Raw genomic sequence first — 44,871 nt, forward strand, 5'->3', positions numbered from 1 at the left:
CCCCGTTGATTTTTTTATTTGACTGGGTCCGCCCCCCGCCGCCCCCTGGCGCCGCGCCGCGGGAGCCGGCACGTCCCGCGGCGGGGCCCGGCCCCGGCGCGCAGGCAGCGGCGCGAGGCGCCGCGGCGGGGGCGCGGCCCACGGCCGGCCGGGAGCCGCAGGCCGGGGCCCCGGACGACGTGGCACAGGTGCTGGCGGCGGGCGGCGCCCCGGCGTCGCTCGTGGGCCCGGTCCTCGAGGCCCTCGGCGAGGGTGCGGCGGCGCCCCTGCGGGACGATCCGTGGCTGCTCCTCTCGGTGCGCGGCGTGCGGCCGGAGCAGGCCGACGGCTTCGCCCGGGCGCTGCTGGGCCCCGACTGCCGCCCCGAGGACGAACGGCGGGCGGCTGCGCTGGTGGTGTGGCTGCTGGAGCAGGCCGCGGCAACCGGTCATACGGCCCTGGAGGCGGACGCGGTGCGCGAGGCACTGGGCCGGCGCCAGGTCCCCGACCCGGACGCCGCGCTCCAGACCGCCATCGCGGAAGGCGTCGTCCTGGTCTTCCAGGACGCGGTCACCGCTCCCGGTGCGGCAGCGCCGCAGGACGCCGAGGCGGAGACGCCGGTCCGCGTCCTGCTGGGTCTGGAACGCCACGCCATGGCCGAGGAGGGTGCCGCCGACGGTCTGGCGCGCCTGCTCACCACCTTCTCGCCGCCTCCGGGCGAGCAGGCACCATCGACCGGCGCCCCGGCTCCGGGTGACGGCGCAGGCGCGGACGAGGACACCGCGGCGGCAGAGGCCCCGAGCGGGGCGGAGGAGCGGGAGTACCCGCCGGGAGGGACGGCCGCCGGAGCAGCGCGGGGCGGGGCGGACGCCGAGGACGTCGCGGAGCCCGCACCGGTCGCCCCCGCTCTCGCCGCCTGGCAGGAGACCGCAGCCGTCCTGGAGCGCTCCCCCGCCCTCACGGCCCGCTCGGCGGGCGAGCTGGTCCGTGCCGTGGCGGGCAGCGGGCTGGTCGTCCACACCGGTGGCGAGGCGGCACGGGCGGAACCCGCGGCGGTGCTCGCGGCGGCCCGCGCCCTGGGACTGCGAGCGGTGGGCGCCGCCCACACCGCCGACGGGCGCCGGCGTCTGGCCGAGCAGGTCGACGCCGCCGCCCGGGCGCTGGCCGAGGCCGCCGGCGGCAGCGCCCCGGCTCCGGCGGAAGGGGACGTCGTCACCGTCCCGGGCCTGCTGGCGCACGCGGAGGGCCCGGAACCCGACGCAGAGGGCACCCTTCCGGTGGACGTCCTGGTGGTGGTGGACGCCGCGCGGCTCGATCTGGAGGCGGCGGCACAGCTGGTGGAGTCGCTGCCGGACGGAGCGCGGCTGGTGCTCAGCGGCGACCCGCACGAGCTGGGCCCGGCGGGGGCGGGGCGGCTCTTCGGGGACGTCGCCGCGGCACGCTGCTGCCCGGTGGTCGCCTCCCGCACGCCCGACCCCGGGCCGATCGGGGAGCTCGTCTCGGGCGTCTCGGTCGGGGAACTGAACGAGGTGGCGGCGCCGGGCCGGGAGGTCGTCGTGGTCCCGGTGCGGGACCCGGGCGAGGCCGTGCACCGGGCCGTGCAGCTGGTGGCGGACTCCGTCCCGCGGGCCCTGGGCATTCCCAGCGAGGAGACGCGGGTGATCACCGCGGGTCACGGCGGCCCGGTCGGTACGCGGGCCCTCAACGCGGCCCTCAAGGAACGCCTCAACCCGGGCCCTGGCCGGTTCGGCGGCTTCGACCCGGGTGACGTGGTGGCCTACGCCCCGGCGGTGGGGCACACCGTGACCGGACTGGTGCGCGGCGCCGACGCGGCCGGCCTGCACCTGGACTGCGGGGCGTCCCCGGTGGTGGTCTCGCAGCCGGAGGTGGCCTCCGGCGCGCTGCGGCACGGCTGGGCGCTCACCGCGCACCAGGCGGCGGGTTGCCGGTGGCCGGCGGTGGTCGTCGTGGTGCCGGGAGACGCTGCGGCGGGGCTGTCCCGCGACTGGGTCTACACGGCCTTCGGCCGGGGTGAGCGCCATCTGTCCGTCGTCCAGGGCGGGGACGCGGCGCAGCTCGCCAAGGTGGTCGCCGAGGTGACGCCCGGGGAACGCACCACCCGGTTGCGCACGCTGCTGCACCTCCAGACCGCGGCGGCCGGTGCGGAGGTGCACCGGCCCCGGTAGGGCGCGGGAAGCAGCGCACGGCTGCCCCGGGCGGCGTTCGCCTCCGGGACAGCCGTGCGGCCGGTCAGCCGGTCACCTCTCCCGGCGGAGGGCTCCCAGCGGTTCGTCGTCGCGGTCGTCGGAGTCGAGTTCCTCGTCGAAGAGGGAGCTGACGTCGAAGCGGCAGACGACCTGCTGCGGGTCGGCCTGGTCGAACGGCGCCGAGAGCCACTCCCCCGGTTCGGCCGGCTCGTCCACGGCGCACACCCAGAGCGTGGAGTCGCCCTCCTCAAGGCCGAACTCCTGGTGCCGGGAAGCGATCTCGTCCGGCTCGTACTCGCCGAAGAGCGCCCCCAGAGCCGCATGGACACCCCCGCCCCCGCCGGCGGCCTCGCGCGCTCCGTCGAAGGGCGCGGTACCCAGTTCGGCGGCCCGCTCGGCCTGCGACAGCAGCCGCTGTGGGTCGGCGACCGTGTAGTCCCGTCTGATCAGCACGCTCAACGCGCTCGGCTCCGCCGGACCGGCGTAGGCGGGCAGGTTGTCGCTGCCGGGGATCTCGAAGGGAGTGACCTCGTCGTAGGTGTCGTACAGCAGTTCGTCGTAGGCCTCGGCCGCCGCGGCGAGTTCGTCGAAGGCGGCGTAGACCGCCGGATCGTCGCTTCCGGAGCGGCCTTCGATGGCGGCGAGGTGACGGTCCAGCGCAGATTTGACCGCCTCGGCGGCCGCACGTACCTCGGCAGCGGAAGGCTGCGCAGCATCAGACATAGTGCAGACGCTATCCGTACCCGGGGTAGTCCCGCACAATAGATGCGATGCCGGAATACGAATTTCGTGATGTGTACGTGCCGCGGGGTGTCTCCCGGAAGAACGCCACGCGCCTCCTGACCGAACACGCGGAGTACGGCCACTGGGAGTTGGACCGCCTTCGGCTCTTCCCGGACGGCAGTCGACGCGTGCGGTTGCGGCGCCGGATCATCCGCCAGGTGCGCGCCACCTGGTGAGGGCCGACCCGTACCGCGGGGCCGGCCTCGTCCGGTGCCCGTGAGCGCGTGCGGCGGGCCCCGAACGGGAGCCCGCCGCGGTGCCGCGGTGGCCGGGGCATCCCGCCCCGGCCACCGGGCGGGTCAGCGACGCGCGGCCCGGCCCCGCCGGTAGAGCACCGTGCCACCGAGAAGCAGGGCGGCCGCGGCGGGAGCCAGCGCCCCCACGGTGCCCTCGGTACCGGTGTGGGCGAGCTGCCCGGAACCCTGGTTCACCTGCGAGGTCCCCAGCACCTGGTGCGTCGCGGGGGTCACCACGTGGCCCGGGGCGGGAGAACTCGGGGTCGACGGGACACCGGGCTTGCCCGGGGTGCCGGGGTTACCAGGCGTACCCGGCTTCCCGGGCTGGCCCGGCTTCCCGGGGGTGCCGGGCTCGCCCGGCTTGCCGGGGTGACCCGGGTGCCCAGGCTTGCCCGGGTGTCCGGGGTGACCCGGGTGCCCGGGCTTACCGGGGTGGCCTGGGTGTCCAGGCTTGCCCGGATGGCCGGGGTGTCCGGGCTTACCGGGGTGCCCCGGGTGTCCAGGCTTGCCCGGATGGCCTGGATGTCCGGGCTTGCCCGGGTTCTGCTCGTCGGTGCACTTGTTGCCCGTGACGGCGTTGCCGAGTCCCACCACGGAGACGCTGTTGCCGCATACGTTCACCGGTACGTCGACCGGGATCTGCACGGTGTTGCCCGAGCCCACGCCCGGCGAGTGCCGGGATCCCCCGTGGGCCTGCGCACCGCCCGTCGAGCCGCGCGAGCCGCTCGCCGCCGTGGCGCAGCGGTTGCCCGTCGCGGGGTTCAGCAGCCCCACCACGTTCACGGTGTTGCCGCACAGGTTCACCGGCACGTGGACCGGGGCCTGGACGGTGTTGCCGGACAGGACGCCCGGCGAGTGCGTGGTTCCGCCGAGGGCTCCGGAGTCCGCGTGGGCGTATCCGCCCCCCGCGACCAGCATCCCTCCCGCGGCCGCCACTGTGAGCAGGCTCTTTCTCGCAACCTGTCGCATAGCTATGTCTCCCCTGCCATTGCTCTTCCGGATGGCGGGTACGGCCTGCGCCGCTCCGCCGTGCTCCCTCGGGCAACGCCCCGGAGCGCGTGGTGCGCGCTCCGGGGCGTCATTCCCGCGCCCTGTGGGAGAGGTTGTCGTCAGCGGTTGACGCAGGCGTTGCCGAAGACCGGGTTGAGCAGACCGATCACGGAGATCGAGTTGCCGCAGACGTTCACCGGCACGTGGACGGGCACCTGGATGGTGTTGCCCGAGACGACCCCGGGGGAGTTCAGGGCCGCGCCCTGCGCACCGGAGTCGGCGGTGGCCAGGCCGGCACCGGCCAGCACGATTCCACCGGCGACGGCCACGGAAGCGACGATCTTCTTGATCATGAGGTTCCCTCCTCGTTCGCGGTGCGGCCCCAGTGGGGACCGCACACGACTCAACGAGGGTGGGTGATTCAAGCTACGAACGGGATGGTGTCTTTCACTCTTTTCAGTTAAGTACGCACGGCTGCGCAACCGTTGACCCGCTCCCCGCCGTGTCCGCACGACGGGCGGTCGCCGATCCGTCCCCGACCGGTGCACCGGGACGTCGCGGTCCGGCCCGCGGGCCGTACGCGGGCCCCGGGCGCGGCACGGGCCGGGGGGGACGGCGGACGGCCCCCGGGCGGAGCCGCTGCGTCCCCGCGGCGGACCGCCGGCTCACACCTGGTCGATGAACCTGTCCAGGACCCGCGCGCCGAACTTCAGGCCCTCCACCGGCACCCGCTCGTCCACCCCGTGGAACATTCCCGCGAAGTCCAGCTCCGGGGGCAGCTTCAGCGGCGCGAAGCCGAAGCACCGGATGCCCAGGCGCTCGAAGGACTTGGCGTCGGTGCCGCCGGAGAGCATGTACGGCACGGTCTGCGCGGCGGGGTCCTCGGCGCGCAGTGCCGTCTGCATGGCGTCCACCAGCGGCCCGTCGAACGTGGTCTCCACCGCGATGTCGGCGTGGATGTCCTCACGCTTCACCCGCGGCCCCAGGATCTTGTCGAGCGTGGCGAGGAACTCCTCCTCGGTACCGGGCAGGAAGCGGCCGTCGACGCGGGCGGTGGCCTGGCCCGGGATGACGTTCACCTTGTAGCCGGCGTCCAGTTGGGTGGGGGCCGCGCTGTTGCGCAGGGTCGCCCCGATCAGCTTGGAGACGCCGCCGAGCCGGGCCAGCGCCTCCTCCATGTCCTTGGGGTTCTCCGGGTCCAGGCGCCTGCCGAAGGCCCGGGAGAGCTCGTCGAGGAAGGCCCGCACGGTGTCGGTCACCCGCACCGGCCACTGGTAGCGGCCCAACCGGCCGACGGCCTCGGCGAGTTCGGTGACCGCGTTGTCGTTGTTGGTCATCGAGCCGTGACCGGCGGTGCCGTCCACGGTGAGCTTCATCCAGTGCATGCCCTTCTCCGCCGTCTCGACGAGGTAGAGCCGCAGGTCGTCGTTGACGGTGAAGGAGAAGCCGCCGACCTCGCCGATGGCCTCGGTGACGCCCTCGAAGAGTTCGGGGTGGTTGTCCACCAGGTGGCGGGCGCCGTAGGTGCCGCCGGCCTCCTCGTCGGCCAGGAAGGCCAGCACGATGTCCCGCGGGGGCTTGCGGCCGCTGCGCATGCGGTCGCGGACGACCGCGAGCGTCATGGCGTCCATGTCCTTCATGTCCACCGCGCCCCGGCCCCAGACGCAGCCGTCGGCGATCTCGCCGGAGAAGGGGTCGTAGGTCCAGTCCGCGGCGTTGGCCGGCACCACGTCGGTGTGGCCGTGGATGAGCAGCGCGGGCCTGGACGGGTCCTCGCCCTCTATGCGTGCCACCGTGGAGGCCCGCCCCTTGTGCGACTCGAAGATCTGCGGCTCCAGCCCGACCTCCGCGAGCTTCTCGGCGACGTACTCGGCCGCCACCCGCTCGCCGGGCCCCGAGTGGTCGCCGTAGTTGCTCGTGTCGATGCGGATCAGGTCGCGGCAGAGGTCGACCACCTCGCTCTCGGCACCCGGACCCGGGGCACGCTTCGCCTCACTCACACTGCCTCCTCGTGCTCGACGGCGCCGGACCGCGGGGGGGGGGCCACGGCGCTTGACCCCACCATCCTCCCTCTCCGCCGGCCGGCCACCCAAAGGTGTCCGGCCGGCACCGGAGGCCGGTCGCGGGCGGGGGGCCCGGCCGATCCGGCGGGGTGCGCGGGACCCTCCCGATGTTTGCTATGGTTTTCCACGTCGCGACGGCCCAGGGGCCGCCCCGGCACACACCCCGTCCGGGTGGCGGAATGGCAGACGCGCTAGCTTGAGGTGCTAGTGCCCTTTATCGGGCGTGGGGGTTCAAGTCCCCCCTCGGACACCAGCAGGTGAAAACCCCAGTTCCACTGGGGTTTTTCTGCGTTTGGGGCCGATGCGGCGGTTCCGGCCTCCCCGGTCACGTCCCGCGCTCCCCGCCCCCGAGCCGAATGCGGGTGCGCGACCGGAGCGCTCCGCCCTACGCTGCGGCGGGCCCGCCGCCGGTGCGGGTGCCCGACGGTGCGGGGCGCCGAGTGAGGAGGGGCCGGGTGGCGGGCGAGCGGCAGGTGCTGGTGTTCGACGCGGACGACACCTTGTGGGAGAACAACATCGTCTTCGAGCGGGTCGTCGAGGAGTTCCTGGACTGGGTCTCCACTCCCGAGCTCGCCCGCGACGGGGTGCGGGCCGTGCTGGACGAGGTGGAGGCCGCCAACATCCCGGTCCACGGCTACGGGATGCGGCCCTTCCTGCGCAGCCTGGGCGACACTCTGGAACGGCTGCGCGGCCGGCCCGCCACCGGCCCGGAGCTGGCGAGGGTGGCCGAGTGGGCCGCGGCTTTCGAGCGGTGCGGCGCGGAGCTGCTCCCGGAGGTGGCGGGGACGCTGGCGGAGCTGGCGGGGCGCCACACACTGCTGATGCTGACCAAGGGCGACCTGGTGGAACAGCGCGCCAAGGTGGCGGCCTCCGGTCTGGAACGGCACTTCCGGGACGTGCGGATCGTGCCGGAGAAGGACGTGGCGGTCTACCGGGAACTGGGGCGCACGCACGGGTTCCCGGCAGGACGGACGTGGATGGTGGGCAACTCGCCGCGCTCGGACATCGTCCCGGCCCGGGCCGCGGGCTGGAACGCGGTGTTCATCCCGCACCAGCGGACCTGGGCGTGGGAGGAGGCCGCGCTGGACCCGGCCGACCCCGGGGTGCTGCGGCTGAACCGGTTCGGGGAGCTGCTGGACCACTTCTGAGGTGCGGGGCCCCGGGCCGGCTGCCGCCCTCCCGCCGGGGCGCCGCGGCAGCCGGCCGCGGATCAGGCCGGCCGTGGGCGCGTCATGCGACGGCCCTGGCGGCGGCGCGGCCCGCGGTGCGTCCGGAGAAGATGCAGCCGCCCAGGAAGGTGCCCTCCAGGGAGCGGTAGCCGTGCACGCCGCCGCCGCCGAATCCGGCCGCCTCGCCCGCCGCGTAGAGCCCGGGCAGCGGCTCGCCGCCCTCGGTCAGGACGCGCGAGGAGAGGTCGGTCTCCAGGCCGCCCAGGGTCTTGCGGGTCAGGATGCTCAGCCGTACCGCGATGAGGGGCCCGGCCCCGGGGTCCAGCAGCCGGTGCGGCGCCGCGGTGCGGATCAGCCGGTCGCCGAGGTAGCGCCGGGCACCGCGCATGGCGGTGACCTGGAGGTCCTTGGTGAAGGTGTGGTGCACCTCGCGGTCCCTGGCCACCAGTTCGCGGCGCAGCTCGGTCTCGTCGATGAGCGGTTCGCCGACCAGCTTGTTCATCCGGCGCACCAGGTCGCCCAGGGAGCGTTCGACGACGAAGTCCTCGCCGTGGTCCATGAACGCCTGCACCGGGCCCGGGGCACCGCCGCGGGCGCGGCTCAGGACGTCGCGGATGCTGCGGCCGGTCAGGTCGGGGTTCTGCTCGGAGCCGGAGAGGGTGAACTCCTTCTCGATGATCTTGCGGGTGAGGACGAACCACGTGTGGTCGTGTCCGCTGCGGGTGATGTGCTCCAGCGTGCCGAGGGTGTCGAAGCCGGGGAAGAGCGGCACGGGCAGGCGCTTGCCGCGGGCGTCCAGCCAGAGCGGGGAGGGACCGGAGAGGATGCGGATGCCGTGTCCGGGCCAGATGGGGTCCCAGTTGTGCAGGCCCTCGGTGTAGTGCCACATGCGGTCGCGGTTGATCAGGTGCGCGCCGGCGGACTCGGCGACGCCCAGCATGTGGCCGTCCACGTGGGCCGGGACGCCGGTGACCATGTGCTTCGGCGGCGTGCCCAGCCGCTCGGGCCAGTTGGCGCGCACCAGGTCCTGGTTGCCGCCGATGCCCCCGGAGGTGACGATCACCGCCTGCGCCCGCAGTTCGAAGGCGCCGGCCACCTCACGGCTGCTGGGGGTGCCGCGGGGTGCGGCGGAGGGCACCAGGACCTCGCCGCTGACGGTGTCCAGGACCCCGGCGGTGCGGGCCAGTTTGGTGACGCGGTGGCGGAACCGCAGGTCGACGCGGCCCCGGGCGACGCCCTGGCGGACCCGGCGCGCGAAGGGTTCGACGACTCCGGGGCCGGTGCCCCAGGTGACGTGGAAGCGCGGTACCGAGTTGCCGTGGCCGGTGGCGTCGTAGCCGCCCCGTTCGGCCCAGCCCACGACGGGGAACAGCCGCAGCCCCTGGGCACGGAGCCAGGAGCGCTTCTCGCCCGCGGCGAAGTCCACGTAGGCCTCGGCCCAGCGGCGGGGCCAGTGGTCCTCGGGGCGGTCGAAGCCGGCGGTGCCCAGCCAGTCCTGCCAGGCCAGTTCGCGGCTGTCGCGGATGCGCAGCCGGCGCTGCTCGGGTGAGTCGACCAGGAAGAGGCCGCCGAAGGACCAGTGCGCCTGGCCGCCCATCGACTGCTCCGGCTCCTGGTCGAGGAGGATGACGGTGCGGCCGGCCTCGGCCAGTTCCGCGGTCGCGGCGAGCCCGGCGAGCCCGGACCCGATCACGATGACATCGGCGTCGTACGCCATCTGCTCTTCTCCCACCTCGCCGTGGACCCGGTTCTGCGGCGCCCGGCCGCTCGTTCGGGTGGTACCTGTGCGTTCGGCCTGCCGGCCCGCCCGGCGTCCCGCGAGCTCGTGGGCCGCCGTCCCGCTCGGACCCGGGGCGCGGCGCGGGGCCGGGGCCGGGGCGCTACGGGGTTTGATCCTCAACGGGCCGGGAACTCTGCGTCAACCTCGGGTACGACCCGAATTCCCGGGGCGCCCGCTGGTGACGGCCTGAACGGCGGGTGGTGGTTATGCTCAGACGATCCCTCTCGCCCCCGCTGGACTTGAGGTGCGCGACGTGTTGGTGTGGCTGCTGGCCCTGAGTGCCGCCTGCTGCCTGGGGTTCGGGTTCGTACTCCAGCAACGGGCGGCGCAGAACGCCCCGGTGCAGGACTTCCTGTCGCTGCGACTGCTCTGGGACCTGGCGCACATGCCGATCTGGCTCGCCGGCATCGGCGCGATGATCGTCGGCATGGTGCTGAACGCCTGGGCGCTCGGCGTGGGTGAGATCACCCTGGTCGAGCCGCTCATCGCCACCAACCTGCTGTTCGCCATGGCGCTCTCCCGCCGCATCACGAAGGCGCCGCTGGGGTGGAGCGGCTGGCTGGGGCTGCTGCTGCTGGCCGGCGGGGTGACGGCGTTCATCGTGGCGGGCCAGCCGAAGGGCGGGAACAGTCTGGCCGGGCCGCTGCGGCACTGGTTGATCATGGGCAGCGTGCTGGGTGCCGCACTGCTGCTGGCCGGCCTCTCGCGCCGCTTCGGCATGGCGGTGGAGGCGGGCATGCTGGGGGTGTCCGGTGGGCTGCTGTACGGGCTCCAGGACGGGCTCACGCGGATCTGCGGCAACCGGGTCGACGACGGGGGCCTGGGCGACCTCTTCACCAGTTGGGAGCCGTACGCCCTGGTGGGGCTGGGGGTCACCTCGCTGGTCATCGTGCAGAGCGCGTTCGAGGCGGCGCCGCTGCGGATGTCCCTGCCGGCGCTGACGGCCTCGCAGCCGCTGGCGGGCATCCTGTGCGGGGTGGGCTTCCTGGGGGACCAGTTGCGGGTCACCGTGGGGGCGCTGGCCTGGCAGGCCGTCGGGCTGGTCGCGATCATCGTCGGCATCGTGGTGATCAGCCACCACCCGGCGATGCCCCGGGGCGGCGAGGCGGTGCCGGTGCACGAGCTGGAGCCGCACTGAGCCGCTCCCCGCGCCTCCCGCGACCCGGTCGGCGGCGGGTGCCGCTGCCGCCGCCGTGGTCCGGTCCGTAGGCTGCGCGGCAGTGGAGTGCCAGGCTGCGGAGAAAGGCTGACGGACTGATGCGCGACGACTCCTCCGAGGTTCCCCCGTCCGCCGCCCCCGCCGGGCCGCCTCCCTCCCCCGCCGCCTGCCCCGGGCCGGCCGCGGCCTCGGCGGGGCCCGGCACCGGCGAGGTGCTGGACGCCGGCGAGGTCCTGGACGTGGTCGACGAGGAGGACCGGGTGGTGGGCCGGTCGGCGCGCGGCGAGGCGTACGCCCGAAGGCTGCGGACCCGCTGCACCTTCGTCCTGGTGCAGGACGGCGAGGGCCGTGTCTTCGTCCACCGCCGCACCGACCGCAAGCTGGTCTTCCCCTCCCACTACGACATGTTCGTCGGCGGGGTGGTCGGTGCCGGCGAGGGGTACGACGAGGCGGCGCTGCGGGAGGCCGAGGAGGAGCTGGGCGTGGCCGGCCTGCCGCAGCCGGAGTTCCTCTTCAAGTTCCTCTACGACACCCCCGAGCACACCTGGTGGTCCGCGGTGTACCGGGTGCGCTGCGAGCTCCGGGTGAACCCGCAGCCGGAGGAGGTGGCCTGGCACGCCTTCCTCACCCGCGAGGAGCTGGCGGCGCGGCTGGAGCAGTGGCCGTGGGTACCGGACGGCCTGGCGGCCTGGCAGCGCCTGGTGGAGTCGCGGGGCGCGCCGGCCTGACCCGCGGCCGCCGGCCGGCGTGGGCAGGCCCGGGCCGTCGCGGCGCCGGCCGGTCCGGCTCCGGGGCCTGCCGCGCTCCCGGGCCCGGCTGCTCCGGGCGCCGCAGGTAGGGTTTCGGCCATGGTCTCCTCCGGTAAAGCACGCGCGACCGGCGCGAACGTGCGGTTGTGGTTCGCTCCCGAGCGGGTGCGTGCCGAGGGGAAGACACCCGACTACCGGTTCTCGCTCGCCAACGAGCGCACCTTCCTCGCCTGGCTGCGGACCGCGCTGGCACTGGTGGGTGGCGGTTTCGCCGTGGACCAGTTCGTGCCGTCCCTGCACCCCGCGATGCGGACCGCCTTCACGGTCGTGCTGCTGGTCGGCGGGGCGCTGTGCGCGGTGCGGGCGGTCAACCACTGGGTGCGTTCGGAGCGGGCGATGCGCAGGGGCGAGGACCTGCCGGTCTCGCGGTTCCCCACCGTCCTCGCCCTGGTGGTGGGCGGGTTCGCGGTGGCGCTGGTGGTGCTGGTGCTGGCCGGGGTCACCCGGTAGCGCGATGACTCAGCCATCCAGTGCGGGCGGCGGGGCGCCGGTCAGGGACCCCGGGCTGCAACCGGAGAGGACCCGGCTCGCGTGGCGGCGGACCACGCTGTCCGCCGCCGTCGCCGCGGTCCTGGCCGGTCGCCAGGTGCTGCACGACGGCCTCTCGCCGGGCACGGTGCTCGCCGTGGCGCTGGTGGCGCTGGCCTGGGTGGGCTTCACCGTGGCGGCGCACCTGCGGCTGCGGGCCGTCTCCTGCTCTCCGCGGCCGGCGATCATGTCGCACGGGGTGGCGCTGACCGCGGCGGGGTGCGTGCTGGCGCTGGCGGCGCTGGGCACCGTCATCGTCTTCCTCTGAAGGGCCGGTCCGGGGTTCCTCCGACGGGCGGTCCGGGCCGCCGGCTCAACCTGTGGCGGTGGTGCGGGCGGCCCGCGGTCCCGCCAGGCCGAAGGCGGTCAGTCCCCGCTCACCGTCCCCGGTCAGGCGCAGGGCCCGGGTGCCGGGGACCCGTACCGCCCAGCCGCCGTCCAGCAGGGCCGTGGCCACCGCGGCACCCAGGCGCCCGGCGAGGTGGTGGCGCTGTTCGCTCCAGTCGACGCAGAAGCGCAGCAGGGGGCGGCGGCTCGCCGAGGCCGTCTCGGCCGCCAGGTCGACGCCGAGTTCCGCGAGGACCTGCGGCGCGTGCGGCCCGAGGCGGTAGGGGTGGGTGGCCATCCGGGTGGAGAGCCGGTCGTCCTCGCGGCGGTCGGTGGTGGTGGCACCGTCCTCGCGGCACAGGGCACCGCGGTCGAGCAGGACGGTGGTGAGGCCGACGCCCAGTTCGCCGGCCAGGTGGTCGTAGCAGGTCCGGGCCCGGCGCAGGGCCCGCGCCCGGGTGCCCTGCCGCAGCGAGCGGACGGGCTGCTGGGGAGCGAGCCGGGCCAGCGCCTCCACGGCCTCCCCCACCGCGGGTGTCGCGAGCCGGTAGTAGCGGTGGCGGCCGTTGCGCTCGACGGTGACCAGGGAGCCGTCCAGCAGACGGGCGAGGTGGGCGCTCATGGTCGGCGCGGAGACGCCGGTCTCGGCCGCCAGGACGCTGGCGGGCAGCGCCCGGCCGCCGGCGAGCGCCGTCAGCACCCTGGCACGGGTGCGCTCCCCGAAGAGGGCGGCGACGGTGGCGATGTCGACGTCGCCGAGGGGTGGCGGCGCGTCGGCACCGGGTGGGGGCGGGGTGCTCGGGGCCATGCCCCCAGTGTCGCGCCGGCACGGTTCGTCCGGGGACGAAGTGTGCCCGCGCCGCCGTCCCGGCCCACCGGCGGGGTGCCGGGCGGGCCGCCCGGCAGAACGGGCCGGGCCCCCTCTGGACTCCATACCGACTAGTCGGCATGATCAGGGGGTCGGCAGCCGCCCCACGGGAAGCGAGACCAGTATGGCCATGTCGTCGCCGGACCCCACGCCCCGGCCGGACCCGCCGGGTCTCGACCTCGGGCGTCTGCAGGCGTACCTCGACCGCGAGCACCGGGGACTGGTGCACGGCCCGCTGGAGGCGGAGCTGATCGAGGGCGGCCGGTCCAACCTCACCTACCGCCTGAGCGACGGCACGGGCCGCTGGGTGCTGCGACGCCCGCCGCTGGGCCACGTGCTGGCCACGGCGCACGACATGCGGCGGGAGTTCCGCGTCATCAGCGCGCTCGGGCCGACGGCCGTCCCGGTACCCCGCGCGGTCTTCCTCTGCGAGGACGAGGCGGTGCTGGGGGCGCCGTTCTATCTCATGGAACACGTCTCCGGGACGCCGTACCGGACCGCCGCGCAGTTGGCGCCGCTGGGCCCGCAGCGCACTCGCGACCTGCTGTTCTCGCTGGTCGACACCTTGGTGGAGTTGCACGCCGTGGACCCGGAGGCGGTGGGCCTGGGCGACTTCGGGCGTCCGGACGGCTTCCTGGAGCGGCAGGTGCGGCGCTACGCCAAGCAGCTGGCGGCCTCCCGCAGCCGTGAGCTGCCCGGCATGGACGAGTTGCAGGAGCAGCTCGCGCGTACGCTGCCCGTCTCGCCGGCGCCCACCGTGGTCCACGGCGACTTCCGGCTGGACAACGTGCTCGTCGGCGCGGACGACCGGATCAACGCGGTCCTGGACTGGGAGATGTCCACCCTCGGCGACCCGCTCTCCGACCTGGGCCTGCTGGTGATGTACAGCAGCCTGGACGCGGGGCCCGACGCCCCCGTCGCCACCGTCCGCAACGCCGCCGGCCACCCCTCCCCCGCCGAACTGGTGGAGCGCTACGCGGCGGCCTCGGGCCGTGACGTGTCCGAGGTCGCCTGGTACACGGCGTTCGCCTACTTCAAGCTGGCGGTGATCCTGGAGGGCATCCACTACCGCTTCACGCTCGGGCAGACGGTGGGCGCCGGCTTCGACCGCATCGGCGAGTTGGTGCCGGTGTTCGTCGCGGGCGGCCGCGACACCCTGGCGGCGGGCGCGCCGACCGCCCGTCCCAGCACTTCCACGACCGACGAGCACCGAGGGGCATGAGGCAGCGATGGACTTCTCCTACGACACCCGGACCGAGGAACTCCGCTCCGAGCTCCTGGACTTCATGGACTCCCACGTGTACCCGGCCGAGGCGGTCGCGGCCGAGCAGCGTGCCGCGCTCGACTCGCCCTGGGACACCCCGGCCGTCGTCGAGGAACTGAAGGCCGAGGCGCGCCGCCGCGGTCTGTGGAACCTCTTCCTGCCCGACCCGCGCTACGGGGCGGGCCTGACCAACCTCCAGTACGCGCCGCTGGCGGAGATCACCGGCCGCAGCCCGCAACTCGCTCCGACCGCCCTGAACTGCGCGGCGCCCGACACCGGAAACATGGAGCTGCTCTCGGAGTTCGCCGACGAGGGGCAGCGCAAGCAGTGGCTGGAGCCGCTGCTCGCGGGCGAGATCCGCTCGGCGTTCGCCATGACCGAGCCGGAGGTCGCCTCCTCCGACGCGACCAACATCGAGACGCGGATCGAGCGGGACGGCGACGACTACGTCATCAACGGCCGCAAGTGGTACATCTCGGGCGCAATGAACCCGCTGTGCCGGATCTTCATCGTCATGGGCAAGACCGACCCGCAGGGTGCGGACGTCCGCCGCCAGCAGTCGATGGTCCTGGTGCCCAGGGACACCCCGGGCGTCGAGGTCCGCAGGGCGATGCAGGTCTACGGTTACCAGGACCACTACCACGGTGGCCACGCCGAGGTGGTCTTCCACGACGTCCGGGTGCCGGCGGCCAACCTGGTGGGCGAGGAGGGCGGCGGCTTCGCGATCGCCCAGGCGCGGCTCGGTCCGGGCCGCATCCACCACTGCATGCGGCTGATCGGCATGGCCGAGCGCGCCATCGAGCTGATGTGCCGCCGGGCCGTGGCGCGGGAGGCGTTCGGCAAGCCGCTGGCCGACCAGGGCGTGGTGCGGGAGTGGATCGCCGACGCCCGGGTGGCCGTGGAGCAGCTGCGTCTGCTGGTGCTGAAGACCGCGTGGCTGATGGACACCGTCGGCAACCGCGGCGCGCACACCGAGATCCAGGCCATCAAGATCGCGACGCCGCGCACGGTCGTGGACATCATCGACCGCGCGGTGCAGCTCCACGGCGCCGGCGGCGTCAGCCAGGACTTCCCGCTGGCGGAGCTGTGGGCCGGGGCGCGCACCCTGCGACTGGCCGACGGCCCCGACGAGGTGCACCAGCGCTCCCTGGCCCGGCGGGAACTCAAGCGCTACCGCTGAGGGCCCGTCCGCCCGCACGCCTCCTCCTCCGCGTCGCCGGCCGCGAGACCGCGGGTGGAGGCCGGGCCCGGGCACGCCGGCCGGGAACACCTCCCGCGTCCGGCGCACCCGGGCCCGGCGGTGCCTACCCCCCTCGCGCACCTGCCCCCTGGCGACCGGTGGGGGCACCGGGAGCGGGGCACGCTGAGCCCCGGCCCGCAAGGCATGGCCGAACATGCCCGACAACCCCACGGCCACCTGTGGGCACGTCCTCGGACAGGGCACGTGCTCCACGTGCCTGACACCCGTGTGTCACCCGGGACAGCGACGGCTCCCCCGGTCTGCTGCACCGGCTGTCAGTGCACTTGTGAGGAGGTCCGGCCCCGTAGAAGGGCCTTGGGGTGGTGAAATACCGTCATGTCCAATGTGGGTCGCGTAGCGCGGAGCACGCGGTTACGGCGGATCGCTGCCCGTCGTCCCGATCGGCGTACCGCTGCCGGTGCACACCCGCCTGCCACGCCGGTGGACGGCGTTCCGGCGGATGCCGAGCCGCCCGCGCGGCAGGCTGCACGGGCCGGGACGGAGAGGGCGGGTACCAGTGCTGCCCCGGCTCCCGCGGAGTCCCGGTCCCGGTGGGGCCGGCTGGAGCGCGCGGTATCCCTGCTGGTCAGTGCGAGTACGGTGGCAGCGCTCGGCTTCACGGCCGTAACGATCCACCAGGCCGGGGAGGAGCAGAACCTGACCCGGGACGGGCAGGTGACCGACCGTTACAACGCGGCGGTGACCAACCTCGGGGACAAGTCCGAGGAGGTCCGGTTGGGTGGCTTGTACGCCTTGGAGCGCATCGCCAAGGACTCCCCGCGTGACGCCCCCACCGTCGTGCAGGTGATCTCCGCTTACGTCCGCAGTCATGCCGTCCTGCCCAAGAACGCCCCCGGGCCACCGGCCCGTCCCGCCGCCGACGTGGCGGCAGCCTTGGCCATCCTCGTCACTCCCCTCGCGACGGACACGCCCATAGACCTCAGAGGTGCGGAGTTGAGCGGTGCGAACCTGCGCGGCGCGGACCTGCACGGTGCGAACCTGGTCGAGACTGATCTGAACGGCGCAGACCTCAGTGGCGCCGACCTCAGCGGAGCAGACCTGGATGCCTCGCAGTCGAACGGCGTGGACTTTCACGGCGCGGACCTGCACGGCGCGAAAGCGGGCGCCAACCTGAGCGCTTCGAACCTGCGCCATGTGAACCTGAGTGACGCGGACCTGGAACTGGCCGACCTGGAACTGGCGGACCTCACCCACGCAGATCTGTCGCACGCAAATCTGAAGAACGTGAATGTCAAGGACGCGACTCTCGAACACGCCGTCCTTCAGGGCGCGGACCTGGAAGGCGCGAACCTGAAAGCCGCAGAGGGTGCCCCGTCGAAGTGACGACCGGCAGACGGTGCCGGCGCCATCGCCTCCAGGCCCGGCGGGTGCCGGCCCGTGCGAACTCGCCCGGCCTCGGCCCCCGGGGGCTGCCCCGGGGGCTCCCGACGCCCGGCACGGCGCCTCGCCGCGCTGCCGAACCCCTGGAACACGCCCAGCGTGCGGGCGGCTCCCCGCCTGGCGGTGCATGCACCGGACGCCGCTCGCTGTTCCACCGGGACTACGGGGCAGCCCTCAGAAGCTGAAGTTCATCAACGCCCCGTACCCGCGCCCGGCCGCCGCGGCGAAGAAGGCGACCAGGTCCTCGTAGGCCTCCTTGAGCCAGGCCAGGCTGCCTTCGGGGTCGGACCGCCACATGGCGGGGTACACGTCCTGCGCGGACATGCGCTCCGGGTCGTAGTGGGCCGCCAGCGCCGGCCACGGGGTCGCCCGGAACAGCCGTGCCACCGACTCGACCTGCCTCGCGGACCACACGAACAGGGTGCCGTCGTCCCCGACCGGATCACCGCCCATGAGGAACTCGAAGGGTGCCTGCACCTCGTCGAGCAGGTACTGGAGGCCGTTGAACGCCTTCCCGGGGCCGCCGTCGGGGCGGTCCGGCGCCGGGTAGTCGTCGCTGCCGTAGAGTTCCGCGACGAACTCCCGGGCCCAGTCCGGCTCTTTCTCGGCCCGCTCCAGCTCCTGTGCCGACGCGCTGATGAACGAGACGCTCACGCTCATGGATGCCCACTCCCCCTGCTGCGGCGCCGGTGCGCCCTGCCGCTTCGGACAACAACGCGGCGAGTGTTCCACGCGGCTCTGACAGCGCAGGGCGCACCGGCTGCGTACCGGGCCGGAAGGTGTCCGGCGAGGCGGCCGGGCGGCTCGGCGGGCCGGGCGCACGGCCGGGGCGGCAAAGCGGTGGGCATCGCCCCGGCCACCGGCTCCCGCAGGCGCCGGCGGGTCAGGGCCGCAGGGCCCGCATCAGCAGGTCGGCGAGGTGGTCGGCGACCTGCTGGGGGGTGAGGGCGCCGTCGGCGCGGTACCAGTTGCCCAGGTGGTGGACGGACCCGAAGTGGTAGTCGACGACGAGGTCGGCGGGCGTGTCGTCGCGGAAGACTCCGCTTCGCTGGCCCTCCTCGATCAGGGCGCGGAAGCCCTGGTGGTAGCGGCGGCGTTCGGCGCGGACCTGCTTCTGCTTCTCGGGGGCGAGGTGGTGCATCGAGCGGAAGAAGATCTTGGTGTCGTCCAGGTTCTCGATGGTGGTGACGACGACGTCCGCCGCCGCGTCCCGCAGCCGCTGCTCGACGGGGGCGTCCTGGCCGACGAAGTGGTCCAGCCGGTCCTGCTGCAGGCGCAGGACCCGGCCGTAGACCTCGTGCAGGAGGTCGTCCTTGGAACCGAAGTAGTGGTACAGGGCGCCCTTGGTGACGCCGGCCGCGTCGACGATCTCCTGGACGGAGGTCCGGTCGTAGCCCTGTTCGGCGAAGAGCCGGGTGGCGGTGGCCAGCAGTCGTTGCACCACCGGTCTGGTGGCGCCCTCCGTCGTCCCGGCCATCGTCCTCATCCCGTTCGTGGTGCCTGCCGCCCGATCGTATCCGGGACGACCGGGTCGGCGGGGTGCCCGGCCCCCGCCCACCCCGCTGTCCCGGCCCCGGCCGGCCGTCAGCTCCGGGTCCCGCCGCCGCGCAGCTCGCGGCGGAGGATCTTGCCGCTGGTGGTCTTGGGCAGTTCGGGCAGCACCTCGACCAGCCGCGGGTACTTGTAGGCGGCCAGCCGCTCCTTGCAGTAGGCCGTGATCTCCGCCGGCTCCGCGGTGGCGCCCGGCCGCAGGCTGACGAAGGCCTTGACGGTCTCGCCCCGGTAGGTGTCGGGGACGCCGACGACGGCCGCCTCACGCACCGCGGGGTGGGTGTAGAGCACGTCCTCGACCTCGCGCGGCCAGACCTTGAACCCGGAGGCGTTGATCATGTCCTTCTTGCGGTCGACGACGTACAGCCAGCCGTCGGTGTCCATGAAGCCGATGTCGCCGGTGCGCAGTTCCCCGTCCGGGATGGCCTCCGCGGTGGCGTCGGGGCGCCGCCAGTAGCCGGGGACGACCTGCGGGCCGCGCACCGCTATCTCGCCCTGCTCGCCGAAGGGCACGTCGGCACCGTGGTCGTCGATGATGCGGACCACGCAGTCCGGGCCGGGCACGCCGACGGCGAGGGTGCCGGAGACCTTGTCCACGGGCGCCGTGCGGCCGGGCGGGACGCTGGCGCAGGGCGCGGTGCACTCGGTGAGCCCGTAGCCGTTGTTGAGGTTGAGGCCGAACGCCTCCTTGAACTTCCCGGCCAGCGCCGGCGGCAGCGGGGCGCCGCCGGAGGAGATGTGGACGAAGGAGGAGAAGTGGTCGGGGGTGACGTCCGGGTGGGCCATGAGCGCCATGAAGGCGGTGGACGGGCCGACGGTGAAGGCCGGCCGGTGCTCCAGGAAGGCGTCGAGGACCACGCCCGCCTCGAAACGGTAGGCCAGGGCGAGGGTGCCGCCGCTGAAGAGGCAGGAGGCGAGTTCGCAGACCATGCCGGTGATGTGGAAGAGCGGGGCCAGCACGAAGTAGGTGGGGTTCGCGGGCAGCGGCAGGCCGGTGCGCTGCCGCTCGGCGTTGTAGGCGATGTTGCCGTGGGTGTTGGTGGCGCCCTTGGGGGTGCCGGAGGTGCCCGAGGTGTAGCTGATGAGCGCGATGTCCTCGCCGGTCAGCTCCGGGACCTCGGGGGCGGGGGCGCCGGAGCGGGCCGCCGTCAGCAGGTCGGTGGCGCCCTCGCAGGTCACGGGTGCGGTGTCGCGGAAGAGCCGGGCGTCGTTCCGGCTCTGCAGGCCCGTCTCGTCCGCGGTGAGGGCGACGGTGACGGTCGGCACGGCCGCCGCGGCCTCGCGCAGGAAGGCGTTCCAGGTGCGGTCGGCGCAGACCACGGCGGTGACCTCGGCGTCGGTCAGGACGTGGGTGATCTCGGCGGACTTGTACATCGGGTTGACCGGTACGACCACCGCGCCGGCCTTCCACAGACCCAGCAGCGCCAGGACGAAGTGGGGGGTGTTCTGGAGCATCAGCACCGCGCGGTCGCCGGGGCGCAGACCGCTCGCGGCGAGGTGGGCGGCGACGCCGTCGGAGAGCGTGTCGGTCTCCGCGTAGGTGAGCCGGGCGTCGAAGTAGGCCAGGGCGACCGTGTCGGGGTGGCTCCGGGCGCCCTCCCGGAAGGCGTGCAGCACGCTGGCGGGCGGGTGGACGGGGGCCCGCTGGGCCTCGGTCAACTGCTTCAGCCACGGCTTGTCCTGGTAGGAGGTCATGCGGTGCGGCCCTTCTCTCACTTCGTCGCTGGGGTGGTTCCTGGGCCGGCGGGGCGGGGCGGGGCGGGCCGCCGGCCGGGGCGCGGGCGCCTGTCCCCGGCGTCCGTGCCCGGTGCGGGCCGCTGCGCCTGCGCCGCGGACGGCGGGCGGCGGCCCGGGGCTCGGGTCAGCCGCCGGCGGCCTCCACCTTGCGCTGGAGGCGGTTCATGCCGCCGAGCCAGCGGTCGGGGTCGGCGGCGCGGGCCGCGTAGTACCCGGCGACCTCCGGGTGCGGCAGGACCAGGAAGCGGTCCTCGGCGATGGCGTCGAAGAGGGCGTCGGCCACCGCCTCGGGGGCGATGGCACCGGGGGTGAGCACGAGGTCTCCGGTGGTTCCGGAACCGGCGAGCATGTCGGTGCGCACGCCCTGCGGGCAGATGGCGTGGACGTGGACGCCGCGGTGGCGGTAGGTGGCCGAGAGCCACTCCGCGAAGGCGTGGGCGGCGTGCTTGGAGACGCTGTACGGGGCGGAGCCGACCATGGTCAGCAGGCCGGCCGCCGAGACGGTCGCCACGAACCGGCCGCCGTCACCGGCCAGCCACTGGGGCAGCAGCGCCCGGGCGGCCCGCACGTGGGCCATGACGTTGACCTCCCACGCCAGGGACCAGTCCTCCTCGGCGGCCTCGGGGCCGCCTGCCGGGGCCACGCCGGCGTTGGCGCAGTAGACGTCGATGCGGCCGCCGAGCGCTTCGCGGGCCGCCGCCACCAGTGCCTCCGCGTCGGCGGCGGCGTCCCCGGGGACGGCCTTCGCGCCGATCGCGGCGGCGGTGCGCTCCGCCTTGTCCGCGTCGAGGTCGTTGACCACCACGCGGGCGCCCTCGGCGGCGAACCGGTGGGCCAGTGCCGCACCGATCCCGCCACCCGCCCCCGTCACGACGACCGTCTTCTCCCGCACCTGGTTCACGCCGTCACCTCTCGCCTGTGTGCCTCTTCCGATGGGCAGACTAACCAGTCGGTATGTTCCGGCGGAAGAGTCCGGCCGACGCGGGGCCGCGAGACGTTCCCTCCCGGTCCACCGCGCGTTAGCGTGCGCACGACACGCGACGATCACCGGAGGTAGAGATGGCCCTGTCCAGACGGAACCTGCTGAGCGCCGCCGCCCTCACCGCGGGCGTCGGCGTCGGGGCCGCTCCCGCCGCCCACGCCCAGGGGGCCGGCGGAGGCCGGCGGCCCGGGGGGAAGGGCGTGCGCACCGGCTTCGACCTGCTGGCCGCCGGCGGGTACCGGCTGCTGGCGGGGCAGCGGGTCGGCGTCGTCACCAACCCCACCGGCGTCACAGCCGACGTGCGCCACATCGTGGACGTCATGCACGCGGACGAGCGGGTGCACCTGACGGCGGTGTTCGGACCGGAGCACGGCTTCCGCGGCACCGCGCAGGCCGGCGGGGCGGAGGGCGACGGCAAGGACCCGGCGACCGGCCTGCCCGTCTACGACACCTACAACAAGAGCGGCCAGGACCTGGTCGACGTCTTCGTCCGCTCCGGCGTGGACACCGTCGTCTTCGACATCCAGGACGTCGGGGCGCGCTTCTACACCTACATCTGGACGCTCTACGACTGCATGGTGGCCGCGGCCACCGCCGGCAAGCGCTTCGTGGTGCTCGACCGGCCGAACCCGATCACCGGGCGCGAGGCGACCGGCCCGGTGCTCCGCCCCGAGCTGTCCTCCTTCGTCGGCCGGCAGCCGATCTCGCAGTCCCACGGCATGACGGTGGGCGAGCTGGCCCGGCTCTTCAACGGCGAGTTCCTCACCCGCGCCGCCGGGAAACAGGTGGAGCTGTCGACCGTGTGGATGTCCGGCTGGCGGCGGGAGGACTTCTTCGACGCCACCGGGCTGCCGTGGGTCCCGCCCAGCCCCAACATGCCCACCCCCGACACCGCTCTGGTCTACCCGGGCAGCTGCATGTTCGAGGCGACCAACCTGTCCGAGGGGCGCGGCACGGCCCGCCCCTTCGAACTGCTGGGCGCCGACGGCCTGGACGCCGCCTGGGCCGCGCGCCTGCGGGAGGAGGACCTGCCGGGGGTGTGGTTCCGGGAGGCGTACTTCGCACCGACCTTCTCCAAGTTCGAGGGGAAGACCATCGGCGGGGTGCAGCTCCACGTCCACGACCGGGAGGCCTTCGACGCGGTGCGCACCGGCGTGGCGCTGCTGGTCACGGCGAAGGAGGTGTGGAGCGGCTTCGCCTGGCGGGAGGACGACTGGCTCGACAAGCTCACCGGCGACCCGGCCGTCCGCACCATGATCAACGCGGGTGCCGGGACGAACGAGGTGGTCCGCTCCTGGCAGGAGGACCTGGCCCGGTTCCGTGCGGTGCGGGCGCGTTACCTGCACTACCGCTGAGCGCGCGGGCCGGCGGCGGTACGCGGTCGCCGCCGGCCCGGCACACCCCGCCCGGTGACGGCGTCTCACTGGCCGGGAGGGGCCATCTCGTCTATTGACTCCTTCGGAGGCGGCCGGTGAGAGTGCGGTGGTGGAGAACGACACCAGCCCTCAGACCCCGCCCGCCGCAACCGAGTCCCAGCCGCCCGACGGCAGACCGGAAGCCGTCCCGGGCCCCGCGGAGACCGACCCCGCCACCGGCGGGGAGAGCCAGGAGAGCCTGCGCCGGGTGGCCGTCGCCTCGTTCATCGGCACCGCCATCGAGTTCTACGACTTCTACGTCTACGGCACCGCCGCCGCTCTGGTGTTGAACCAGGCCTTCTTCCCGACCCTGGACCCGGTCAACGCCACGCTCGCCTCGCTGTCGACCTACGCGGTCGCCTTCGTCGCACGCCCCCTGGGCTCGGTGATCTTCGGCCACTTCGGCGACCGGGTCGGACGCAAGTCGGTCCTGGTGGTCTCGCTGCTGCTGATGGGGCTGTCCACGGCGCTCGTCGGCCTGCTGCCCGGTTACGCGACGCTCGGTCTGTGGGCCCCGGTGCTGCTGGTGGCGCTGCGGTTCCTCCAGGGCATCGGTCTGGGCGGAGAGTGGGGCGGCGCCGCGCTGCTGGCGGTGGAACACGCGCCGAGGAAACGGCGCGGCCTGTACGCCGCCTTCCCCCAACTCGGCCCCTCGGTGGGCTTCTTCGCCGCCACGGGGGTCTTCTGGGCGCTGTCGGAGGGGCTGGACGACGCCGCCTTCCGCTCCTGGGGCTGGCGGGTGCCGTTCCTGCTGTCCTTCCTGCTGGTGGGGGTGGGCCTGTTCGTCCGGCTGCGGATCAGCGAGACGCCCGTCTTCGCCCGGGTCATGAAGGCTCAGGAGGCCAGCCGGGTGCCGACGCTGGACGTGCTGCGCCGGCACCCGCGCGAACTCCTGCTGGGCACCGGCGGCATGATCGTCGCGTACTGCCTCTTCTACACGGCCACGACCTACTGCCTGTCGTACGCGACCGGGCCGCTGGGCGTGGGGCGCAGCACGATGCTGGCGCTGTCCATGGTGGCCTGCCTCTTCCTGGCCGGCGGCACCTGGCTGGCCGCGACCCGCTCCGACGGGGCGGGCCGGCGCCGGCTGGTGCTCACCGGGGCGGGGCTCGCGGCGGTCTGGGGCCTGGTCCTCTTCCCGCTGCTGGACACCCGCGCCCCGGTGCTGATCGCGCTGGCGCTGGGCGGCGCGCTGTTCTGCATGGGCGTGGTGTACGGGCCCATGGGCGCGTTCCTGCCCGAGCTCTTCGGCACCAAGGTGCGCTACTCCGGCGCCTCGCTGGCGTACAACCTCGGCGGCGTGCTGGGCGGGGCGGTCTCCCCGCTGATCGCCACCCGGCTCCAGTCGTCCTTCGGCTCGGCCTCGGTGGGCTGGTTCGTGACGGCCATGGCGCTGGTCTCGCTGGCCTGCGTGGCGGGCCTGCCCGAGACCCGCGAACGCGCCCTGGGCTGAGCGGTGCCGGGCCGCGGCGGTGCCCGGTGGTGCGGTCCGGCAGGCTCCCCGCCCGACCGCCCGGCAGGCAGGCAGGCGGCCGGGGCCGAACCGGTCTCCCGCCGGCCGGACCCCCTTGAGGGGGAAGGGGGCGAGTGGACGGAGTGAGTCGGGGCAGGGCGGGCACACGCTCCGGCAACACCCGGACAGCACCGGTGGTGACCGGCGCTGTCCGGGTGGCCGACCGTCCCGTCCGCCCACCACCCTCGACCACCACCGTCCGCGCCCGGACGTCGCAACCCGGGAGATTCGCACGCGAATTCGAGGGAGCCGTGACGCCTCCCGTCACGTCCCATCGACGTCCCTCGCGTCCCTCCCCTCGGAGGTGAGAAGAAATGGCCGGTTTCAGAGCCCTCGCCGAACAGGTGCGCAATCCCTCTCTCGTCGCGCCGCAGCGTCGTACCGCGCTCCGCAAGTGCCTGGAGCGCTTCGCCCCCTACGGACACCGCACCACCTGGCACCACCTGTGCCACCGGGTCGGCATCTCGCCCTACGAACGCGAGGTGGACCCCGACCGGTTGGTCCTCGCCCTCACGGAGCTGGAGGAGGCCCGCGACGTGTGGCTCTCCTACGAACGCCGGGTGGCGCGCCGGCGACGGCTGGAGAAGCGGGCCGGCGTGCGGCAGCCCACCGCGCTGGACGACTGGCACCGCCTGACCTGGGGCGGCTGCGACATCGTGCCCTGCGAGGCGCCGCACCACCACCCGGACGCCGACCTGGCCGTGGTGCTGCGACGGGTGATCGACGCGATGGAGGCGGGCCGGCCGCGCGCCGACTGCCCGGTGTGCGGGGCCACCGACTTCGAGTGGCGCACCCACCTGCCGCGCTACCCGGTCTCGGGCCCGGTGTGCCGGGACTGCGGCATCGTGGCCCCGGTGGCCCTGCTGACGCCCACCGCCCTGCTCAAGGCACAACGCAGCGTGGTGCACCGGGAGTTCGCAGCAGCGTGAGCAGGCGGGTCCCGGGCGCCGGCCGGACACCGGCGACGCGGCGCCCGGCCGCCGGCTCCGCGACCTCCCGGCCCGGCCGGCGCGGGCACGCCCCGCCGCCCCCGCCCGCCCGTTCATTGACAGGCGCCTTCCGCTTCACCATGCTGAGCAAGCGCTTAGCCATTCGGAGACCGCACGCCTGACCGCACCGCGGCCGCGCCCCGCCCGGGGCGGCCGGCCGTGCCGTGGTGGGCGGCGGACCGGCGGGGCGCGCTGACGACGAGCGTTGAGGAGTGTGAGGGACATGGCGCAGCCACGGGTGTTCGCCTCGGTGGACGAGCTGAAGGGCGCGGTGGGCGAACAGCTCGGCCACAGCGACTGGCTGGAGGTCGACCAGAAGCGGGTGGACCTCTTCGCGGACGCCACCGGGGACCACCAGTGGATCCACGTGGACCCGGCGAGGGCGGCGGCCGGCCCGTTCGGCACCACCATCGCGCACGGCTACCTCACGCTCTCGCTCCTGCCGACGCTGGTGCCGCAGCTGATGACCGTCTCGAACGTCAAGATGGCCGTGAACTACGGCGTCAACAAGGTCCGTTTCCCCGCCCCGGTGCCCGTCGGTTCGCGGCTGCGCGCCACCGGGCAGATCACCGAGGTGAGCGACGTGGCCGGCGGCATCCAGCTCGCGACGACGGTCACCGTCGAGCGGGAGGGCGGCAGCAAGCCGGTGTGCGTCGCGGAGACGCTGAGCCGGTTCTACCTCTGAGCCGGCCCGGTGGGGAGCCGCCGCCCCCCGGGGGCCACCGGGCGGCGGCGGTTCAGCGCGCGCCCGCTCCCACCATCCGCAGCACCAGGTCCGCGTAGACCTCGCCGACCTCCTCGGCGGTGCGGCGCCCCTCGCTGGAGAACCAGCGGGCGACGTCCACGCAGAGCGAGAGCACGGCCAGCGTGGTGGCGGCGACGTCGTCCACCGCGAACTCGCCGCACCGGGCGCCGTCCTCGATGATGCCGCGCAGCAGGCGGTCGGTGCGCCGGCGCGCGTTGCTGACGTGGACGTAGTGCTCCTCGGCCAGCGCGGTGAGTTCGTACTGGATCACGCGGGCGGTGGTGTGGTGCTCGGCGTGCCAGCTGGCGAAGGTGCGGACGGCCGTCGCGAGCCGCTCGGTGGGGCTGCCGGGTCCCTTCGCGGCGTCGTCGATGATGCTCAGCGCCTTCTCGTGGCCGATGCCGCTGATGCGGTAGAGGAGTTCCTCCTTGGTGCGGTAATGGATGTACAGGGCGGCCGGGCTCATGCCGGCCCGGCTCGCGATGTCCCGGGTCGTGGTGGCGTGGTAGCCGCGTTCCGCGAACGCCTCCACGGCAGCCAGCAGCAGCCTGCGGGCCGCCTCGGGCGCCACGTCGGCCCATTCCCGGACGGCGGCCGGCGCGTCCGCCTCCTGCCCGGCCGCGCCGTGCTCGGCCTCGGTACCCATCGCGCACCCCGATCGTTCGCACCCGTCTCATACCGTCCCGACGGATCGAACACCATACCCGGCGGCTGAGCAAGCGCTTAGGAGCCCTTCGCGTCGTCCCGGACAGGTCGGGGCGGCGCGCGGCGCGGTGGCAGGGACCTTGAGCGGCCGGTCCCGGCCACCGGGGTCTCAGAAGGCCGAGACCCCGGTGAGCGCCCGGCCGATCAGCAGCTTCTGGATCTGACTGGTGCCCTCGTACAGGGTCATGACGCGGGCGTCGCGCAGCAGCTTGCCCGCCGGGTACTCGTCGATGTAACCGTAGCCGCCGTGGACCTGCAGGGCGTTGTTGGCGGCCCGGACGGCCGCCTCCGAGGCGAAGAGCTTGGCCTTGGACGCCTCGGTGGCGAAGGGCTGTCCGCGGTCGATGAGGTCGGCGACCCGCCAGGTCAGCAGCCGCGCGGCGTCCACGTCGACGGCGATGTCGCTGAGCATCTCCTGGACGAGCTGGTGGTGGGCGATGCTCTTGCCGAACTGCTCGCGCTCGCCGGCGTACCCGACCGCGGCGTCCAGTGCCGCCTGGGCGATGCCGACGCAGCCTGCCGCCACCGACATGCGCCCCTTGGCGAGGGCGGACATCGCCACCGAGAAGCCCTTGCCCTCGGGCCCCATCATGGCCGAGGCGGGCACCCGCACGTCCTCCAGGGCCAGCTCCGCCGTGGCCTGGCCGCGCAGGCCGAGCTTGCCGTGCAGCGTGCGCCGGGTCAGGCCGGGGGTGCCGGCGGGGACGAGGAAGGCGGAGACGCCCTTGTGGCCGGGGGCGTCCCCGGTGCGGGCGAAGAGCAGGACGACGTCGGCCCAGGTGCCGTTGGTGATGAACATCTTGGTGCCGTTGATCACGTAGTCCCCGCCGTCCCGCACGGCCCGGGTGGCGAGGTTGCCGGCGTCGGAGCCGGTGCCGGGCTCGGTCAGACCGAAGCAGCCGACGGCCCGTCCGGAGGTCAGGTCCGGCAGCCAGCGCCGCTTGTGCTCCTCGTCCCCCCAGGCGGCGACGGTCTTGGCGACCAGCCCGAGGGAGACGGAGACGATGCCGCGGACCGAGGAGTCGCCGCGACCCAGTTCCTCGGTCACCAGGCAGTAGGCGAGGTGGTCGCCGCCGCTGCCGCCGTGGGCCTCGTCGATCGTCAGGCCGAGGAAGCCGACCTCGCCGAGCTTCCGCACGATCGAGCGGTCGACCTCCTCGGCGCGGTCCCAGGCGACGACGTTCGGGGTGATCTCCCGTGCCACGAAGTCCCGGGCGAGCTGTCGGACGGCTGCCTGCTCCTCGTTGAGCTCCAGGTTCACCACGGCGCACCCACCTTAACTATCACTGCTAGTTTCTGCTGGCAGCCCTACTATGTGCGCCATGGCCCGACCGCGCAAGCCCCTGCTCAGCCGCGACCGCATCGTTGCGACCGCACGCCTCCTCGTCGACACCGAGGGGCTCGCGGCGCTCTCCACCCGGCGCCTCGCGGCGGAGCTGGGCGTGAGCGGGCCCTCTCTCTACAACCACTTCCGCACCAAGGACGAGATCCTGGAGGCGGTGGCGGACTCCGTCAGCGCGCAGGTCGACCTGTCGATGTTCGAGGACGGGCGGCCCTGGCGCACCGCGCTGCACGACTGGGCCGTCTCCTACCGCGCCGCGCTCTCCGCGCACCCGAACGTGGTGCCGGTCCTGGCTGCGGGTCCCGGGCGCAGGCCGGCGGGGCTGCGGCTGGCGGACGCGGTGTTCGGCGCGATGGTCGAGGCGGGCTGGCCGCCCGCCCACGCCACCTCTATCGGGGCGCTGATGCGGTACTTCGTCACCGGCTCGGCGCTGGGCTCCTTCGCCGGCGGTTTCGTCGACGACGCGGACGCCTACGACCCGGCCGCCTACCCCCACCTCCAGCAGGCGCACCTGCTCGCCGAGCGGCAGCAGCGGATCGACGAGCGGGCCTTCGAGACGGGGCTCACCGCACTGCTGGACGGGCTGGAGAAGCAGTTCGGCCAGGTGGCCTGAGCAGCAGGCGCCGGGGCCCTTGGAGGGGCCCGGAAAGCGGACGTCCCGGCCCCCTTGGATCGGGGAGCCGGGACGAGAGGGAACGGGGTGGGGCCGGGCGCCCGGGAAACGGCCGCCCGGCCCCGCCTCACCCGTGCCGCAGGGCCCTCAGGCCTCTGTCCAGCGGTGGGAGCGGGCCAGCGCGAGGACGCGTTCGCGTACGTGCAGGATCTGGTCCGCGCTGAGCGGCGGCGAGACCGTCAGGAGCGACTCGGTGACCTCGTGCTGGAGCTCCGCAGGGGAGAGCAGGTCGCAGATCTCGTCCTCGCCGCCCTCGCCCTCACCGTCCAGGGGGTGCACCCGGTCCGCCGCGACCAGGCGGAACGGCGGCACCGGCGCCCCGGAGTCGACGATGCGCACCTCCGAGGCCTTCAGACCGCGGTCGCCCTCCTCCACCTCGAAGGCCACCCGCAGCCCGGAACGGAACTGGTGCTTGTCGTCCAGCAGGTCGTTGACGTGGACGAAGATGTCACCACTGCCGTCGTCCGGGGCGATGAACCCGTACCCGCGCATGTCGTCGAAGCGCACCACTTTGCCCGTCGTCACAACCCACTCCCCCACGCCAGCCACCAACGGATCACCGCGGGGCACGTCGGGCCCCGCGAGCGCGCGCCGCCCCGGACTTCACCGGGCGCGGGTCGAGCGCCGGGCCAGCGTACCGAAGCGGCGCCCCTGCGCCATACCTGTGCCCGTCCAATTCCCCTGGCGCCGGGGGTCACTCGGGCCCCGGGCGCCAAGGGAGGCGGCCCGGCTCAGAAGACGACCAGGGCCCGGCCGCCCTTTCCGGCGACCATGTTCCCGAAGGCGGCGGGGATGCCGTCGAGGTCGATCCGGTCGGTGACCAGGGCGGCGAGGTCCAGCCGTCCGGCGCGGACGTGCCCGGCGATGACCGGGAGGTCGCGGGCCGGGTCGGAGTTGCCGTAGACGCAGCCGGTGAGGGTCCGGGCGAAGTGGAAGATCTCCAGGGCGCTGAAGGACACCTGCTCGTCCTTGCCGCCGATGCCGACCACGGTGGTGCGCCCGCCGCGGCGGGTGGAGCTCCAGGCGGTGCGGATCGTGGCGGCGCGGCCGACGCACTCGATGGCGACGTCCGCGCCCCGGCCCCCGGTCAGGGCGCGGACGTCCTTCGCGGTGCGCTCCGAGGCCACCACGAAATGGGTCGCGCCGGCCCGGCGGGCCAGTTCCTCCTTGGCCGGCGAGACGTCGACCGCGATCACCGCCGAGGCGCCCGCGATGCGGACCGCCTGCAGCGTCGCCAGGCCGACCCCGCCGACGCCGAAGACCACCACCGACTCGCCCTCGCGCACCCGCGCCGCGTGGTGCACCGCCCCGTAACCGGTCAGCACGGCGCAGCCCAGCAGCGCGGCGTCGGTGAGTGAGACGCCCTCGGGGACCGGCAGCACGCAGCGGGCGGCCACGACCGTCTCCTGGGCGAACGCCGCCACGTTCAGGCCCGGGTGGAGCGGAGTGCCGTCCGCGGTGTGGGCGTGGACGGCGGCGGCTCCGGTGAGGGCCTCGGTGCACAGCCACACCTCGCCGATGGTGCAGTGGTGGCACTCGCCGCAGGAGGGGGCCCAGTTGAGGACGACCGAGTCGCCCGGCGCCACGTGGGTGACGCCCTCGCCGACGGAGACGACGGTGCCCGACCCCTCGTGGCCGAGGACGGCGGGCAGCGGCACGCCCATGGTGCCGTTGCTGAGCGAGAGGTCGGAGTGGCAGACCCCGGCCGCCGCGAGGCGCACCCGGACCTGGCCGGGCCCGGGTTCGGGCAGGACGATGTCGGTGACCTCCAGGGGCGAGCCGACAGCTGACAGGACGGCGGCACGGACCACGACGGGTACTCCTGACTTCGAGGGGACGACTGGTGGTGGACGGCGGGTGCGCCGGGTGCGGGCCCCGGCCGCCCGCCACTCCCGTGGGATGCGGGGCCGGGGCCCGCCCGCCTCAGAACTGCAGCGACTTGGTCTGCAGGTACTCGGCGAGGCCGTGCGGACCGAGCTCGCGGCCGACGCCGGAGCGCTTGTAACCGCCGAAGGGGGCCAGCGGATTGAAGCGGCCGCCGTTGATGTCGACCTGCCCGGTGTGCAGCCGGCGGGCGAAGGCGACGGCGCTCTCGTCGTTCGCGGCCCACACGGCACCGGCCAGGCCGTAGACGGTGCCGTTGGCGATCTCGACGGCCTCGTCCTGGTCGGCGTACCGCAGGATCGAGAGCACCGGCCCGAAGATCTCCTCCTGGGCGATGGTCATGCCGGGGGTGACGTCGGCGAAGACCGTGGGCCGGACGTAGTAGCCCTTCTCCAGGCCCTCGGGGGCACCGGGACCGCCGGCGACCGGGCGGGCGCCCTCCTGGACACCGCGCTCGATGTAGCCGTTCACCCGGTCGCGCTGGACCGCGTTGACGACGGGTCCGAGCCGGGTGCCCTCGGCGGTGGGGTCGCCCGGCACGTACTTGGCGGCTGCGCGCGTCGCCAGTTCCACCGCCTCCTCGTAGACGTCGGCATGGACCAGCATGCGGGTCCATGCGCTGCACGTCTGACCGGAGTTGGCGAAGACGTTGGCCACCCCGACATTCACGGCCTTGGCGAGGTCCGCGCCCGGCAGGATGACGTTGGCCGACTTGCCGCCGAGTTCCAGGGCGACGCGCTTGACCGCGGCACCGGCGATCGCGCCGATCCGGCTGCCGACGGCGGTGGAGCCGGTGAAGGAGACCAGGTCGACGTCGGGGTGTTCGGCGAGTGCCTGGCCGGCCACCGGCCCGAGTCCGGTCACCAGGTTGAAGACGCCCGCCGGCAGGCCCGCCGCGGCCGTGCACTCGGCGAAGAGCTGGGCCACCAGCGGGGTGTCCTCGGCGGGCTTGAGGACGACCGTGCAGCCGGCGGCGAGGGCGGGGGCCACCTTGGCGACGACCTGGTGCAGGGGGTAGTTCCAGGGGGTGATCGCGCCGACCACGCCGACGGGTTCGAGCAGGACGGTGGAGTTGCCCAGCTTCTCCTCGAAGGCGTGGGTGGCGGCGAGTTCCGCGTAGGAGCCGGCCACCGCGACCGGCACCCCGGCGTGCACCCGCTCGCTGACGGTGAGCGGCGAGCCCAGCTCCGCGGTGACCGTCGCGGCGATCTCACCCGTGCGGGAGCGGAGTTGGTCGCGGAGCGCACCCAGCAGCTCGGCCCGGCGCGCCGGCGGGGTGGCGGCCCAGGCGGGGAAGGCGGCCCGGGCGGCACGGACCGCGGCGTCGACGTCCGCGGCGGAGCCGGCGGGCACGGCGGCGATCACCGTCTCGTCCGCCGGGTTGACGACGTCGATGGTCTCGCGGCCCTGCGCCGGTCGCCATTCCCCGTCGATGTAGAGGGCGTTGTGTGCTGTCATCTCGCCGTCCTTGTCACACGCGGTCTGCGGACTGCGGCTTGCGCCACCCCCTGAAATTAGCGCCGCTAGTTTGTCTGGCGCCAGAGCGGGGACGGGTGCCGCGCGTCACCCGCGTGCACGGCACCGGCACCGACGCCCCCTGCGAGAGCCGACGGCCCGCCTCTCCCAGATGCACCGCCCCGCAGGCGCAGCGGCCCGGTTCAGCAACGGCGGGACGGGGCCTCCTCCTCGCCGGAGGGCGGAGCGGCGGACCGGGGCCGGCCGGCCGCGGGCGGGCCCGGCACACCGGCCCCCTCCCGGTCCGCCTCCCCGGCCGCGGCGTCCGGCCGGCCCCGGCCCCGCAGCGCGGCGCCGGCCGACACCACCAGCAGCGCGCCCAGCATGACGAACGGCGCGGCGCTGCCGACGACTCCGGCGACCGCCCCGGCACCCGCGGGGGCGGCCACCTGGCCCAGCCGGTTGCCGGACAACCGCAGCGCCAGGGCGGTACTGCGCGCCTCGTCCGGCGCGGCCTGCACGACGGTGGTCATCGACAGCGGCTGCCCCACTCCGAGGCAGAAGCCGAGCAGCGCCAGCACCGGCGCCAGCGCCGCCACCGGCAGCGGCAGGGCGATCGCGGCGCACAGCACCCCGCCGAGCACACAGGTCGACGCCAGGAGCAGGGTGCGCCCGCACAGCCGCAGCAGCGGGGTCATCACCAGCCGGCAGGCGACCGTGGCGGCGGCCCGTACGCTCAGCAGCAGCCCCACGGTGGCCGGGGCCACGGACCGCTGCTCGCCGACGACGGGCAGGTAGGCGGTGAGGATGTCGGTCGCGGAGAGCACCGCGAGGCTGACCAGGATGCCCGGCGCCACTCCCCGGGTGCGCAGGATGCGGTGGACCGGCACCCGGGCGGCGCCCGGGGCGGCGGGCCCGGCCGGGGACCCGTCCGGGCCCGGGTGCTCCAGCCGCCACAGCGTCAGGTAGGCCAGGGCGCCGCCGGCCGCCGCGAGGACGAGCGCCAGCGCGCTGCCCCCGCTCCGCCCGCCCGTGCCCGCCGAGACCACGGCGCCGGCGGCGACGGGCCCCAGCAGCTGGCCCAGGGAGGCGCCGATGGTGAAGTGGCCGAAGTTGCGGTCCCGGTCGGCGGGGGCGCTGCGCCGGGCCACGATGGACTGCGCACCGATGACGAAGCACAGGTGGCCCAGGCCCATCACCCCGCTCCAGGCCGCCATGGCCGTCAGGGAGCCCGCCCCCGCACTGAGCGCGCACCCGCCGGCGATGAGGGCGACGCCGAGCGCCAGCAGCGGCGTGCAGCGGGCCCGGTCGGTGCGGCGTCCCAGGGGCACCGCCACCAGCAGCGGGAGCAGTGCGTAGACGGCGGTCACCAGCCCCACGGCCCGGTCGTCGGCACCGAGGGCCAGCGCCCGGTAGGACACGGCGGGGCGGGCCATGCTCACCGCGCCCTGGGCGAGGGTGAAGGTGATCACCAGGCGCAGCAGCCAGCCGCGGCCGGTGCGTGGGGTCTGGGTCATGCCGCTCTCCCCTCCCGCGGGACGGGCCCGCGCTCCCTTCCTCCCGTGGTCCACCGCGGCAGGCCCCGGGCCGGCTCCGGCCGGTCCGGGGCGCACCGGTCTCAGACGGTGCCGAAGAGCAGTCCGGCCGCCAGGATGACCAGGCTGACCACCACGGCCCACTTCACGGTGAAACGGGTGTGGTCGCCGAACTCGACCTTGGCCATGCCGATGAGCACGAAGACGGCGGGCACCAGCGGGCTGGACATGTGCAGCGGCTGGCCGACGAGCGAGGCGCGGGCGATCTCCAGGGAGGTCACGCCGTGGTGGGCGCCGGCCTCCGCGAGGATGGGGACGATGCCGAAGTAGAAGCCGTCGTTGGACATGAAGTACGTCAGCGGGATGCTGAGGACGCCGGTGACCAGCCCCATGTGCGGCCCGAGCGCGTCGGGGATGTGCCCGACGATCCATCGCGCCATGTGCTCGACCATGCCGGTGCCGGTGAGGACACCGGTGAACACCGCGGCGGCGAAGACCATGCCGGAGACGTTGAGGACGTTCTCGGCGTGCGCGGCGACGCGGGCCCGCTGGGCCGCCATGTCGGGGAAGTTGACGGTGAGCGCCAGCGCGGCACCGAGCAGGAAGAGCACCGGGATGGGCAGGAGCTGCGCGATCAGCAGCACCAGCAGCGCCACGGTGAGGGCGGCGTTGAACCAGTACAGCCGGGGCCGCAGCGTCGCACGGTTCGGGTCGAGTCCCTGGTGGCCGGCCGCGTCGTCCGCAGGTCCGGCCGCGGCCGTACCGGAGCCGCCGGCCTCGCCCGCCGCGTCCGCGGGCCGTTCGCCCGCCCCGGTCCCGCCGGCCGCGGCCCCGCCCGTGCCCGCGGCGGCGAGGACCAGCTCCGCGCGGCGGTCGCCGGCGGCCGTTGCCTGCCCGCCGGTGGTCGGCGAGAGCCTGCCCAGCCGGCTGCGCTCGCGGCGGCCCAGGACGTAGGCGAGGAAGAGGACGGCGACCATGCCGACGGCGAGGGCGGGGACCATGGGGACGAAGACGTCACCGGCGTCGACCTTGAGGGCGGTGGCCGCGCGGGCGGTGGGGCCGCCCCAGGGCAGGGTGTTCATCACGCCGTTGGCGGTCGCGGCCACCCCCGTCATCACCAGGGTGCTCATGCCCAGCCGGCGGTAGAGCGGGAACATCGCCGACACGGTGATCATGAAGGTGGTGGAGCCGTCCCCGTCCAGGGAGACGATCGCGGCCAGCACCGCCGTGCCCATCACGATCCGCAGCGGGTCGGCGCGGCAGAAGCGCAGGATGACGCGGACGATCGGGTCGAAGAGCCCGACGTCGATCATCACTCCGAAGAAGAGGATGGCGAACATCAGCATCGCCGCGGTCGGCGCCAGGTCGCCGACGCCCTTGAGGACGTAGTCCCCCAGACTGCCCCCCTGGCCGATCAGGATGCAGAAGAGCGCCGGTATGAGCACCAGCGACGCCATCGGCGACATCTTCTTCGTCATGATCAGCGCCAGGAAGGCGGCGATCATCACGAAGCCGAGGATGGTCAGCATGGGGGTACCTCACGTTCACCGTCGAACACGGCCGCCCGGCGGCGGCCCAGGTGACGCTAGGAGTGGCGCGATTTCGTTAACAAGGTCTTGACACGTGAGCAATACGAGCAGAACCCGCAGCTGCCCCGCGGTGTGTCGACCGGGGCTCCTGGGCGGCCCGGGCAGTGGGCCGCGGCGGTCCGAGGTGTCCCGTTGACGGGCGATTGACGCGATATCTAGTGTCGGCGCCGGATACTGCGGTTTCAGGGCGGACGTCAGGGAGTACGCACGGTGGACACCTCCAACGAACAGGCCCGCAAGGACGCCGAGGGGCTGCGGTACTGCGCCGGCTTCGGCAACGAGCACAGCTCCGAGGCGGTGCCGGGGGCCCTGCCGGTGGGGCGCAACGCCCCGCAGCGCGCGCCGCTGGGGCTCTACGCCGAGCAGCTCAGCGGCTCCGCCTTCACCGAGCCCCGCGCCCACAACCGCCGCTCCTGGCTGTACCGCATCCGCCCCTCCGCAGCGCACCCGCGCTTCACCCCGGTACCAAGCCCCCGCCTGCGCGGCGCCCCCTTCACCGAGACCGCTCCCGACCCCAACCGGCTGCGCTGGGACCCGCTGCCGGAGCCCACCGCGCCCACCGACTTCGTCGACGGGCTGTGGACCCTGGGCGGCAACGGCGACATCGCCGCGCGCACCGGCATGGCCGTGCACCTCTACCACGCCAACACCTCCATGCGGGGGCGGGTGTTCGGCGATGCGGACGGCGAGCTGCTGCTCGTCCCCGAACGCGGCGGTCTGCTGCTGCGCACCGAGTTCGGGCCGCTGCGCGTCGAGCCCGGGCACGTGGCGCTGGTGCCCCGCGGGGTCCGGTTCCGGGTGGAGCTGCTCGCGGACACCGCGCGCGGCTACGTCTGCGAGAACTACGGCCGGCCCTTCCAGCTCCCCGACCTCGGCCCGATCGGCGCCAACGGGCTCGCCGCGGCGCGGGACTTCCTCGCCCCCACCGCCGCCTTCGAGGAGGAGGACGCGCCGTGCGAGGTGATCAACAAGTACTGCGGCCGGCTCTGGCGCGCCGACTACGACCACTCGCCGCTGGACGTGGTCGCCTGGCACGGCAACCATCTGCCGTACGTCTACGACCTGCGCCGGTTCAACGTCCTGGGGTCGATCAGCTTCGACCACCCGGACCCGTCGATCTTCACGGTGCTCACCTCGCCCTCGGACACCCCGGGGCTGGCGAGCGTCGACTTCGTGGTCTTCGCACCGCGCTGGCTGGTGGGTGAGGACACCTTCCGGCCGCCCTACTTCCACCGCAACGTCATGTCCGAGTACATGGGGCTCATCGAAGGGGCCTACGACGCCAAGCAGGGCGGCGCCGGCGGGTTCGTGCCCGGTGGCGGTTCACTCCATCCGATGATGTCGGCCCACGGCCCCGACCGGGACACCTTCGAACGGGCGAGCGCGGCGGAACTGCGCCCGCAGAAGGTGGACGACGGACTGGCGTTCATGTTCGAGACCAGGTGGCCCCTGGCCCTGACCGAGCAGGCCCGCGACGCCGACCACCTCCAGCGGGACTACGACGCCGTCTGGCAGGGCCTGGAGCGCCACTTCCGCTCCTGAGGCGGGTGGGCGGGGTGGCAGGCGCCGGCAGGACCGCGGGCGTGCGGCATCCTGAGGGGCCCGGCGGGCGGCCGGCCGCCACGTACGATGCCCCGGTAGGAGGACCGGACGGTCAGGGAGGGTGACCGCGTGAGCGCGACGCAGGGGGCCGGGCCGCAGGCCGCGGGCCGACACCCCGGAGTGCCGCTGCTGGCGGACCTGATGCCGTGGTCGGCGGGCCCGCTGCGCCTGGGACGCCGCTGGGTCATGGCACCCGACCAGGCCACCCTGCGCGCCCGCTGGCAGCGGCTGGTGGGTGCCGAAGGTGCCGACCGCGCCCGGCTGTTCGCCCCGTCCCGGGCTCGCACGGTGCACACGGCGGTGGCCCAGCTCCCCGGTCAGGCCACGGCCACCGGCCGGCTCGCGCGCGGTGCGCAGGCCTGCCCGGAACCGGTGCGGGTCCTGCACGCCGGCTTCGACCAGCAGTGGCTGCTGCCCGACCACCGCCTCATCGACGCGGCCCGGCCGGAGTTGTGGCGGGTGGCCGGTCCGGGTCAGGTCTTCGTCGTGGAGCAGCCCGCCGCTCCCCGCGGCCCGGGGCCCGCCGTCGTCCCGAGCGCGGTACTGCCCGACGGGCTCGCGCCGAACGGCCGGCCGGGCCGTATCCGGCCGCTGTACCGGCGCCCGGACGCCGCGGAGCCCAACCTCGCCCCCGGCCTTCTCGCCCACCTCGCGCAGCGCCTGGGCACGCCCGTGACGGCTGAGGACCTCCTGGCGTGGACCACGGCCTGCGCCCGCCACGAGAACGCCGCCTGTGTCGTGCCGCTGACGGCCGAACCGGCGCTGTGGGAGCGCGGGGTGGCGCTGGGCAGCCGCCTGGTGGACGTGTTCACCCGGGGGGCGCACAGCGGTGAGCGGGTGCGCATGCCCGGCGGCCGGCGGCCCTACGTCCGCTCCGCGCTGCCCGGCCGCGGTCTCCCCGCCCGCATCGGTCACGAGGCGCAGGAGGAGGCGCTGTACCTGGACGCCGGCCGCATCGCGCCGGTGGCGCGGGCGGCGTGGGAGTACGAGGCGGCGGGTGTGCCCGTGCTCGCGCGGTGGTTCGAGGTGCGGACCGGGGCCGCCGGGGAGCCGGGAAGCCTGTCGGCGATCGTGCCCGAGGCGTGGCCCGCGGCGTGGACGAGCGACCTGCTGGAGCTGGTCACCGTCGTCTCGCTGCTCGCCGAGGCGCGGGCGGAGCAGCGGGCACTGGTCGCGGCGGTGGCGGCCGCGGAACAGGTGGGCACCGCGGAGCTGCGGGAAGCCGGGGTGCTGCCGGTGTCCTCGGCCGCGCGGCGGCCGGCCTCGGTGCTGGACCGTCAGGAGGAGGGGCCGGAGGGGCAGTTCGCCCTCTGGTGAGGAAGCACGGGGCGGGGTGGGGGTGCCGCCCGGGTGGGGGTGAGGCGGGTGCCGTGCGTCGGGGGGCGGTCGGGCCGGTGGTACGGGAGGGGGTTCGTGCCTGGTGTCGTCAGAGCCGGGCGGCACGACCGCACGCGGGCCCTCGGGCCCCCGGGGCCCCGCCTTCGCGGGGCCCCGGCGCGGAGTCTCATCCGTCGGCCGGATCGACCTGTCGTCAGCCGTGCCCGCCGAAGAGCGAGCGTCGCAGCCTGCGCAGGGGGGCGAAGAGGGAGACCCTCGCGCCACGGTTGTGCCTGCTGGTACGAGCCACGTCGCGGGAGGTGATCTCCTGCATCAGGCTCGTGGCTCCCTCGCTCTCGCCGCGTGGCACGGCGGGGCCGCCCAGGACCGCCAGATGGCGGTCCAGTCGCGCGCTGACGGCGCTGTTCCGGCATGTGACGGCAGGCACGCGCGGCCTGCTGCGCACACTTATCTGTTCCATGACACTCCCCACCCGTACGAGGGCACGCGGCCCGGGCAGGGTAACCCTATCGCTCTCGTACGACATTCGTGCAGCCCGGTCACAGGATTCACCTGCCCGCGTCGATGTAGAGGAACACCATACGAGACAGGTCGCCGGATGATCACATGCGGTCGGAACGGGTTGCCGGCTGCGGCAGTTGGGGCGGGTGCACGCCGTCGCCGGCCGGTGCGCGGCACGGCCCGGCCAGGTGGCGTGCCGCGTCACCGCAGCCCTCAGGCGAGGGACTGGAAGACGGGGAGGTAGCCGCTGGACTGGCCCGTGGCGGTGGGGTGGTAGGACTCGTCGACCGGCAGGGTGACGCTGTGCAGCCACGCGCTGCCGGAGCAGATCTCGTGCCCGGTGAAGGCGGTGCGGACGTCCCCGAAGCTGAAGCCGTGGGCTGCGGCGCGCTGGGCGATGACGGAGTCGAGCGCGTCCGCCGTCGCGTTGATGGTGCTGCGCTCCTTCTCCGAGAGGCCGACCACGCAGCTCCCGTCGAGCTTGTACAGCCGCGGGTAGCCGAGGACGACGACGTGGGCGGCCGGGGCCTTGGCGGAGATGGCGGCGTAGACGGTGTCCAGCCGGCCGCCGAGGGTGCTGCTGATGTAGGAACCGGCCGTGGCCAGTGCGGCCAGGCACTCGCTCTCGGAGCTGAGCGCACAGGTGCTCATGGTGTCGCCGAAGCCCGCGTCGTTGCCTCCGATGCTGATGCTGACCAGGCCGGTGGCGGAGTTCAGGGGGCCGAGCTGGCCGGCGAGCACGTCGTCGGTGCGGGCTCCGCTGCACGCGGTGAAGGCGAACGAGGAGGGTGCGTGGGCCGCCGCCCACAGCTGCGGGTACGCCTTGGTGGAGCGCTTGCAGTTGCCGCTCGCGCTGTCGTAGCTGCCCGAGCCGACGCCTGAGGAGTAGGAGTCGCCCAGGGCCACGTAGCCGGTGGCGGCGAGGGGTTCGGCGGATGCGGCACCCGCCCCGGTGAGGGCTAGCACCGTGGTGAGCGCGAAGGCGGACACCACACCGGCGATACGGGTCAGTCTCATGGAACCTCCGTAGAGCAGGGTCTCTGCCGCACCAGTGGTAGCAGCGGGACCCGCCAACCGGAAGTGTCCATGCCAAATTTCAGGCGAATGTGTGATGACCCGTCATCCGCACTCCGCCCGGACGGGTGATCCGGACGCCGCGGCCCCCGGCCCTCCCGTCACCCGGGGAGCAGCACCAGCCGTTCGCCGCCGGGCGTCCCGCGCTCGACCGCCGCGTGCGCTTCGGCAGCCGAGGCCAGCGGGAGGCGGCGCACCGACCGGGACCGCAGGCGTCCCGCCCACGTTCCCGGCTCCGCGCCCGACCACCACCGTCATCCGCTCGCGCAGCTGCCCGTGCGGGAAGAGGGCGAGGTGGGCGGTGGCTGCCGGGTGCAGTAGGGCGGCGGCCCGGACCGGGTCGAGGCCGGGCGGCAGGGGGCGAGGGTCGTCCGCTGTTGTGGCGGCGGCTTGTGTGGGAGGGAACTGCCCCTTCCGCGGCGAGAGTCGGTGGTCGGTCGATCGGCCGGGGCAGAACCCCGCCTCCGGCTTCTCCCCCCTTCAGCCGCCGTCACCGTCGTCGTCCCGGCCCTCGGCCAGCCGCGGCTCCAGCACCTCGCGCGCGCAGGAACGCAACCAGGCGTGTCCGGGGTCGGCCTCGTGGCGGGGGTGCCAGGCCAGCCCGAAGGGCAGTGGGGGAAGGGGCACCGGTACCTCGAAGGTGACGAGCCCGAGGGCGGCGGCCAGGGCGGCCCCGTGGGAGGGGATCGAGCCGACCAGGTCGCCGGCGGCCAGCGTGAACAGCGAACCGGGAAAGGTACCGACGCTTCCCGCCACCCGCCGCCGCAGTCCTCGTTCGGCCAGTGCCGCGTCGATCGGGCCCTGGAGCCGTCCCCGCCGTGAGACCACCAGGTGGTCGGCGGCGGCGTAGCGCTCGGCGGTCAGTTCGCCTTCCAGCAGTGGGTGGTCGGACCTGACCACACCGACCATCCGCTGGCTGCCGAGCAGTTCGACCTGCACCTCCGGGCTCCGGTCGTCCACCGCCCCGATCTCCAGGTCGGCAAGCCCCTCCCGCAGCACCGCGACGTCCTGGGGGCTCTCGGGCAGGAACCGCAGGCGCACACCGGGGGCCCGCCGTTGGACGTGGGCCAGCAGGTCCGCCGCGCTGGTGGCCACGAACACGTCGTTGGTGACCACGGTGAACGTGCGCTCCAGCGTGCCGAGGTCGACGGCTGTGCCTGCGACGAACAGGGCCAGGGCGCGCTCCACCACCGCGCGGACCTCACCGCGCACCGCGAGGGCACGCGGGGTCGGCACCATCCGCCGGCCGGCCCGGACCAGCACCGGATCACCCAGGGCCCGCCGAACCCGGCCCAGTGTGCGACTCATCGCCGGTTCCGACAGATGGAGACGGGCAGCCGCACCGGCGACGCTCTCCTCCTCCAGCAGGACGTCCAGAGCGAGCAGCAGGTTGAGGTCCCTCTTGGATTGCATGTGACGCAGGTACTCCTTGCCTAACTTGCACTGGAAGTCATGTCCGGCCGAGCCTACGGTGGAACGGCACCCACCGGCGCTGCTTGAACCGTCACCCGGCCGCCGGCCCCACCGCACGCCCCGCCCCCGCGTCCGGTCGGTGCCCTCCGCTTTCCCACCACCCAGCTCCCGGGAGGAGCCGTGCCCACCCCTGCCCTGTCACGCCCCGGAACCGTCTCCCAGCATGTTGCGGGCCTACCGCGGGCGACCCTGCTGGCGCTGTGCGCCTGTGTCCTGGTCGCCCAGTCGATGGTCGCCGCAGTCAATCTGCTCCTGCCCCAACTCGCCGCCTCGGGGCTCCGGCCGAGCCCGAGCGAACTGCTGTGGGCCGTCGACGCCTACGTCGTCGTCTTCGCCGGACTCCTCATACCCGCAGGTGCATTCGGTGACCGGTTGGGCCGTCGCGCCGCACTGTTGACGGGCCTCGCCGTGTTCGCGGCGGGTGCGGCGCTCAGCGGGTTCGCTGCGGACCCGGTCGAGATGATCGCCGGACGTGCCCTCTGCGGCGCCGGCGCCGCCCTGATCACCCCGGCCACCATGTCTCTGATCGTGCACCTGGCCACGCCCGGACACCGCCCGCACGCCCTGGCCGCCTGGACGCTGGCCATGGGGCTCGGCGGGTTCCTGGGCAACCTGTGCGGCGGACTGGTGGGACAGTTCCTCAGCTGGCGCGCGCTGTTCTGGGGCATGGTCCCGCTCGCTGCGCTGCTGGCCCTCGCGGTGCTGCGCACCACCTCGCCGACACCGCGCCGTCCCGAGACCCCGCTCGATCCGGTCGGCTCGCTCCTGCTCACCGGTTCCCTGGTCGCGGTCGTCTTCGGCCTGATCGAGGGACCTGAGCACCACTGGGCGGCCGGTGCCGAGCTGCCGGCCTTCGGTTCCGGAGCGGTGCTGCTGGCCCTGTACACCTGGCATGCCCTGCGTGCCGAGCACCCGCTTTTCGACCCGCGGCTCCTGACCGCGCGCCGGTTGCGCGCCGGCGCCCTCGGCATGGCCCTGTCCTTCTTCGGCCTCTTCGCCCTCTTCTACGTCAACGGCCAGTACCTGCAGTACGCCAAGAGGTTCCCGGTCGGGCTCACGGGCGTGGCGCTGGTCCCACTGACGGTCGGTATGTCCCTGATGCCCCGTCTCGCCTCCCGGTTGACGGTCCGGCGCGGCCCCCGACTCCCCGCCACGGTCGGCCTGGTGATGATCGGGGTGGCGCTGCTGCTGCTCTCCACCGTGCGGGCCACCACTCCCTACCCCCTTTACGCCGGCTGCCTGCTGGTCCTCTCGGCGGGTGCCGGGCTGTGCGCGCCGCCGTTGACCATCACCGTCATGTCCCAGGTCCCGTCCCACCAGGCGGGTCTGGGCTCCGGCCTCAACACTGCGGCCCGGGAGGTGGGGGCGGCCCTCGGGGTGGCGGCCGTAGGTACGGTCCTGGCCGGTCGGACACACGGGGTCCCGCACACCGCGGCGCAGGTGGCGGACTTCACCGGCGCGATGGGCGAGGGGCTGCGCACCGTCGCCTGCGTCGTCCTGGCCGTCACCGTGGCCGTGGCCGTGGGTCTGCGCGGCTCGGCCCCGGAACGCACGGTGGGGCCCGCCGACCCCTCTGCCGCGTCCGGGGACCTCGCACGTCGGCGCACCCCTGCCTGAGGGGGACCTGCGGTGAGGCCGGGAAGCAGGGGCCGGGACCCGTGACTGGCGGGGTCGGGCTCTGCCACCCCGGCAGTCGTGTCGGACGTCGCCGGGTAAGAGGACCCACCCGCCGCTTCCTGAACCTCACGGGCCGTCAGGAGTACGCCCGTGCAGGACAGGACTCGGTGACCCGTGGCTCACGACGACAGGCCCAATGGATCTACAATCCTGTAGAACCAATGCGCTCCCCCGCGCACTGGGTCAGCCGGTTCCACCACGAGGTGACAGCTCACCCGGCAGCGCGCGCTGCCCGTGCTGGTGCGTGCGGCGCCGGTGTTGCTGCTTTCCTCACCCGTTCCGAGGAGTGGTGCTGGTGAACGGCGAGTCTCCGCCGTACTGCGAGGTCAAGTCGGTCCCCGTGCACCGCCCCGTTCCCGGGCGGGGGTGCGACCATCCGGCGGGGGACGGGAATGATCACTTGACTGGTTACGGAGGTAGTTCATGAGTGTGGCCCTGACCCGGGGCGCCAACCACTCCCTGACCCGGCAGTCCCCCGGTCTGAGCACCGTGCGGGTGGGGCTGGCCTGGCAGGGCGACGGCGTGGAGCTGGATGCGAGCGCCCTCGTCTGTGACGACCGGGGGTCGGTGCTCTCCGAGCGCCACTTCGTGTTCTACAACAATCCCGCCAGCCCGGAAGGGGCCGTGCGGCACCTGGGTCGGCTGAGCTCCGGGCCCGACAACGAGCAGCTGTCGGTGGACCTGGAGTCGATGCCCCCGAGCGCGGTGAAGGTCGTCTTCGCCGCGTCGCTCAGCCCCACCGCTCCCCCGGGCCGGGACTTCACCCAGGTCCGCGGTGCCTCCATCCGCGTCCTGGACGACGAGTCCGGTGCGGAGTTGGTGCGTTACGACCTGTCGGAGCGGGCAGCCGGCCAGTCCGCGGTCCTGTTCGGCGAGATCTACCGGCGCGAGGCCGAGTGGAAGTTCCGCGCCGTCGGCCAGGGGTACGCCACCGGCCTGGCCGGCATCGCAGGCGACTTCGGCATCGAGGTGGCCGAACCCGGGCCGAGCCCGCAGCCGGAGCCGACAGACCTCGTCGACTCGCAGTCCGCCCCGGTCCGAGGTCCGGGCCCTGCCGTGCCACCGGAGCCGTTCCCCGCTCCGCCGCCTCCCGCCATGTCCTTCTCCACCGCCCCCGCGTCCTTCCCCATGACAGAAAGCGCGAACATGATCTGTTTCTTCGACCCCGGTCACGGCCCCGCCACCCAGCAGGTCAGCTGGGCGCCGCAGTGGGGCGTACCACGTCCCGTCGAGGTCTGCGGCGCCTGCGCCCAGCGCGTCCAGACCACCGCCCCGCCGTTCTACACCCCGCCCCAGCAGGGGTACCCGCAGCCCGGCTACGCCCAGGGCGGTTATCCGCAGGGGGGCTACCCGCCCAGCGGCCAGCCCTACGGTGGCTACCCGGAGCAGCACGGCTACCACGACCGTCACGACCACCACGCGGAGCACGGCGGGCAGGGTCGCCGCTTCGGTGCGGGTGCGCTCATCGGCGCCGGTGCGGCAGGGCTCGTCGGCGGCGCCCTGCTGAACGAGGCGTTCGACGACGACGAGCCCGAGGTGGTGGTCAACAACTTCTACGAGGATGAGTGAGCACTCCGGCACGAGGTGGTGCTGCACGAAGGCGTGACGGCGAGGGGGCCACGACCGCATCGGGTCGTGGCCCCCTTCACGCGGGAGGCGCGCCCGGGGTTCCGGACGGCGCCTGCGGCCTCGTCAGGTACTCGAACCGAGCCTCTCGCGGAAGGCCCAGTTGAGCTTCGGCTCCATGACCGGCCGGAAGAGACGCTGTACGGGTGGGGTGCACAGCGTGGTGACGAGGGCTGCTGCCAGGAGGGTGACGGCGAGCATGCCCCAGGCGGTGTGGAGCCAGGGAGCCCCGTACCAGTCCCAGAAGCGGGAGCCCTGCACGACGAAGCCGTGCAGCAGGTAGCCGTAGAGGGTGCCGGCCCCGAGCGCGGTGCACCACATGCGCCGCCCCGGGACCCAGGCCAGGAAGCAGGCCACCAGCACCAGCGAGCAGCCGAACGTGGCCAGGGTCATCACCGGTCCGGTCCACCAGGGGGCCCCGAGTTCCTGGGCCGCGTCGCGGTGATCGAACCAGGAGGAGTTCATCCTGGGGGCGGCCCAGTAGGCCACTGCGACCGCCGCGGCGAGCACGGGCAGGGACAGCAGGCGTGCGCGCCGGTTGCGCAGGCGGTGGAAGTGCTCGGGCCTGAGGTTGAGCCCGAGCACGAAGTAGGGGAGGAACTGCAGAAGACGCTGCATGTCCAGGTCGTTGCCGATGTCGGGCGAGGTGGTGGCGAGCGCGG

General features: G+C 74.0%; 40 protein-coding genes and 1 tRNA gene. 20 read left to right on the forward strand and 21 right to left on the reverse strand.

All coding sequences use genetic code 11. The annotated features are described in order from the left end of the window. The first annotated feature begins 179 nt into the window (after positions 1-179). Positions 180-2,165, forward strand: coding sequence for a helix-hairpin-helix domain-containing protein (locus ACFV3R_RS31090; RefSeq protein WP_385590114.1), 1,986 nt, complete (start codon positions 180-182; stop codon positions 2,163-2,165). Between the two features lie 72 nt (positions 2,166-2,237). Here the strand turns inward: ACFV3R_RS31090 and ACFV3R_RS31095 are convergent, their stop codons facing one another. Then, complete coding sequence (locus tag ACFV3R_RS31095; protein WP_385590116.1) at positions 2,238-2,909, reverse strand: hypothetical protein; 672 nt, start codon at positions 2,907-2,909, stop codon at positions 2,238-2,240. A 47-nt stretch (positions 2,910-2,956) separates the two neighbouring features. Between ACFV3R_RS31095 and ACFV3R_RS31100 the strand changes: the two genes are divergently transcribed. After that, on the forward strand, positions 2,957-3,145 hold the full coding sequence (locus ACFV3R_RS31100) for a DUF5703 family protein (RefSeq protein ID WP_385590118.1): 189 nt from the start codon (positions 2,957-2,959) through the stop codon (positions 3,143-3,145). Positions 3,146-3,268: 123 nt separating this feature from the next. On the opposite strand, the gene ACFV3R_RS31105 is transcribed toward ACFV3R_RS31100, so the two are convergent. The 3 genes from ACFV3R_RS31105 to ACFV3R_RS31115 form a co-directional block, all read right to left on the reverse strand. Continuing rightward, positions 3,269-4,174, reverse strand: a complete 906-nt coding sequence (locus tag ACFV3R_RS31105) for a chaplin (RefSeq protein ID WP_385590120.1) — start codon at positions 4,172-4,174, stop codon at positions 3,269-3,271. 140 nt (positions 4,175-4,314) lie between these two features. Continuing rightward, positions 4,315-4,548: a chaplin gene (locus ACFV3R_RS31110; protein ID WP_385590122.1), complete on the reverse strand. Its 234-nt coding sequence runs from the start codon at positions 4,546-4,548 to the stop codon at positions 4,315-4,317. Between the two features lie 312 nt (positions 4,549-4,860). Next, entirely contained in the window at positions 4,861-6,195 is a 1,335-nt protein-coding gene (locus ACFV3R_RS31115) for a M20/M25/M40 family metallo-hydrolase (protein WP_385590124.1), read from the reverse strand. A gap of 228 nt (positions 6,196-6,423) precedes the next feature. Here ACFV3R_RS31115 and ACFV3R_RS31120 point away from each other — a divergent pair. Together ACFV3R_RS31120 and ACFV3R_RS31125 are read left to right on the forward strand one after the other, a co-directional pair. Continuing rightward, a tRNA-Leu gene (locus ACFV3R_RS31120) sits at positions 6,424-6,511 on the forward strand. A 202-nt stretch (positions 6,512-6,713) separates the two neighbouring features. Next, positions 6,714-7,406 carry an HAD family hydrolase gene (locus ACFV3R_RS31125; protein WP_385590126.1) on the forward strand — a complete coding sequence of 231 codons (693 nt, stop codon included), beginning with the start codon at positions 6,714-6,716 and terminating at the stop codon, positions 7,404-7,406. 82 nt (positions 7,407-7,488) lie between these two features. Here ACFV3R_RS31125 and ACFV3R_RS31130 read toward each other — a convergent pair whose 3' ends face one another. After that, positions 7,489-9,144 (reverse strand): FAD-binding dehydrogenase, encoded by a 1,656-nt coding sequence (locus ACFV3R_RS31130; protein WP_385590128.1) that lies wholly within the window; start codon positions 9,142-9,144, stop codon positions 7,489-7,491. Between the two features lie 316 nt (positions 9,145-9,460). On the opposite strand from ACFV3R_RS31130, the gene ACFV3R_RS31135 reads away from it, so the two are divergent. The 4 genes from ACFV3R_RS31135 to ACFV3R_RS31150 all read left to right on the forward strand — a co-directional run bounded on the left by ACFV3R_RS31135 (position 9,461) and on the right by ACFV3R_RS31150 (position 11,971). Beyond that, complete coding sequence (locus ACFV3R_RS31135; RefSeq protein ID WP_385590186.1) at positions 9,461-10,345, forward strand: DMT family transporter; 885 nt, start codon at positions 9,461-9,463, stop codon at positions 10,343-10,345. Between the two features lie 119 nt (positions 10,346-10,464). Next, entirely contained in the window at positions 10,465-11,094 is a 630-nt protein-coding gene (locus ACFV3R_RS31140; protein WP_385590130.1) for an NUDIX domain-containing protein, read from the forward strand. A 120-nt stretch (positions 11,095-11,214) separates the two neighbouring features. Further along, positions 11,215-11,625, forward strand: coding sequence for a YidH family protein (locus tag ACFV3R_RS31145; RefSeq protein WP_385590132.1), 411 nt, complete (start codon positions 11,215-11,217; stop codon positions 11,623-11,625). Positions 11,626-11,629: 4 nt separating this feature from the next. Further along, on the forward strand, positions 11,630-11,971 hold the full coding sequence (locus ACFV3R_RS31150) for a DUF202 domain-containing protein (protein ID WP_385590134.1): 342 nt from the start codon (positions 11,630-11,632) through the stop codon (positions 11,969-11,971). 45 nt (positions 11,972-12,016) lie between these two features. Here ACFV3R_RS31150 and ACFV3R_RS31155 read toward each other — a convergent pair whose 3' ends face one another. Then, on the reverse strand, positions 12,017-12,838 hold the full coding sequence (locus ACFV3R_RS31155; protein ID WP_385590136.1) for an ArsR/SmtB family transcription factor: 822 nt from the start codon (positions 12,836-12,838) through the stop codon (positions 12,017-12,019). A 190-nt stretch (positions 12,839-13,028) separates the two neighbouring features. Between ACFV3R_RS31155 and ACFV3R_RS31160 the strand changes: the two genes are divergently transcribed. The 3 genes from ACFV3R_RS31160 to ACFV3R_RS31170 all read left to right on the forward strand — a co-directional run bounded on the left by ACFV3R_RS31160 (position 13,029) and on the right by ACFV3R_RS31170 (position 16,746). Beyond that, complete coding sequence (locus ACFV3R_RS31160; RefSeq protein ID WP_385590138.1) at positions 13,029-14,120, forward strand: phosphotransferase family protein; 1,092 nt, start codon at positions 13,029-13,031, stop codon at positions 14,118-14,120. A 7-nt stretch (positions 14,121-14,127) separates the two neighbouring features. After that, complete coding sequence (locus ACFV3R_RS31165) at positions 14,128-15,342, forward strand: acyl-CoA dehydrogenase family protein (protein ID WP_385590140.1); 1,215 nt, start codon at positions 14,128-14,130, stop codon at positions 15,340-15,342. A 660-nt stretch (positions 15,343-16,002) separates the two neighbouring features. After that, positions 16,003-16,746 (forward strand): pentapeptide repeat-containing protein, encoded by a 744-nt coding sequence (locus ACFV3R_RS31170; RefSeq protein WP_385590142.1) that lies wholly within the window; start codon positions 16,003-16,005, stop codon positions 16,744-16,746. A gap of 231 nt (positions 16,747-16,977) precedes the next feature. Here ACFV3R_RS31170 and ACFV3R_RS31175 read toward each other — a convergent pair whose 3' ends face one another. The 4 genes from ACFV3R_RS31175 to ACFV3R_RS31190 form a co-directional block, all read right to left on the reverse strand. Further along, a complete protein-coding gene (locus ACFV3R_RS31175; RefSeq protein WP_385590144.1) occupies positions 16,978-17,463 on the reverse strand; it encodes a DUF1877 family protein in 486 nt (161 codons plus the stop codon). Between the two features lie 223 nt (positions 17,464-17,686). Beyond that, complete coding sequence (locus ACFV3R_RS31180; protein WP_385590146.1) at positions 17,687-18,280, reverse strand: TetR/AcrR family transcriptional regulator; 594 nt, start codon at positions 18,278-18,280, stop codon at positions 17,687-17,689. Between the two features lie 107 nt (positions 18,281-18,387). After that, positions 18,388-20,049 (reverse strand): AMP-binding protein, encoded by a 1,662-nt coding sequence (locus ACFV3R_RS31185; RefSeq protein ID WP_385590148.1) that lies wholly within the window; start codon positions 20,047-20,049, stop codon positions 18,388-18,390. Positions 20,050-20,215: 166 nt separating this feature from the next. Further along, the gene (locus ACFV3R_RS31190; protein WP_385590150.1) at positions 20,216-20,992 is read right to left on the reverse strand and encodes an SDR family oxidoreductase; all 777 of its coding nucleotides are present in this window, start codon (positions 20,990-20,992) and stop codon (positions 20,216-20,218) included. A gap of 158 nt (positions 20,993-21,150) precedes the next feature. On the opposite strand from ACFV3R_RS31190, the gene ACFV3R_RS31195 reads away from it, so the two are divergent. From ACFV3R_RS31195 to ACFV3R_RS31210, 4 genes are all read left to right on the forward strand, one after another. Beyond that, on the forward strand, positions 21,151-22,428 hold the full coding sequence (locus ACFV3R_RS31195) for an exo-beta-N-acetylmuramidase NamZ domain-containing protein (protein ID WP_385590152.1): 1,278 nt from the start codon (positions 21,151-21,153) through the stop codon (positions 22,426-22,428). Between the two features lie 259 nt (positions 22,429-22,687). Beyond that, positions 22,688-23,941 carry an MFS transporter gene (locus ACFV3R_RS31200; RefSeq protein ID WP_385590188.1) on the forward strand — a complete coding sequence of 418 codons (1,254 nt, stop codon included), beginning with the start codon at positions 22,688-22,690 and terminating at the stop codon, positions 23,939-23,941. 374 nt (positions 23,942-24,315) lie between these two features. Continuing rightward, complete coding sequence (locus ACFV3R_RS31205; RefSeq protein ID WP_385590154.1) at positions 24,316-24,930, forward strand: hypothetical protein; 615 nt, start codon at positions 24,316-24,318, stop codon at positions 24,928-24,930. Between the two features lie 283 nt (positions 24,931-25,213). Continuing rightward, positions 25,214-25,675, forward strand: a complete 462-nt coding sequence (locus tag ACFV3R_RS31210) for a MaoC family dehydratase (RefSeq protein WP_385590156.1) — start codon at positions 25,214-25,216, stop codon at positions 25,673-25,675. Positions 25,676-25,727: 52 nt separating this feature from the next. Here the strand turns inward: ACFV3R_RS31210 and ACFV3R_RS31215 are convergent, their stop codons facing one another. Next, positions 25,728-26,381 (reverse strand): TetR/AcrR family transcriptional regulator, encoded by a 654-nt coding sequence (locus ACFV3R_RS31215; protein WP_385590158.1) that lies wholly within the window; start codon positions 26,379-26,381, stop codon positions 25,728-25,730. 168 nt (positions 26,382-26,549) lie between these two features. Beyond that, positions 26,550-27,701, reverse strand: coding sequence for an acyl-CoA dehydrogenase family protein (locus ACFV3R_RS31220; RefSeq protein WP_385590190.1), 1,152 nt, complete (start codon positions 27,699-27,701; stop codon positions 26,550-26,552). A gap of 61 nt (positions 27,702-27,762) precedes the next feature. Between ACFV3R_RS31220 and ACFV3R_RS31225 the strand changes: the two genes are divergently transcribed. Next, positions 27,763-28,395 carry a TetR/AcrR family transcriptional regulator gene (locus ACFV3R_RS31225; RefSeq protein WP_385590160.1) on the forward strand — a complete coding sequence of 211 codons (633 nt, stop codon included), beginning with the start codon at positions 27,763-27,765 and terminating at the stop codon, positions 28,393-28,395. A 147-nt stretch (positions 28,396-28,542) separates the two neighbouring features. Here the strand turns inward: ACFV3R_RS31225 and ACFV3R_RS31230 are convergent, their stop codons facing one another. The 5 genes from ACFV3R_RS31230 to ACFV3R_RS31250 form a co-directional block, all read right to left on the reverse strand. Further along, positions 28,543-28,980 carry a cold-shock protein gene (locus ACFV3R_RS31230; protein ID WP_385590162.1) on the reverse strand — a complete coding sequence of 146 codons (438 nt, stop codon included), beginning with the start codon at positions 28,978-28,980 and terminating at the stop codon, positions 28,543-28,545. A 206-nt stretch (positions 28,981-29,186) separates the two neighbouring features. Next, the gene (locus ACFV3R_RS31235; protein ID WP_385590164.1) at positions 29,187-30,266 is read right to left on the reverse strand and encodes a zinc-binding dehydrogenase; all 1,080 of its coding nucleotides are present in this window, start codon (positions 30,264-30,266) and stop codon (positions 29,187-29,189) included. 112 nt (positions 30,267-30,378) lie between these two features. Then, a complete protein-coding gene (locus ACFV3R_RS31240; RefSeq protein ID WP_385590166.1) occupies positions 30,379-31,797 on the reverse strand; it encodes an aldehyde dehydrogenase family protein in 1,419 nt (472 codons plus the stop codon). A gap of 200 nt (positions 31,798-31,997) precedes the next feature. Continuing rightward, positions 31,998-33,311 (reverse strand): MFS transporter, encoded by a 1,314-nt coding sequence (locus tag ACFV3R_RS31245; RefSeq protein WP_385590168.1) that lies wholly within the window; start codon positions 33,309-33,311, stop codon positions 31,998-32,000. 101 nt (positions 33,312-33,412) lie between these two features. Further along, on the reverse strand, positions 33,413-34,858 hold the full coding sequence (locus ACFV3R_RS31250) for a CitMHS family transporter (RefSeq protein WP_385590170.1): 1,446 nt from the start codon (positions 34,856-34,858) through the stop codon (positions 33,413-33,415). 270 nt (positions 34,859-35,128) lie between these two features. Here ACFV3R_RS31250 and hmgA point away from each other — a divergent pair, with 270 nt between their 5' ends. Together hmgA and ACFV3R_RS31260 are read left to right on the forward strand one after the other, a co-directional pair. Beyond that, positions 35,129-36,460, forward strand: coding sequence for a homogentisate 1,2-dioxygenase (hmgA, locus tag ACFV3R_RS31255; protein WP_385590172.1), 1,332 nt, complete (start codon positions 35,129-35,131; stop codon positions 36,458-36,460). 129 nt (positions 36,461-36,589) lie between these two features. Beyond that, entirely contained in the window at positions 36,590-37,837 is a 1,248-nt protein-coding gene (locus ACFV3R_RS31260) for a type ISP restriction/modification enzyme (protein ID WP_385590174.1), read from the forward strand. A gap of 214 nt (positions 37,838-38,051) precedes the next feature. Here the strand turns inward: ACFV3R_RS31260 and ACFV3R_RS31265 are convergent, their stop codons facing one another. From ACFV3R_RS31265 to ACFV3R_RS31275, 3 genes are all read right to left on the reverse strand, one after another. Next, positions 38,052-38,318, reverse strand: coding sequence for a hypothetical protein (locus tag ACFV3R_RS31265; RefSeq protein ID WP_385590176.1), 267 nt, complete (start codon positions 38,316-38,318; stop codon positions 38,052-38,054). A gap of 254 nt (positions 38,319-38,572) precedes the next feature. Beyond that, complete coding sequence (locus tag ACFV3R_RS31270) at positions 38,573-39,376, reverse strand: SGNH/GDSL hydrolase family protein (protein WP_385590178.1); 804 nt, start codon at positions 39,374-39,376, stop codon at positions 38,573-38,575. A gap of 537 nt (positions 39,377-39,913) precedes the next feature. Then, complete coding sequence (locus ACFV3R_RS31275; RefSeq protein ID WP_385590192.1) at positions 39,914-40,855, reverse strand: LysR family transcriptional regulator; 942 nt, start codon at positions 40,853-40,855, stop codon at positions 39,914-39,916. A 171-nt stretch (positions 40,856-41,026) separates the two neighbouring features. Between ACFV3R_RS31275 and ACFV3R_RS31280 the strand changes: the two genes are divergently transcribed. After that, positions 41,027-42,523 (forward strand): MFS transporter, encoded by a 1,497-nt coding sequence (locus ACFV3R_RS31280; RefSeq protein WP_385590180.1) that lies wholly within the window; start codon positions 41,027-41,029, stop codon positions 42,521-42,523. A gap of 483 nt (positions 42,524-43,006) precedes the next feature. After that, positions 43,007-44,152 carry a TerD family protein gene (locus ACFV3R_RS31285; RefSeq protein ID WP_385590182.1) on the forward strand — a complete coding sequence of 382 codons (1,146 nt, stop codon included), beginning with the start codon at positions 43,007-43,009 and terminating at the stop codon, positions 44,150-44,152. Between the two features lie 123 nt (positions 44,153-44,275). Here ACFV3R_RS31285 and ACFV3R_RS31290 read toward each other — a convergent pair. Beyond that, the coding region (locus ACFV3R_RS31290) for an acyltransferase family protein (RefSeq protein ID WP_385590184.1) at positions 44,276-44,871 on the reverse strand (596 nt) is incomplete at its 5' end.

Source organism: Streptomyces sp. NPDC059740 (assembly GCF_042733155.1).
Classification (GTDB): Bacteria; Actinomycetota; Actinomycetes; order Streptomycetales; family Streptomycetaceae; genus Streptomyces.

What these genes read in the sequence shown, in the direction of transcription:
- ACFV3R_RS31250 (WP_385590170.1), bottom strand. Translation starts at nt 34,858, where the DNA reads ATGCTGACCATCCTCGGCTTCGTGATGATCGCCGCCTTCCTGGCGCTG.
- ACFV3R_RS31110 (WP_385590122.1), bottom strand. Translation starts at nt 4,548, where the DNA reads ATGATCAAGAAGATCGTCGCTTCCGTGGCCGTCGCCGGTGGAATCGTG.
- ACFV3R_RS31100 (WP_385590118.1), top strand. Translation starts at nt 2,957, where the DNA reads ATGCCGGAATACGAATTTCGTGATGTGTACGTGCCGCGGGGTGTCTCC.
- ACFV3R_RS31140 (WP_385590130.1), top strand. Translation starts at nt 10,465, where the DNA reads ATGCGCGACGACTCCTCCGAGGTTCCCCCGTCCGCCGCCCCCGCCGGG.
- ACFV3R_RS31265 (WP_385590176.1), bottom strand. Translation starts at nt 38,318, where the DNA reads ATGGAACAGATAAGTGTGCGCAGCAGGCCGCGCGTGCCTGCCGTCACA.
- ACFV3R_RS31095 (WP_385590116.1), bottom strand. Translation starts at nt 2,909, where the DNA reads ATGTCTGATGCTGCGCAGCCTTCCGCTGCCGAGGTACGTGCGGCCGCC.
- ACFV3R_RS31185 (WP_385590148.1), bottom strand. Translation starts at nt 20,049, where the DNA reads ATGACCTCCTACCAGGACAAGCCGTGGCTGAAGCAGTTGACCGAGGCC.
- ACFV3R_RS31225 (WP_385590160.1), top strand. Translation starts at nt 27,763, where the DNA reads ATGGCCCGACCGCGCAAGCCCCTGCTCAGCCGCGACCGCATCGTTGCG.
- ACFV3R_RS31145 (WP_385590132.1), top strand. Translation starts at nt 11,215, where the DNA reads ATGGTCTCCTCCGGTAAAGCACGCGCGACCGGCGCGAACGTGCGGTTG.
- ACFV3R_RS31165 (WP_385590140.1), top strand. Translation starts at nt 14,128, where the DNA reads ATGGACTTCTCCTACGACACCCGGACCGAGGAACTCCGCTCCGAGCTC.
- ACFV3R_RS31150 (WP_385590134.1), top strand. Translation starts at nt 11,630, where the DNA reads ATGACTCAGCCATCCAGTGCGGGCGGCGGGGCGCCGGTCAGGGACCCC.
- ACFV3R_RS31175 (WP_385590144.1), bottom strand. Translation starts at nt 17,463, where the DNA reads ATGAGCGTGAGCGTCTCGTTCATCAGCGCGTCGGCACAGGAGCTGGAG.
- ACFV3R_RS31215 (WP_385590158.1), bottom strand. Translation starts at nt 26,381, where the DNA reads ATGGGTACCGAGGCCGAGCACGGCGCGGCCGGGCAGGAGGCGGACGCG.
- ACFV3R_RS31210 (WP_385590156.1), top strand. Translation starts at nt 25,214, where the DNA reads ATGGCGCAGCCACGGGTGTTCGCCTCGGTGGACGAGCTGAAGGGCGCG.
- ACFV3R_RS31155 (WP_385590136.1), bottom strand. Translation starts at nt 12,838, where the DNA reads ATGGCCCCGAGCACCCCGCCCCCACCCGGTGCCGACGCGCCGCCACCC.
- ACFV3R_RS31240 (WP_385590166.1), bottom strand. Translation starts at nt 31,797, where the DNA reads ATGACAGCACACAACGCCCTCTACATCGACGGGGAATGGCGACCGGCG.
- ACFV3R_RS31205 (WP_385590154.1), top strand. Translation starts at nt 24,316, where the DNA reads ATGGCCGGTTTCAGAGCCCTCGCCGAACAGGTGCGCAATCCCTCTCTC.
- ACFV3R_RS31195 (WP_385590152.1), top strand. Translation starts at nt 21,151, where the DNA reads ATGGCCCTGTCCAGACGGAACCTGCTGAGCGCCGCCGCCCTCACCGCG.
- ACFV3R_RS31160 (WP_385590138.1), top strand. Translation starts at nt 13,029, where the DNA reads ATGTCGTCGCCGGACCCCACGCCCCGGCCGGACCCGCCGGGTCTCGAC.
- ACFV3R_RS31130 (WP_385590128.1), bottom strand. Translation starts at nt 9,144, where the DNA reads ATGGCGTACGACGCCGATGTCATCGTGATCGGGTCCGGGCTCGCCGGG.
- ACFV3R_RS31245 (WP_385590168.1), bottom strand. Translation starts at nt 33,311, where the DNA reads ATGACCCAGACCCCACGCACCGGCCGCGGCTGGCTGCTGCGCCTGGTG.
- ACFV3R_RS31270 (WP_385590178.1), bottom strand. Translation starts at nt 39,376, where the DNA reads ATGAGACTGACCCGTATCGCCGGTGTGGTGTCCGCCTTCGCGCTCACC.
- ACFV3R_RS31285 (WP_385590182.1), top strand. Translation starts at nt 43,007, where the DNA reads ATGAGTGTGGCCCTGACCCGGGGCGCCAACCACTCCCTGACCCGGCAG.
- ACFV3R_RS31180 (WP_385590146.1), bottom strand. Translation starts at nt 18,280, where the DNA reads ATGGCCGGGACGACGGAGGGCGCCACCAGACCGGTGGTGCAACGACTG.
- ACFV3R_RS31105 (WP_385590120.1), bottom strand. Translation starts at nt 4,174, where the DNA reads ATGCGACAGGTTGCGAGAAAGAGCCTGCTCACAGTGGCGGCCGCGGGA.